The 52,933-nt window shown below is 48.5% G+C and carries 47 protein-coding genes and 2 pseudogenes (1 of these 49 cut by a window edge); 5 read left to right on the forward strand and 44 right to left on the reverse strand.

Annotation, left to right across the window (positions count from 1 at the left end):
* Positions 1-240, reverse strand: a pseudogene (locus tag DXB44_RS15025) (DUF6551 family protein); it reaches 495 nt to the left of the window's first position.
* 974 nt (positions 241-1,214) lie between these two features.
* A complete protein-coding gene (locus DXB44_RS14745) occupies positions 1,215-1,445 on the reverse strand; it encodes a LysR family transcriptional regulator (protein WP_243111000.1) in 231 nt (76 codons plus the stop codon).
* A 199-nt stretch (positions 1,446-1,644) separates the two neighbouring features.
* Here DXB44_RS14745 and DXB44_RS01570 point away from each other — a divergent pair, with 199 nt between their 5' ends.
* Positions 1,645-2,979, forward strand: coding sequence for a threonine/serine exporter family protein (locus tag DXB44_RS01570; protein WP_118657481.1), 1,335 nt, complete (start codon positions 1,645-1,647; stop codon positions 2,977-2,979).
* Between the two features lie 113 nt (positions 2,980-3,092).
* On the opposite strand, the gene DXB44_RS01575 is transcribed toward DXB44_RS01570, so the two are convergent.
* Positions 3,093-3,845, reverse strand: a complete 753-nt coding sequence (locus DXB44_RS01575; protein WP_005920139.1) for a DUF4866 domain-containing protein — start codon at positions 3,843-3,845, stop codon at positions 3,093-3,095.
* Positions 3,846-4,048: 203 nt separating this feature from the next.
* Here DXB44_RS01575 and DXB44_RS01580 point away from each other — a divergent pair, with 203 nt between their 5' ends.
* A complete protein-coding gene (locus tag DXB44_RS01580; RefSeq protein WP_118657482.1) occupies positions 4,049-5,272 on the forward strand; it encodes an argininosuccinate synthase in 1,224 nt (407 codons plus the stop codon).
* A 370-nt stretch (positions 5,273-5,642) separates the two neighbouring features.
* Here the strand turns inward: DXB44_RS01580 and DXB44_RS01585 are convergent, their stop codons facing one another.
* The 12 genes from DXB44_RS01585 to DXB44_RS01640 form a co-directional block, all read right to left on the reverse strand.
* Positions 5,643-6,869 (reverse strand): Fic family protein, encoded by a 1,227-nt coding sequence (locus tag DXB44_RS01585; protein ID WP_118657483.1) that lies wholly within the window; start codon positions 6,867-6,869, stop codon positions 5,643-5,645.
* A 138-nt stretch (positions 6,870-7,007) separates the two neighbouring features.
* A complete protein-coding gene (locus DXB44_RS01590) occupies positions 7,008-7,520 on the reverse strand; it encodes an NUDIX domain-containing protein (protein WP_118657484.1) in 513 nt (170 codons plus the stop codon).
* 2 nt (positions 7,521-7,522) lie between these two features.
* Positions 7,523-8,014: an HD domain-containing protein gene (locus tag DXB44_RS01595; protein WP_118657485.1), complete on the reverse strand. Its 492-nt coding sequence runs from the start codon at positions 8,012-8,014 to the stop codon at positions 7,523-7,525.
* A 58-nt stretch (positions 8,015-8,072) separates the two neighbouring features.
* Complete coding sequence (locus tag DXB44_RS01600) at positions 8,073-8,837, reverse strand: hypothetical protein (protein ID WP_118657486.1); 765 nt, start codon at positions 8,835-8,837, stop codon at positions 8,073-8,075.
* Positions 8,838-8,992: 155 nt separating this feature from the next.
* Positions 8,993-9,394, reverse strand: coding sequence for an adenine deaminase C-terminal domain-containing protein (locus tag DXB44_RS01605; protein WP_347561779.1), 402 nt, complete (start codon positions 9,392-9,394; stop codon positions 8,993-8,995).
* Between the two features lie 134 nt (positions 9,395-9,528).
* Complete coding sequence (locus tag DXB44_RS01610; RefSeq protein WP_118657487.1) at positions 9,529-10,563, reverse strand: alcohol dehydrogenase; 1,035 nt, start codon at positions 10,561-10,563, stop codon at positions 9,529-9,531.
* A 237-nt stretch (positions 10,564-10,800) separates the two neighbouring features.
* The gene (locus tag DXB44_RS01615) at positions 10,801-11,265 is read right to left on the reverse strand and encodes an Hsp20/alpha crystallin family protein (RefSeq protein ID WP_118657488.1); all 465 of its coding nucleotides are present in this window, start codon (positions 11,263-11,265) and stop codon (positions 10,801-10,803) included.
* A 237-nt stretch (positions 11,266-11,502) separates the two neighbouring features.
* The gene (locus DXB44_RS01620) at positions 11,503-12,498 is read right to left on the reverse strand and encodes a PLP-dependent cysteine synthase family protein (protein WP_118657489.1); all 996 of its coding nucleotides are present in this window, start codon (positions 12,496-12,498) and stop codon (positions 11,503-11,505) included.
* 24 nt (positions 12,499-12,522) lie between these two features.
* The gene (locus DXB44_RS01625) at positions 12,523-13,032 is read right to left on the reverse strand and encodes a hypothetical protein (RefSeq protein WP_118657490.1); all 510 of its coding nucleotides are present in this window, start codon (positions 13,030-13,032) and stop codon (positions 12,523-12,525) included.
* 349 nt (positions 13,033-13,381) lie between these two features.
* A complete protein-coding gene (locus tag DXB44_RS01630; protein ID WP_097785016.1) occupies positions 13,382-14,206 on the reverse strand; it encodes a purine-nucleoside phosphorylase in 825 nt (274 codons plus the stop codon).
* Between the two features lie 165 nt (positions 14,207-14,371).
* Complete coding sequence (locus DXB44_RS14750; RefSeq protein ID WP_118657491.1) at positions 14,372-15,127, reverse strand: ADP-ribosylglycohydrolase family protein; 756 nt, start codon at positions 15,125-15,127, stop codon at positions 14,372-14,374.
* 124 nt (positions 15,128-15,251) lie between these two features.
* On the reverse strand, positions 15,252-15,545 hold the full coding sequence (locus DXB44_RS01640; RefSeq protein ID WP_118552620.1) for an XRE family transcriptional regulator: 294 nt from the start codon (positions 15,543-15,545) through the stop codon (positions 15,252-15,254).
* Between the two features lie 110 nt (positions 15,546-15,655).
* Here DXB44_RS01640 and DXB44_RS01645 point away from each other — a divergent pair, with 110 nt between their 5' ends.
* The 3 genes from DXB44_RS01645 to DXB44_RS01655 all read left to right on the forward strand — a co-directional run bounded on the left by DXB44_RS01645 (position 15,656) and on the right by DXB44_RS01655 (position 17,966).
* Positions 15,656-16,849 (forward strand): AIPR family protein, encoded by a 1,194-nt coding sequence (locus DXB44_RS01645; RefSeq protein WP_118657492.1) that lies wholly within the window; start codon positions 15,656-15,658, stop codon positions 16,847-16,849.
* Positions 16,850-17,109: 260 nt separating this feature from the next.
* Positions 17,110-17,232 carry a hypothetical protein gene (locus DXB44_RS14975; RefSeq protein WP_279220758.1) on the forward strand — a complete coding sequence of 41 codons (123 nt, stop codon included), beginning with the start codon at positions 17,110-17,112 and terminating at the stop codon, positions 17,230-17,232.
* Positions 17,233-17,639: 407 nt separating this feature from the next.
* Positions 17,640-17,966, forward strand: a complete 327-nt coding sequence (locus DXB44_RS01655; protein ID WP_243111001.1) for an alpha/beta hydrolase — start codon at positions 17,640-17,642, stop codon at positions 17,964-17,966.
* 79 nt (positions 17,967-18,045) lie between these two features.
* Here DXB44_RS01655 and DXB44_RS01660 read toward each other — a convergent pair whose 3' ends face one another.
* The 29 genes and pseudogenes from DXB44_RS01660 to DXB44_RS01805 all read right to left on the reverse strand — a co-directional run bounded on the left by DXB44_RS01660 (position 18,046) and on the right by DXB44_RS01805 (position 52,607).
* Positions 18,046-18,498 carry an aminoacyl-tRNA hydrolase gene (locus tag DXB44_RS01660; protein ID WP_118657494.1) on the reverse strand — a complete coding sequence of 151 codons (453 nt, stop codon included), beginning with the start codon at positions 18,496-18,498 and terminating at the stop codon, positions 18,046-18,048.
* Between the two features lie 12 nt (positions 18,499-18,510).
* Positions 18,511-19,098, reverse strand: coding sequence for a pentapeptide repeat-containing protein (locus DXB44_RS01665; protein WP_118657495.1), 588 nt, complete (start codon positions 19,096-19,098; stop codon positions 18,511-18,513).
* Positions 19,099-19,185: 87 nt separating this feature from the next.
* Positions 19,186-19,962 carry an HAD family hydrolase gene (locus DXB44_RS01670; protein WP_118657496.1) on the reverse strand — a complete coding sequence of 259 codons (777 nt, stop codon included), beginning with the start codon at positions 19,960-19,962 and terminating at the stop codon, positions 19,186-19,188.
* A complete protein-coding gene (locus DXB44_RS01675; RefSeq protein WP_118657497.1) occupies positions 19,947-20,408 on the reverse strand; it encodes a DUF523 domain-containing protein in 462 nt (153 codons plus the stop codon). The genes DXB44_RS01670 and DXB44_RS01675 overlap by 16 nt, the downstream gene beginning before the upstream one ends.
* 85 nt (positions 20,409-20,493) lie before the next feature.
* A complete protein-coding gene (locus tag DXB44_RS01680) occupies positions 20,494-20,793 on the reverse strand; it encodes a helix-turn-helix transcriptional regulator (protein WP_118657498.1) in 300 nt (99 codons plus the stop codon).
* A gap of 265 nt (positions 20,794-21,058) precedes the next feature.
* Positions 21,059-21,352 carry a helix-turn-helix transcriptional regulator gene (locus DXB44_RS01685; RefSeq protein ID WP_055185762.1) on the reverse strand — a complete coding sequence of 98 codons (294 nt, stop codon included), beginning with the start codon at positions 21,350-21,352 and terminating at the stop codon, positions 21,059-21,061.
* Between the two features lie 532 nt (positions 21,353-21,884).
* On the reverse strand, positions 21,885-22,262 hold the full coding sequence (locus DXB44_RS01690; RefSeq protein WP_118657499.1) for a desulfoferrodoxin family protein: 378 nt from the start codon (positions 22,260-22,262) through the stop codon (positions 21,885-21,887).
* A 110-nt stretch (positions 22,263-22,372) separates the two neighbouring features.
* Positions 22,373-23,038: a DNA/RNA nuclease SfsA gene (sfsA, locus tag DXB44_RS01695; protein WP_118657500.1), complete on the reverse strand. Its 666-nt coding sequence runs from the start codon at positions 23,036-23,038 to the stop codon at positions 22,373-22,375.
* A gap of 14 nt (positions 23,039-23,052) precedes the next feature.
* A complete protein-coding gene (locus tag DXB44_RS01700) occupies positions 23,053-24,135 on the reverse strand; it encodes a hypothetical protein (protein WP_118657501.1) in 1,083 nt (360 codons plus the stop codon).
* Between the two features lie 18 nt (positions 24,136-24,153).
* Positions 24,154-24,672 carry an O-acetyl-ADP-ribose deacetylase gene (locus DXB44_RS01705; RefSeq protein ID WP_118657502.1) on the reverse strand — a complete coding sequence of 173 codons (519 nt, stop codon included), beginning with the start codon at positions 24,670-24,672 and terminating at the stop codon, positions 24,154-24,156.
* 10 nt (positions 24,673-24,682) lie between these two features.
* Positions 24,683-25,210: an isochorismatase family protein gene (locus DXB44_RS01710; protein ID WP_118657503.1), complete on the reverse strand. Its 528-nt coding sequence runs from the start codon at positions 25,208-25,210 to the stop codon at positions 24,683-24,685.
* A gap of 236 nt (positions 25,211-25,446) precedes the next feature.
* Positions 25,447-26,085 carry a DUF6198 family protein gene (locus DXB44_RS01715; protein ID WP_118657504.1) on the reverse strand — a complete coding sequence of 213 codons (639 nt, stop codon included), beginning with the start codon at positions 26,083-26,085 and terminating at the stop codon, positions 25,447-25,449.
* Between the two features lie 101 nt (positions 26,086-26,186).
* On the reverse strand, positions 26,187-26,843 hold the full coding sequence (locus DXB44_RS14595) for a DEAD/DEAH box helicase family protein (RefSeq protein WP_199680545.1): 657 nt from the start codon (positions 26,841-26,843) through the stop codon (positions 26,187-26,189).
* A gap of 213 nt (positions 26,844-27,056) precedes the next feature.
* Positions 27,057-28,004, reverse strand: a complete 948-nt coding sequence (locus DXB44_RS01725) for a DUF4868 domain-containing protein (RefSeq protein ID WP_118657505.1) — start codon at positions 28,002-28,004, stop codon at positions 27,057-27,059.
* On the reverse strand, positions 28,001-28,600 hold the full coding sequence (locus DXB44_RS01730) for a hypothetical protein (protein ID WP_118657506.1): 600 nt from the start codon (positions 28,598-28,600) through the stop codon (positions 28,001-28,003). The genes DXB44_RS01725 and DXB44_RS01730 overlap by 4 nt, the downstream gene beginning before the upstream one ends.
* A gap of 19 nt (positions 28,601-28,619) precedes the next feature.
* Positions 28,620-29,276: a phospholipase D-like domain-containing protein gene (locus tag DXB44_RS14705; RefSeq protein WP_207665885.1), complete on the reverse strand. Its 657-nt coding sequence runs from the start codon at positions 29,274-29,276 to the stop codon at positions 28,620-28,622.
* On the reverse strand, positions 29,258-31,003 hold the full coding sequence (gene drmB / locus DXB44_RS01740) for a DrmB family protein (RefSeq protein WP_118657508.1): 1,746 nt from the start codon (positions 31,001-31,003) through the stop codon (positions 29,258-29,260). The genes DXB44_RS14705 and drmB overlap by 19 nt, the downstream gene beginning before the upstream one ends.
* Positions 31,004-31,009: 6 nt before the next feature.
* On the reverse strand, positions 31,010-34,348 hold the full coding sequence (gene drmA, locus DXB44_RS01745) for a DISARM system helicase DrmA (protein WP_118657509.1): 3,339 nt from the start codon (positions 34,346-34,348) through the stop codon (positions 31,010-31,012).
* Between the two features lie 13 nt (positions 34,349-34,361).
* Positions 34,362-36,980 (reverse strand): DISARM system SNF2-like helicase DrmD, encoded by a 2,619-nt coding sequence (gene drmD, locus DXB44_RS01750; RefSeq protein WP_118657510.1) that lies wholly within the window; start codon positions 36,978-36,980, stop codon positions 34,362-34,364.
* Positions 36,958-38,259, reverse strand: coding sequence for a DNA cytosine methyltransferase (locus DXB44_RS01755; protein ID WP_118657511.1), 1,302 nt, complete (start codon positions 38,257-38,259; stop codon positions 36,958-36,960). Before DXB44_RS01755 ends, drmD begins: the two co-directional genes overlap by 23 nt.
* 26 nt (positions 38,260-38,285) lie before the next feature.
* Positions 38,286-41,156: a DEAD/DEAH box helicase family protein gene (locus DXB44_RS01760; protein ID WP_118657512.1), complete on the reverse strand. Its 2,871-nt coding sequence runs from the start codon at positions 41,154-41,156 to the stop codon at positions 38,286-38,288.
* 2 nt (positions 41,157-41,158) lie between these two features.
* A complete protein-coding gene (locus DXB44_RS01765) occupies positions 41,159-43,261 on the reverse strand; it encodes a DNA methyltransferase (protein WP_118657513.1) in 2,103 nt (700 codons plus the stop codon).
* Between the two features lie 16 nt (positions 43,262-43,277).
* Positions 43,278-43,472, reverse strand: coding sequence for a helix-turn-helix domain-containing protein (locus tag DXB44_RS01770; RefSeq protein WP_118657514.1), 195 nt, complete (start codon positions 43,470-43,472; stop codon positions 43,278-43,280).
* A 340-nt stretch (positions 43,473-43,812) separates the two neighbouring features.
* On the reverse strand, positions 43,813-44,148 hold the full coding sequence (locus tag DXB44_RS01775; RefSeq protein ID WP_097778303.1) for a helix-turn-helix transcriptional regulator: 336 nt from the start codon (positions 44,146-44,148) through the stop codon (positions 43,813-43,815).
* 485 nt (positions 44,149-44,633) lie between these two features.
* A complete protein-coding gene (locus DXB44_RS01785; RefSeq protein WP_118657515.1) occupies positions 44,634-46,016 on the reverse strand; it encodes a relaxase/mobilization nuclease domain-containing protein in 1,383 nt (460 codons plus the stop codon).
* Between the two features lie 51 nt (positions 46,017-46,067).
* A complete protein-coding gene (locus DXB44_RS01790; RefSeq protein WP_118657516.1) occupies positions 46,068-46,331 on the reverse strand; it encodes a hypothetical protein in 264 nt (87 codons plus the stop codon).
* An 11-nt stretch (positions 46,332-46,342) separates the two neighbouring features.
* Positions 46,343-46,618, reverse strand: a complete 276-nt coding sequence (locus tag DXB44_RS01795; RefSeq protein ID WP_118657532.1) for a hypothetical protein — start codon at positions 46,616-46,618, stop codon at positions 46,343-46,345.
* Between the two features lie 101 nt (positions 46,619-46,719).
* A complete protein-coding gene (gene mobC / locus DXB44_RS01800) occupies positions 46,720-47,052 on the reverse strand; it encodes a plasmid mobilization relaxosome protein MobC (protein ID WP_118657517.1) in 333 nt (110 codons plus the stop codon).
* Positions 47,049-52,607 (reverse strand): annotated as a pseudogene (locus tag DXB44_RS01805) (DEAD/DEAH box helicase family protein). Before DXB44_RS01805 ends, mobC begins: the two are co-directional and overlap by 4 nt.
* Positions 52,608-52,933 lie beyond the last annotated feature (326 nt).

A 52,933-nucleotide genomic window follows, 5' to 3' on the forward strand; every position in this document is an offset into this window, starting at 1 on the left:
TTCGTCTTCTTTGGTAAGGCCGTAGAAGACTTTGCAGCGGATGGGCAATTCCATACCGCCGTTGCAGGTTCGACGTGCTTCTACCGTGTTCTGCCCATCCAGAATGTAGCCATTCCATGTGATGATGGGATTCAGAAGACGACCCTCTGCAATGATGTTCTGCTCAAGCTGCTGTTCTTCCTCAAACTGCAGCGGCGGAATTTTGCTTTGGAACTCCGGGTCAATTTTAAGCTGGCTCAGTTTCACGTCGGTTCTCCTTTCCGGTCATTTTCGATTTACGGACAATGGGCTGAACGTAGTAGTCAAACCCATATCGTGTCTGGCAATACGTGCAGACATCCTTGACGAGCTGCCTGGGGTCGGCTCTGCGGAGATGGACGCCCTTTGCGTCCAAAAATGCCCCTCGGCAGACGGCGCACAAAGTTGTCAGGGTGGATTCATCCACCTTTTTTGTGGTTTTGCGGTTCATGTGCGTACTCCTTTTCGCTGATATATAAAAAAGCCGTCCGTGGTTCCCCTCGAACGGCGTTTGGAAAAGGTTTTGTATGGTTTCTCTTAATTTGCCCCCGGCACCCCTGAGAAAGGGAAACATTCAGGCGTTGGATTTGCACCACTCCATTGGCCTCTCGGCCACCCCGTCTTCTTTATGACCGGGCCGCGAATTACGGAAGTATCATTATCTGGAAGTACCTAAAGCTGCATATTCAATTTTCAAGGTCCGCCCGGCTGCGGCTCCCGCTCCCTTTCGGAGCTGGGCCGCTGCCGTGACAATAGTGTATCGTACTTTCAAGCAAAAGTTTATGGACTCGTAGTCCAAGTCACCCACCCTCTTAGTCCATATATTGTATACAACAGTCCCAAAAAGCAAAAAAATCCCGCCTGAAAAGCAAAACCTTCGCTTTGCCCTCAGACGGGATGTCTTTCTATGCGACTTCTATAAATTCAAAAAACCATTGTCCAGCAGCTGCTCTCCGAAGTTATGAACCTCCACTTCCATGCCTGGGATAACATTTTTAGTACAATAAAAAAACAAAAAGTCCCGCCTGAAAGTAAAGCTTTCACTTTCAAGCGGGATGTCTTTCAATATGACTGCTATGATAGCATGAATCCTGTGCTCTTACCAGAAAAACAAGGAACCACCATCTTGCTCCAACTGCACGTCTCCATTCAGCAAAGCGGAGAGCTGCTTTTATACCGTTATCCGCTATTTGCTCTTATTTTATCTGCGGTGCATCCTTTTGCTGCCGGGTGGATCTCAGATATTCCAGCAGCGTCCGGCTCACCACAGAGCTTGCCGTCTTGGAAAGCGCCAGCCCCACTTCCTGTTCCAGCTCCCGGATAGCATTGGTCAGGCTGGGCTGAGAAATATAGAACTGCTGCACTGCATGGCTGATGGTGCCGGTGCCGGCAACAGCCGTGACATAGCGGAGTTGTTGAAGGGTCACGGCAGTTTCCTTTCGGCGCGTTTTTTCTATCCTACCGCAGAGCCGCCAAAAACGCAACGTATTTTCTTCTTTGAAATACCAAACGAATATTGCTGGCATATCCAAGATACGTTTTACCCGCCCTGCAATTTCCCTTATAATAGCACCGCAGTCTTGAAACAGCTGCAACATTCCCATATCACAAAGGAGGCTTTCCGGTATGGGACAACGGCAAAGTGAGATCATCAAAAATCACATGGAAGTCTACTGGCACGACTATGCGTCGGCCAGCAAGGGCGTCCCCATTACCGAGGCGGGGCTTGTGGAAAAAGCCTCCGTCATTGGACGCACCGGGCTGATGCTGCTGGAATGCGGCACCGGCGCATGGCGTGTCCGAAGTTCCATGAACACCCTTTCGCGGGAGCTGGGAGTCACAACAACAGCGGACATCGGCCTGTTGTCCATTGAGTTCACCTGCTTTGACGGTGACCAGTGTTATACCCAGTCACTCTGTCTGACAAATACGGGCGTGAATACCTCCCGCCTGAACCGACTGGAGCATTTCGTCAACGACTTCGACCGGGAAGGAAAATTTATGACCGGCGAAGAACTGCACAGCCACCTCGATGAGATCGAGCGCATCCACGGCTTGTATTCGCCCATCGCACTGGGCTTTGCAGCTGCACTGGCCTGCGGCTGCTTCACCTTTCTGCTTGGCGGCGGCATTGTGGAAATGCTGTGTGCCTTCTGCGGTGCAGGCATCGGCAACTTTGTACGGTGCAAGCTGACAAAGCACCATTTCACCCTGTTTCTGGGCATTACGGCGTCGGTCTGTTCAGCAAGCCTCGTGTATGCCATCCTGCTGAAGCTGGCAGAGGTGCTGTTTGCCGTATCGGCGCAGCACGAGGCGGGGTATATCTGCTCCATGCTCTTCATCATTCCGGGCTTTCCGTTCATTACCAGCGGCATCGACCTTGCCAAGCTGGATATGCGCTCCGGGCTGGAACGTCTGGCCTACGCCATCCTCATCATTCTGGTGGCAACCATGACGGCTTGGATCATGGCACTGCTGCTGCATTTGCAGCCGGTGCAGTTCCCTGCCCTGAGCCTGACACTCCCGGAAGAGATCGTGTTCCGGCTGCTGGCAAGTTTTGGCGGTGTGTTCGGCTTTTCGCTCATGTTCAACAGTCCCCGGAACCTGGCAGTCTGCGCCGCCCTTATCGGTGCGGTAACGAACACGTTCCGGCTGGAGCTGGTGAGCCTTGCGGGCTTTCCGCCCGCTGTTGCAGCGTTTCTGGGCGCACTGCTGTCCGGACTGCTGGCCTCCTTCCTGAAGAGCGCCGCCGGTTATCCCCGCATCTCCGTCACCGTGCCGTCCATCGTTATCATGGTACCGGGACTGTATTTCTACCGTGCCATCTATAATCTGGGCATCCTGTCTCTGATGGACTCCGCCACATGGTTTGCAGATGCCATTCTCATCATCGTAGCACTGCCGTTAGGGCTGATCTTCGCCCGTATTGTCACTGACAAGACTTTCCGTTATTGCACCTGATGTGCAGCATTTCCATTCTCCCATATAAGGCAAAACGCAGCGAATCTTTTAACGGTTCGCTGCGTTTTGTTTTGCTGTGATGCACTTATAAAGGGAGTTCGTTTACAGGGCGTTTACTCGCCGTAAACGATCTTGGTAGCAGTTTCCACATGGCGTTCCAGCCGGTCGGCAAAGTGTTCCAGCGGCAGAAAAACGCCAAGTTCATCGTAGCGGGTTCCACCGTCCTTGAGCGTATCCTGTCCATAGTAGACCACGGAGCGGGGCAGTGCGTGCTGCAGCTTCATCTGGATATCCCAGACGGTGGAGTAGGCCTCCGCTTCCGTTACCTTCTGCTTCACGGTGTCCGGCAGTTCGTAGATCAGCAGCAGCCCCAAATGCTGGTTGTAGTGGTACTCCACCACATCCATCGATCCTTCGTCGTAGCCGTGATACTTGCAGTAGCCGCTGGCAAGGTACATTTTTACCTTTTCCTGCTTCTGGAACACCCGGATGAACCGGTCGTATACTTTGCTGCTCACGGCAAATTTGTTGTTCGGCAAAAGAACGCCGGCATCATCCGTCAGGATCACCGGGTTCGGCTGACCATCGGCGTTGAATTTGAACGGGATCAGGGCAGCGTTCCGTAGCAGGTCAAACATACTGTGCTGGCAGATCGCCATCAGAAAGGCAGACAGATCCTTGTTCTCGTAGGCATTGAACAGCGCAGCGGCAAACTGCTGTGCACTCACGGTCGGCGCATCCAGTACGTCTGCCATGTCCAGCGAGTCGTTGAAGGTATCCATCAGGCGTCGGCAGGCTTCTGGATTTTTCAGGATCTCCCCGAACAGTGCCTCTGCCTTTTCTTCTCTTGAAAATATCGTTGCCATCAAAAAGACCCTCTTTCTGTTTATTTCCAACTACTATTATAGATTCATAATGCCCCGCTGTGAAATACTGCTTTCATATTGCTGCTATATGCAGAACACTTTTTACACATTTTCCAAGTGCCCGTATAATGGACACTGCAATCATGAAATTGCACGAGGGAAATCGAAAAGTATATAAGTTGGTTTGAACGGAGGCAGTTCCTATGTCTGAGGTCAAAAAGGTCGTGCTGGCATATTCCGGTGGTCTAGACACATCGATTATCATTCCGTGGCTGAAAGAGCACTATAACAACTGTGAAGTCATTGCCGTGTGCGGCAATGTGGGGCAGAAGGGTGAGCTGGAAGGCTTGGAAGAGCGCGCCAAGGCAAGCGGCGCATCCAAGCTGTACATCGAAGACCTGACCGACGAATTTGTAGAGGATTACGTCATTCCCACCATGCAGGCCGGGGCAGATTACGAGGGTTATCTGCTGGGCACCAGCTTTGCCCGCCCCATTTTGGCAAAACGCGTGGTGGAGATTGCCCGCGCCGAGGGTGCGGATGCGGTCTGCCACGGCAGCACCGGCAAAGGCAACGATCAGGTGCGCTTTGAGCTGGCCATCATGCACTTTGCACCCGACCTGAAGATCATCACCCCGTGGCGCGAGTGGGACATCCAGAGCCGCGATGAGGAGATCGACTACGCCGAGTCCCACCACATCCCGCTGAAGATCAGCCGGGAGACCAACTACTCTAAGGACAAGAACCTGTGGCATCTGAGCCACGAGGGTCTTGATCTGGAAGACCCAGGCAACGAGCCGCAGTACGACAAACCCGGCTTCCTTGAGCTGGGTGTCAGTCCCAAGACCGCACCGGACAAGTCCGAGTTTGTGGAGCTGGAATTTGAAAAGGGCGCTCCTGTGGCTCTGAACGGCGAGAAGCTGAAGCCCGCTGCCATCATCGCAAAGCTGAATGAGATCGGCGGCCGCAACGGCATCGGCCTGTACGATGTAGTGGAGAACCGTCTTGTGGGCATGAAGAGCCGCGGCGTCTATGAGACCCCCGGCGGCACCATCCTGTACAAAGCCCATGAAGTGCTGGAAACTCTGACGCTGGACAAGCTCACCGCCCACAAGAAGCGTGAGCTGGCCATCACCTTTGGCGAACTGGTGTATGATGGCCAGTGGTTCAGCCCGCTGCGCAAAGCTCTGAGTGCCTTTGTCACCTCCACACAGGAGCATGTCACCGGCAAGGTGCGTCTGGAACTGTACAAGGGCAACCTCATCAATGCAGGGGTCTGGTCGCCGTACTCTCTGTATCGTGAGGACATCGCCACCTTTGCCGCAGGCGGCGACTACAAGCAGAGCGATGCCACCGGTTTCATCAGCATCTATGGTCTGCCCACCAAGGTGCAGGCCATCGTAAACAGCGAAAAAGAAGGGGAATGAAGTAGTTTATAGCAGTTCCTTTTTGAGAATCTGCCTGACATGGAGATCCTGACCCACCCGGAGCGTCTCGACCAGATGCTGCCTTGGGGAAAGATCATTCAGGAAAACTTTGCATGACAAAATGAGGCACCCGATTCTGAGTCGGATGCCTCTTATCTTTCTGTGAACACACTTTCACTGGGCGGTCACTTTCTTGTATGGTGGCCATGAACTCTGCACGATGTCAAGTCCTAGACAACTTTTTTCACATATAAATTTGAAAAAGCTCAAAAAACAAGCCCTACAAGGTTTTCGGTCGGTCTTGTGGTCCAATTTGAGCCTTGTAGGACTTTTTCTCTATTTTACTTCTAATACTTCATCGGATAGCGAATTATCTCAACAAATCGGATAAGCTGCATTTTGCTCTTAATGGCCGACCGTCAGAAGTCCCACCGACATGATAGAACACCCTGTTTCCTGCTTTTCTTGCAGTAAGCAGCCCCATCTCATGGAATTTCATCACAAACGTCCGAATGGTTGCATACGCAGCGTTTCGGAAATCCTTTTCCAGCTGCTTTGTGGTAAACTCCTCTGCACCATAAGCAGACAGAACATACTCCCAGAGCAGCCGTTCTTTTTCTGTGATTTTTCCTTCCGCAAGAGCAGTTTGATATACCTCAAGATCAGTTTTCGGCGGGACTGCATCCACCTGCAGGCGGTTATAGACCTCATTGCTGAAGTAGAACAGAAAGGGAGTCACATCCGTATAGCCGGAAATCAGAGCATTTCTCTCCACGCGTTCGTAGGCTTTGTAATATGCGTCCTTGTTTTCAGCGATGTATCGGGAAAACGGCGTGAATAGTGCCGCAGGATAGCCCTGCTGAACAAGATACCAGAGGTGGAATAGCCGTGCAGTGCGTCCATTCCCGTCAAAATAGGGGTGGTAGTACGCAAAGGCAAAGTGCAGAATGGCAGCCTTATGCAGCTCATTGATGCCGTCATTGGCATTCGCAAAATCGACAAGACATTTCATGGCACCGGGAAGCCGCTCTGCCGGAAGTCCCGGTCTGGGTTCTTCACCGCCCACAATAAAAACCTCGCCATGCCGATAAAAGTGATTTGGCAGTAACCGATCTTCATCCGGGAGATAATCCCCTGTGCTGATCTGATATAGGTAATGCAGATTCTCCTCGGTGATCCTATTCTGACGATTCGCGATAAACTCCAGTCCGCGCTTCATACCATAGATGCGGGCTTCTTGTTCATCACGAGGGGCATAACCATCGAGGATATAACGGATACTGCTGCGGGTCGAGCGGATACTTTCAATTTGAAAAGTAGCATAAATTTCCTCGGTCATCGCCGACAAACCGAAGTTTTGTCCACTGACAGGGACAGAGAGCAACTGCTTCATACCATTTGTTGAAATTTGCGCGAGGTTCGGCAGGTAAAACAGCTTATTTCCAGAAAAATCAGTCAACGGCAGAGGCTGCGCAAAGTTTTGCTGCAGCAATTCGGCAAATTCTTTGACGCTGACAGTCGAGTACTTGTATTCCATCCGATTGAGTTCAAACAAATGCTTATCTGAAAGCATTTTGGCAAACTGTGCCCCATCCATTCTGTCCACCTCGCAGTTGATACTTATTGATACTATATAGTATCAATATACCGATTCTTTATAAAAAAGTCAACCGAAACAGACCGAACCAACTTTTTTCCATACTCTCCGTCAAAATTCCCGCGGCACAGCCACGAATCACATCTCCATCGGCTTATTCCCCACTTCGTCCAGATACGCATTCAAAAATTCCGCTGCAAGGCTGTTGGGACGGATGTTTTCTCTGGCTTCCTGTGGGGTGAACCACTTGCAGCGGTCCACTTCGTGGTTGATATGCAGCGCCTTTGCGGTTCTGACGAAAGCCGTAAAGTTGCACATCAGCGTGTTAGACGGCTCAAAAAACTTGGTACGGTTGAACCGGAGGTGCTCTACTTCCAACCCGGTTTCTTCCCGGACTTCCCGCACCACGGCGTGTTCTTCTGCCTCACCGCGGTTCACATATCCAGCCACCAGAATATAAGAGGGCTTGCCGTACTGCTGGATGAGCAGAATTTTTCCGGTTTCCTCATCCACAACAACCATGCTGACTGCCACATTGTACATCGGGAACCGATATTGCTGGCATTTCGGGCAATAAGGCACAATGCCCTCTTCTTCCAGTTCTTTTTCGATCAATTCCGTACCGCATTCAAAGCAATGCTTCTGAATCATTTTTACACTCCAAACACTGTTTTCGTCAGCCGGATACCTGCTGCCGTCTTCATCGTATGTTCCATAAAGGTTCGGATTGCCTGCTGGTCGTACCCACTTTCGGACGCATTGACGATATAATCTGCCTCAATCAGAATCTGATAGTCAATGCCGTCGATCTGCGCCGGACTATGGTGGTGCCCTACCAGATAGGCCACCCGGTCGATCTGTTCTGCTGTCATGCCGGTATCCGCCAAGAACTCCCGCACCAGCGGGGCACCCTCCTGCTCCTGATATTTACCATTGGTGTTGCCGTACTTTTTGCGGCAGAGCGGGCAGGCGATATCGTGGGTGATGGCCGCCACCTCCAGAATAAACTGCGTGTCTGCGTCCAGCCCCTCCAGCTCACCAATGGTTTTGGCATAGGTCCACACGCAGCTCAGGTGCGTGATGTCATGGATATTCCCTTTGGAAAAGGCGATCATCTTTTCCGTGATCTGTGCAATGGTCATCATTTGCTTTCACTCCCGTTTTTAATACTTAAATGTTCACCTTGATAAACGCGAAGTTGTACTATTGCAGCCCCATAATAAAGAGTACCAATGCCATGATCGTCAGAACAGTCCAGCCGATATATCTTCCTGCAACTTCCCAATCAGACGGCTCTGCATGGTCGACATTGCGGATCCGAAATGCCAAACTCCAACGGAACAGCTCATCTGCAAACAAAATAGAAATTGTATTGAGAACGCAGATAAACACAGCCCCAAACCATGCAAACCATTCGCCCTTATGTGTCAGCTCGGGAGCGTTCATCAGTTCCAGTATAGTAGCTGCAGATGGCTCCACGGAATCAATTACGTCCCCGTTTTCATCCCTCTCGATCCCATCACTGGTTACATAAGAAAAATCAAAGTTATCTAAGGTTCCGTCCTCATTGTATAGCCAATATGAATCCCCTGTCTCCCAAACACCCCCACGAAACAAAATATCTTCTCCTTGACGAAGCTCCATACCGGTCATATATTCTGCCATTTCTTCGTTCCTCGGAATAGCTGTAGGATCTTCTTTTGCTGTATAAGGGCCATAGGTTTTATCGCCATACTGAAATACAACGGTCTTATCCTTCGACACCGTAAAATGTGCCTGTTTTCCTTGGATTTTACCGGAATACACCGTACTGCCATCTTCTTGACTTGGGACAAGAATTGTGTTCTTATATTCAAATCCAACTTGTGAGATTGTCATGGGATAAATCACCGCAAATACCAGTGCCATAGCAATCATAAATATTAGGACACCCTTTTGATAGCGATTCAAACTTTTGATTTTTTCCATAGTCTCATCTCCCATTCAAATTCCGATTTATCAAGTAAGAATTTCCGTCAACTTTTCTCTTGATGCGGCTCGCTTCTAAGAGTAGGAACGAACTGTTCTGTTGCCGGAGACGGACCATTCAGGTCGATCTCCGGCAGTATTTTTGTTATCGCCTATTAAAAAACAGCCGGAACGACTTTCTGCTGCGCTACATCGATGATGCCGTATGTATTCAGTCTGAGTTTGGGAATGACCGGAAGGCTGACGAAGGCGAGGGTCATAAAGATGCCGATATCTTCCGCTACACCATGTGCCTTGAGGGCATCGTTCAGCGCCTGCATTTTCGCCGCAACGCTCTCTGCGCTTTCGGTGCTCATCAATCCGGCCACCGGAAGCGCAAGTTCTGCCACGACCTGTCCATCTGCCACAAACGCAAGTCCGCCTTTGTTTTTCCGCACAGTGTTGCCAGCCAGCATCATATCGGCATCGTTGTCCCCTGCCACAATCAGGTTATGGGAATCATGTGCGATGCTCGATGCAATGGCTCCGCATTTCAGGCTGAAGTTCGATTTTCTCACCTGTGGATTGGTTCTGCCCTTATTCTACCACGCCTTGCCGCTGCGGAAAAGATGCCAGGAACAAAAATGGCCCCGGAGGGCTTGTTACAGCTCTCCGGGGCCACCTTATGTGCGTTGTGCCTTGGCGCAGACCGTCAGCACTCCACTGCCACCTTGATCACGCCGTCCCGTTTCTTTTCAAACAGCTCGTAGCCCTCTGCGATCCGGCGCAAGGGGTAGGTGTGGGTGATGAGCGGTTCGGTATCGATCTTGCCTTCTGCGATGAGACGCAGCGTTTCTTCACAATCGCAGCCGTCCACGCCGCCGGTCTTGAAGGTGAGGTTTTTGCCGTACATTTCCGGCAGCGGCAGGGTCTGTGCCTTATCGTACAGCGCCACCACCGTCACAACGGCGTTGGGCCGTGCACACTCCCATGCCAGCCGGAAGGTGGAGCCTGCCCCTGCCACCTCCAGCACCACATCGGCCCCGTCGTGGTCGCTGTGGGCACGCACAAAGGCGGCGCAGTCCTCCGGCTGCACGGTGAGCACCTGCGGGTAGTGCCGACGGATGAACTGCAGGCGGCTTGCGTCCTTTTCACAGACGATGATGCGCTTGGGGCTGTGCAGCATGACGCACAGCAGCGTGCAGATGCCGGTCGGCCCTGCACCGAGGATCAGCACGGTATCCTCGGGTGTGATTTCCGAGATGCGTGCCGCCCAAAAGCCGGTGGCCAGCACATCGCCCACCAGCAGCGCCTGCCGATCGGTAACGCCGTCCGGGATCTTGTTCAGTCCCTGATCCGCAAAGGGCACCCGGACATACTCGGCCTGCCCGCCGTCGATGCGGCAGCCCAGCGCCCAGCCGCCGTTTTGATCGGTGCAGTTGTTCACAAAGCCTTTTTTGCAGAAAAAGCACTCTCCGCAGAAGGTCTCCACGTTCACCGTCACCCGGTCGCCGGGTTTCACATTGGTCACCGCACTGCCCACTTCTTCTACGATGCCCACCATCTCGTGCCCTACCGTGATGCCGGGCACCGCCCGGGGCACGCTGCCGTGTTTGATGTGCAGATCGCTGGAGCAGATACTGGCAAGGGTCACCTTTACAATGGCGTCCCGCTCGTGCTGCAGCACCGGCTTTGGTTTTTCCATCAGGGCAAACGTCCCCTTTGAAACATAGGTATAGGTCAGCATGCTTTTTACCTCCATGCGCTTTGATCTTTCCGAACGGAGTATACCGCAAAAGTCAGCCGCTCACCCGGCTCACAGGATATAGTGAGGTACCTCCATAAATTCTGAGTTGCTGTTCTCAGTATACCATGGTTTTCCCTTGCGGAAAAGATAGCGAAACAAAAATGCCCCCGGAGGGCTTGTTGCGGCTCTCCGGGGGCATCTTATGTGCGTTGTGCTTTGGCGCACACGACCGGCGTTTTACTCGATCTCGATCAGGTTCGGGTTCTCAGGCAAAGCCTTCGTCTGCTGAGGAGCAGGCAGCTCGACGTGCAGGACGCCATCCTCGAACTTTGCGTGGATGTCTTCCTTCTTCACATCGCCCACGTAGAAACTGCGCGCGCAGGTGCCGGAGAAGGATTCGCGCCGCAGATAGCGGCCCTTCTTATCCTTTTCATCGTTGCTGTGGCTGCGCACTGCCTGAATGGTCAGGTAGCCGTCGTTCAGATCCATCTGAACGTCTTCCTTCTTGCAGCCCGGCAGGTCAACAGCTTCTTCGTAGCCGTTGTCCGTCTGTTTGACATCGGTCTTCATCATGTTTGCACCGCGCTTACCAAAGGTATCACGAGCCTCACGGTTCATCATACGTTCCAGTGCAGCGTCATTCCAGAACGGATCGAAGAAATCATCGAACAGGTTTTCATGGAAAACAGTCGGCATAAGCATAAATCATTCCTCCAATCCCGGCGTTCGGGTCGGGGCAAAAAATCTGAAGCGTCCACTCGGAAAGGCTTTCTGGGGAGCCTTGCGGCTCTCCTTTTGCCCTTCCTCCTGAGCACGCCACTGTTATAGCACCGTTTATTAGCAGTGTCAATATAAGAGTGCTAAAATTCACGAAAGAATAATACTTTTATAAAATCCTATGCAATCTTTTCAAAATTCAGTCGCATCATCGTGTTTTTATCATTTCTGCCGGTACATCGGCGTAGACAGATATTTCATGCCGTTGTCCGGGACGATGACCACGATGTTCTTTCCCTGATTCTCCGGTCTGCGGCCCACCTGCACCGCTGCGTGCAAAGCCGCTGCTGCCGATGTGCCCAGAAACAGTCCTTCCGCCCGCAGCACCTCATGGGCCGTTTCGTAGGCTTCCTCGGTGCGGACATTGATGCACGCATCGCTCCAGTCTGGCCGCAGATAGTCGGAAAGTGCGCTTTCCGGCACATCATACGCCGGCAAAACGCCATCTATGATCTGCGCATCCGGGTGCTCCGGGGTCAGGCGGGAGTCCGGATGGGGCTGCACCAGAACCACTTGCAGATTCGGGTTGCGGCTGCGCAGATAACTTGCTGTGCCAAAACCCGTGCCGCCGGTGCCCGCCATGCAGACCAGAATATCCACATGGCCTTCTGTATCCTGCCAGATCTCCGGCCCAGTGGTGCGGTAATGTGCCTCGGGGTTCGCCGGGTTTGCCGCCTGATTGTTAAAGTAAGCTCCGGTGCGACGGCAGTAGGCTGCGATCTCATCCAGCGTCGCCTCCCGCTCTGGCTCCTGCCAGGGGTGGGTGCGCTTCGTCTCCGGACGCTCCCCGGTGGCATCTTTGTAATCCAGAAGCCGTGCCCCGTAGGCCAGCAGCATCAGCCGCCGCTCCAGCGAGGCACCCCGCTCCAGAAAAATATCCAGTTTGTACCCACGCTCTGCTGCAAACGCGGCCAGACCGATGCCGGTGTTGCCGCTGGTCTGCTCCACGATGGTACCGCCGGGTTTCAGCAGTCCGGCTTCTTCCGCAGCATTGAGCATGGAAAGCGCAGCCCGGTCTTTCACACTGCCGGTTGGGTTGAAGAACTCCAGCTTTGCCAGCAGGTGCGCCCCGCACTGCTGCTGCCGCTCAAAGCGATCCAGCTCCATCAGCGGGGTGTGCCCCACCAGTTCCTCGATGGAATGCACCAGTCCTGCCATTGCTCTCCCCTCCCGATTTTCGGCTCAAACCAGCTTGTCCGGCGTCACATCCAGAATATCGTTAAAGTAGTTGTTGGCGATCATCATCACGCCCATCGCCGTGATGACCACGATCTCTTCCTCCGTAAAGTTTGCCTTCAGCTTTGCAAACAGCTCTTCCGGCACATGCTTGGGGTCCTCTGCAATGGCCTGACCGTATTCGATCAGGATCTCCTCTTTGGGAGTGAATGCAAAATTCTCAAAGTCGATGCCGTTTTTCTTGAGCAGATTCTGGAAGTAAATGCTGCACACAAGGCAGCCGTTTTTCTGGGAAATAGCATATTCGTAAAAATCGGTTGCACGCTTGCCGATGAGCCGCTGCAGTTCATCATCCAGCGCATAAGAACCGGCCTCCACAGCATTGAATGCCGCTGCATTGTGGAGCAATGTGCGCTTTTCTGCGGTCAGAGCGTGGCCGTCCGCCAGATGGTCTGCAATGATTTTCTGGATCGCTTCCGGTGCAGTTTCCGGATTGATTTCGCTGATTCTGGGCATAACAAAACCCTTTCTTTCACTTTTTTGTTCGACGAATTGCCTGTATCATATACCCATTTACATACCATGTCAATAGGTATATTACTTTTCGCAGCAATTTTTCAGCAAAAAGTGATCAGAAGGGTTGTTTTCTGCACGCCTGTTTCATATTTTCGACTGCTCATCCAGCACCCAAGGCCAGCACTGCATTGCGGACGCACTCCGGGCAGGGGCACAGCACCGTATCGGCCTTGATGCCCTTCAGGTCTTTGCAGATGGTCGCACCGCGTTTTTCCTTGACTGCCTGTACCAGCTACGGGGCGTTCCTCTGCCGTCCGTAGCGATGCCCGGAAATTTTGATCGATCTTTTTTACTCCATTCTCTGAATCACCGCACCCAGCCATCGGCACAGGGTATCGCCTGCCTGATTTGCGATCTCCAGCACGCGGGCGTGGCTATGCTTGACCGTCTGGATGCCGGTGGCCATGTTGGTGATGCAGCTGACGGCCAGTACCTTCATGCCCATGTAGTTGCAGACCATGGTTTCCGGCACGGTGCTCATGCCCACGGCATCGGCTCCCATCCCCGCAAAGGCGCGAATTTCAGCCGCCGTTTCATAGCAAGGGCCCATAAAGCCCATGTAAACGCCCTCCTTGTAGGCAATGCCCAGTTCATCGGCGGTCTGCTTGGCAAGGTTCCGCAGTTCCAGACTGTAAGGTTCGGTCATGTCCGGGAAGCGGGGGCCGAAGCGCTCATCGTTGGGGCCAATGAGGGGGTTCGTGCCCATCATGTTGATGAAGTCGGTAATGAGCATCAGGGTGCCCGGCGCAAACTCCCGGTTGATGCCGCCGCAGGCGTTGGTCAACACCACCTTTTCCACGCCCAACAGCTTGAACACATAGAACGGGTAGCAGACTTCCTTCATGGAGTAGCCCTCATAGAAGTGGAAGCGGCCTTCCATGGCGTAGACTTCCGTGTCCCCCAGCTTGCCAGCCAACAATGCGCCTTTGTGTCCTGCCACCGTGGATACCGGGAAGTTGGGGATATCCTTGTAGGACAGTTCTTCCGTGTCCGTAAAGTCCGCGGTCAGCTTGCCAAGGCCGGAGCCCAGCACCACCGCGATCTTCGGGCGCTTTTTCGTGTGCGTCTTGATATATTCCGCACTTTCCAGTGCCTTTTCATAAAGATGTTCCATACCGTTCTCTCCTTTTCCCAAAAAATTCGACATACTCTCTGGGTTCAGTATATCGGATTTTTCAGGCCGATGCAAGACGCCCTTCATCGAGTCTTATTAAAAACCAAGGAGCAGATACTTCACATCACGAGTGTGTTGTATCTGCTCCTTGGTTCTCCGAATGTCTTATCTCTGGCCGATGTTCCACCGAAACAGCTCATATCCTTCCCGGATATCCTCCGGCAGACGTTTCAAAGTCTCGTCCCGCAGTTCCTGCGGCATCCCGTAAAAAGCTTCGGCAATGCCGCCGGTGATGCAGGCAAGGGTGTCACTGTCGCCGCCCAGAGAAACTGCATTGCGAAGTGCATCCTCAAAACTGACGCTTTCCAGAAAAGCAATGATTGCTTCCGGCACAGTTTCCTGACAGGTCTCCACATGATGATAGGTCGGCCGAATTTCATCGCAGGTACGGTTCAGGTCATAACCGAAGGTCTGCTCCACATATTGTTTGATTTCCGGCTTGCTGTGGCCGGTGCGTGCCAGAAAAATGGCTGCCGCTGTGGCTTGTGTGCCCTTGATACCCTCCGGGTGGTTGTGGGTAGCCACAATTTTCTTTGTCTCAGGGTTAATAAGGTTTGCCATGAGCGAGCCATCTTTTTTCGTCATTAACTTAAGGGCTCCTTTTGTAATCTGCTGCTTCTGCTCATCCGTCAGCATCGCCTGCAATGTCACATCCGGCACTGCCGCTTTAACGGCGTTAATAAAGGCCGGTGCAGTATATAATGACTTCTCTATTTGGGAAAAAACTGTCTTTGCTCCTTTGAGCAGAGGTTTCGCCACCTCTGGAACTCGCCCAAAATGTTCCGATAGTTCTTCTTTATATTCAGATGCATCAATTATTTCCACATCTTCAGATGCAATGATGATCGTTTCTTTGTCCATATCAAATAATCCTTTCGTGATATTTCTATAATAAAGTTTGTATTTTTGGCGAACCGGCCTATTTCTGTATGTAGGCAAGCTCAATATCATATCCAAGTTGCGCCAGTATCTGCACAAAAGTCAGTCAATTTTTAGAACTTCGATATATTTTAACTATTTCAGCAAACAAATCGACAGGATTTTCTTCCAAAGCATCGGCAAGCATAATTAGTTTTTCTATACTAATCCAATTCTTTCCGTGTTCTATATTGCAAAGGTGTCGAAGCGAAATCCAATCTTCTGAGCCGAACAATTCGTCACTTCTATTATAGATAAATTGTTCACGGCTTTTGTACTGTTTTCCTAATGACTTTCGTTTCTGCTCAAACATTTTTCCTATTTTTGTTAGAGCTTCACTCTGTCTTGCTTTTTCAGCCATATATCTCTCCATTATGCACCATGGTGCATTGTTTATTTTTGAGTATATGATATACTAAAATTGTTCTCAGGGCAACAGCCCTCGAGAAGAAAATATAAGGAGGCCATAAAATGGCAAATTTAAAGTTTAAAGTTGAGGCTCTTCGTACCCTCGCATCCCCTTATCGTAAGGGAGACAAAGATGAAAGCACCTTCGAAACCATTTATTATCTGCTGGTGGATATGAAGGAGCTTCCCTCTAATATTCCTCTCGATGTCAATCCGCGTGAACCAAAGATGACAACCAATGTGGCTCGTAGCTTGCTCACTGCTGTAGTGGAGCCGGAAACTGATTTCTATATCAACAACCGCGGTATCGTCATCGCCGCCAAAACGCTAACCTTTAATAGCACTGATTCGGAAGTAACCATTGGCATTGGTGATCAGAATGACGAAAACGACAAGTCTCTTTACGGCATTCTTGACGGCGGTCACACCTATACCGCCATCATGCGTAAGCGCGACGAAATTCCTGAAGACATTCGCAAATTTGTTCGTGTTGAAGTCATCACCAATGTGCAGAATATCACGCGCCTCTCCGATGCTCGCAACACGTCGGTTCAGGTTTCTGATATGGCACTATTCAATCTCGACGACAAGTTCGACGATATTAAAGCCTCCATTGCAGGTCAGGCATATGCAGATCTGATTGCTTACAAAGATAATGAGGATAAACCTATTCACGTTTCGGAACTGCTCCGCTTGCTCTACGCCTTTGATATCGACAAATATCCTGATGACAATGCGGCCCCGGTACAGAGCTATTCCGGTAAAGCACAGGTATTTAAGCGCTATAAGCAGGCATTTGAATCTCCTTTTTATAAGTCTTTGACCGGGCAAATTCCTCTGCTGGTAGAGCTTTATGATGTTATCGAACGCGAACTTCCTGAAAAGTATAGGGATTATAAGAAGGCTCAGGGCGTTGCAAATCCGCGTTTTGGAAGCGTGAGAGGCATCGAATCTCTTGACACTCCGACAAAAACAGAGTTTCTCGCCACTCCCACAAAGTATTCTGTTTCCAGTGGCTATATCTACCCCATTTTTGGTGCTTTCCGTAGTCTGCTGAAATTTGATGAGGCAACGGGAGTTGTTTCCTGGCTGTTCAATCCCATTGACATCTGGAACGAAGTCGGCACATCCATTGTTCAGAACACCTTTGAGACCTATACTAACCCTCAGCTGGCCGGTAAGGATAAGCAGCTTTGGCTTTCCAACTACAGAATTGTAGAAACCCAGAGTCTCCGCAAACTTCTCGGACGCAGATAAATAGAATAGTATTGAGCAAGAGGCATCGGATCGCATCCGATGCCTCTTTTTGTTGGTCTAAAACGACTCTTTTAATACATTTAATCAACTATACTGCAAGCCTAACTCTCCAGAAATATTGGTAAATCATTGGTAAAACGTACCCGCCTAATGAAACCATGTCTTCACCTGCTCTCTCCAAAGTGCGAAAATAGTACCATGGAAAAAATGTATTTTTGAGAGCAGTCTAAAAAATACAGAGACGCAGCAAGGAGGACTCCATGGAGAAGCAAGCATTGGCAGTACGGGAACAGCAATGGTATCAGACGATCACTACAGCGAAACAAAGTGGGCAGAGAATGGCGTACCGCTTTCCAGCTTCTACAGCTGGCAGCGAAAAATGAGAAGTGCATTGTTGCAGCAGGAATCCGTCCAGTTCGAGGAACTTTCGCCCAGCTCGCCGAAAACAGCGGCGGTTCCTCCCACCCAGATCACACTGCATATTCGGGATGTTACAGTTGAACTGCCAGCAGATCTACCCTCCGACCAGATCAGTGAGATCATCCGGGGAATCCGCAATGCTGGGTGACATCCGGAAGGTGGAGCACATCTACATCGCCTGCGGATATACAGACCTGCGGCGAGGGATAGACGGTCTGGTACAGATCGTACAGAATCAGTTTTCGCTGGATCCCTGTTCCAACAGCCTGTTTCTATTTTGCGGCAGAAGGCGGGATCGGATCAAAGCCCTGCTTTGGGAGGGCGACGGATTTATCCTGTTATACAAGCGTGTAGAGACAGGCTGCTTTCAGTGGCCACGGACAAAAGCGGAGATGCGGAGCCTGAACTGGACGGTCTGGTGCTGCTGGCGGCCTACTCTACCGCCGACCTGACCGACAGCGGCCTGCGGGTCTATGCCGCCTACGGCAGCGAGGACGGCGTACTGAACCGCGAAAAGTACGAAGCCGACCGCACGAACCTCCCACAGGACACTACCGAAACGGTCATTGACGGCGGCTGTCATGCCGGATTTGGCAGCTACGGTGCCCAGAAGGGCGACGGCGCGCCTGTTATCTCCGCCGAAGAACAACAGCGGCAGACGGCGGACGCGCTGGCGGCATGGATGAATCTTCAATAGAAAGCAAAATATCCCGGCCATTTTCCTGCAGATCACAGGAGAATGGCCGGGACTATTTTATTATTCCGCGAACCAGCACTCAATACAAATGGAACTTATGGCTGATCTGGTGTGCAATTTCGTCCGGCAGCGGGCGGAAGCCGATGCAGGTCAAAGTCATGCCCTCGCCGTTTTCATCAAATTCTTCCGGTTCCAGCTCGGTGTGGCAGGCATCCCGGATAAGGAAGAAGTCTTTGTTTTCCACAAGGCCCAATTCCTCGGCAATTGTCTTTGCTTTCAGCAGTTGATTGCGGTTCTTTGCCCCGCAGATAGTTTTGGTAAAAGAGCCATCGAACCATTCTTCATAGGTTGCTTTCTCCAACATGATTTCTGCCCGATAGCCGGTAATTTCTCCGTTTTTCTCGATGGGTTCCACGCCCTGTCCCATGCCGATGGGGTCGGTGAGGAATGCCAGCGAAGCGTGGCAGCACTGCGCCGCCAGCTTACCGGGAGACATCTGCAGATCTTTTCGTGCAATGATGAGTTGACGCATTTTTTCTCCTTCTTACGACAGCTTGATCTTCAAATCTGCCAGCAGATTCACCGCTTCCGGCAGGGAAAACTTTGCATCCTTCAGGCGGCTGCCCAGAATGTCCACCTTATAGCCTGTAGCATCCCGGAAATCCGCCTTGCGCAGATCACACTGGTAGAACTCCGTTTCGTGAAGTTCTACACCCTTGAAATTCGCCAGCTGCATCTCGCATTTGGCAAACATGGAGCCGACAATTTCGTTGCCGTCCGAAAAGTCGAAGCGGTTAAAGTTCATTTCGGTGAAGGTGTTATATTTCAGACTGCACTCTTTCAGCGTGTGAATGGGGTCTGGGAAGGCACCATTGGACATCAGCGGTGCCCACTCGATTTCATTCAGGCGGCAGTCCTCAAAATCCAGCGATTGCACCGAGGAATGGGTGCTGCGCAGACCTGTGATCTCACACCGCACGAATTTGCACTCGTTCAGCGTGGTATGATCCAGCCCGCATTTTGTAAAGGAGCAGTCCACAAATACGCAGTCCGCAAAATCGCAGCTTTCAAAGACTTCCCCGGCAAACGACAGGCCAGTAAATCGTTCGCCCTCACAATAACGCTCCGTCATAAAATTCTCCTGTCAGCGCAGTTCTTCCGGCAATGCCGTGCAGCTTGTATCGTATCATTTCAAATTTGGAACGTGCGCGTTCCAAATTTACGCTTGCTTCAAGAACTCCCGCAGCACATCCTCTGGGCGGGGTGTATGGTTCGGGTACTTTTCCCGCAGCGGTGCGGCGGCACCATCCATAATGTAGGGCACACCCACAATGTCCAGCATGGAAACATCGTTGTAGTTGTCGCCAAAGGCCATGACATCCGCAGGGTCAATGCCCAGTGTCCTGCAGATGCTGCTCACACCGATGCCCTTGTTGGCAAAGGTGGTGTCGATCCAGTACGGCCCTGCCACAGCGCAGTTCGCCTCTTTCCATCGTGGGACAAACCGTTCCGTGTAAGATTCTACGCCTTCGTACAGATACACCGATACTTTTGTGATCTCCTCCGGCACCTCGGAAGGGTCATGGATGATTTGATAATTGTTTCCGATGAACTGAATACGCTTGAGCATTCCCAGACCCCGCTCCATCAGGTATGCAGTATTCTGGCCGGAAAGCATCACTTCGCCCTGCCCGTCGCTGCGGGTCCACAGGTCGTTGGCGATTTCTTCGGCCAGCACGCGCGGCATCGGATTCTTGGCAATGCACTGCTCGTCCTTATAGATCACGCCGCCGTTCTCACAAAGAAACACACAGCAGTCTGCCACCGGTGCAAAGAGCTTGCGCAGGCTGGTATACTGCCGACCGGATGCCGGGCAAAACAGAATGCCGCGCCGATGCAGCTCCCGTATCTGCTCAAAGATCTCGTCTTCCAGTTTCTTTTTGCCGTATTGCAGCAGCGTACCGTCAATGTCGCTGCAAATCAGTCTGATTGACATTTTCCGTCCTCATTTTTCAAGATAATTTTAGGCAATTCCCCGGCATCCAGAACACGGACGCCTTCGTCCATCAGCATCTTGGAAAAAACGCTCTGTCCGGGAATCTTTGTCCCGGAAAACGTTCCGTCGTAGATTTCCTTCACGCCGCAGCTGGGACTGCGGGATTGCAGGATGGCAAGCTCCACCCCATTTTCTTTTGCAATGGCAAGGGCTTTCGTTGCACCTGCCCGGAACTCCCGGTCCACATTGATGCCCTCTTTGTTCGTGACAACGCCCTGCACGATTTCCGCCGGGCACCGCGGTGTGGGCAGGCCGCCCAGCACCTCCGGGCAGACCGGAACCACCTGATGCCCCCGCGCAAAATCACAGACCGCCTGATTGTAATTGTTTCCGCCGCTGTATTTGCAGTTTTCGCCCAGCAGGCAGGCGCTGACCAGAATCTTCATTGTTGCGCGCTCCGTTTTTCAGATACTGAATCTTTTACCTATTCTACCACGCTTTTGGGCATTGAAAAAGAGGATTTTGCTTTTCCTATCCCCATACCGGGAGGTCCACCGTAATCTTTTCTAATTCCTGTGCAAGAAACGTCAGTCTTTCCCTCAGATGGTTGTTATGCGGTGCATCTCCGTTCAGCAGATAGTCCGTTCTGACATTCAGGCAGGACGAAAGATCCTGCAGCAACTCAATCGAGCAGCAGCGGCTTCCCGTTTTAACTTTTGCAAGATGGTTCGCACTAACGTTCAGCATTATACTCAACTGTTCCTGTGTAATCCCCTTCTTTTTCCGCAAATCGCGGATACATCCGCCGAATTCTTTTGCATCAAATCGCATTGTTCAATCCTTTCCTTTGCGCCGAAAACACAAACAGGCCGAGACTCCTTTTCCGAGTCCCGGCCTGTTTTCAGCTTGAAAATGCACAATGACCGCGACTCGATGGAGCTGCTCTTGTGAGCAGCTCATGGAGTATTATCAGCCTTTAATGCATTTCAGGCAATTTTCCCTCTTGCGCAACTGAAACCTGCGCCATGGCGATATTATAGCAAGTACTTTCATTGCTGTAAAGCGCTAAAATATACTGTTTTTGCGGCAAAACCGCTCATTTTTCTGCGATTTGCTCCGGTGGCTGCAATTTTTTCTTGAGGTCATCCAGCATCTTGCAAACCAATGTACTGTTTTCAGAACAACCTTTCAGCAGGAAATCACTGCTGACCCCCATTGCGTCCGACAGGCGTCCCAAGTGATCTACTCCCAGATTGCGCTGTCCTTTTTCCAATGCGCGAAGCTGCTGCACTGAAATTTCAGCTTCTGCTGCAAGCCGTTCCTGCGTCCAGCCTTTTTCGAGGCGGCTTCCACGGATTCTGTTGCCGACTTGCACTTTGTCATAACTCATATTCGGTCGTCCTTTCTGCTGCTACGCAGCGGTTTGGGCGGAGGAACTGGGTTTTGTTTGCAATCCTCCCTGCGATAAAGATGCTTTCTCCTTTTCCGCATACCAGGATAATGCATGCGGATTCAAATTCGACTTTATTTCACAAAAGCGAATTTGCTCATAAATTACCACAGAGTATTTTTTCCGTCAAGTCCTTTTTTGCGGCGGAACGTGACAAATTCACACAACAAACTCACAAGAATGAATATCTGCACTCGAATTACACATATTTCACTATAAACTCGTTTCAAAAACATCAATATGTCTTAGTTTGCAGCGCAAATACATCAAATTTTCTACGTTTTTCACAGGTCTTATTTTCACGATTCCACGCAAAAAATCAAACGCCAATGGTATTTAACAAACACATATAGTGTGTCTGCTCATTTTATCCATCCCATTTATACACAGTTCCGAACCAAAAGAACCGCATAAAGTTCTCATCAAAAAACAGGGAGTGACATCAAATCACTCCCCGTTTGCATTGATTGTATCAGAGTTTCGTCATCCAGAGCCCATGCAGATTGCAGTATGCGTAAACGGCCACCGGCTTTTCACTTCCCAGTTCAAACACCGCGTTGGGAGCCTGCCCCGGATTCAGATAGCGGATCTGCCCGCCGTTCTCAGTCTCCACAAAAATCCACTGAATATGGTGAACATCCGCCATGGGGTGCTCCACCGCGCCCACTGTGACCGTGAGACGACTGCCGGAAAGCTCTGCCACCGGCAGATGCTTCTCGCCACTGGCTTCTACCGTATTGGGGACCAGCTCTTTCATCTTCTCCCCGCAGCAGACCAGCGGAACGCCTGCGTTATGGATGGTAGTGACGAGGTTGCCACAGTGATTGCAAATGTAAAACTTTGCCTTCATATCGAAATCCTCCATTGGAATGTTATCAGTGTGTTTCTTGTATCTATATGATAACATTTCCTATTTATGATTTCTGTAACTGAATCACGCAAAGCGTTTTTCTGCCGTCTTCACCCTTCCCTCTGCTCCACGATTTCCAGACTATCCCGCCCTACATGGCAGAGCAAAAACAGCACCTGCACACCAGCGGCTTTGGCTTCGGCCAGTGCCGTACCAAACTCCGGCTGTGTGCTGACATTCGGCCGCACCTCGGTGATGCCTTCCATCTGAATCACAAAGGCCACAGCGCACTGATATCCTGTCCGCTGTGCCTGCGCCAGTTCGTGCAGGTGCTTCACGCCGCGCTCGGTAGGTGCATCCGGGAAGTAGCCGATACCGTCCACTTCCAGTGTGCAGCCCTTGACTTCCATCAGATACTTTTGCTCGCCCTTTTCCATGTAAAAGTCGATGCGGGACTTGCCATAGGTGAATTCCGGCTTGATATAGTCGTAACCCTGTTTTGCAAGCCACTCCCCTACCACCTTATTGGGTGCCTGACTGTCCATATTGACCCAGCCGAGGCCCTGCTTGTGTACCGCCACAAGGTCGTATTTTGTTTTGCGTTTCGGGTTATCCGACACTTCCAGCCGAACCGCCGTGCCGGGCAGCAATAGTTCTTTGCACCGCCCGGTGTTCTTGACATGGACGGTTTCCACTGCTCCATTCACTTCCACATGGGCAATAAAGCGGTTGGGACGGTCAACAAAAATGCCGTCTGCGATTTCTCTGTATTTCAATCTTTACTCCATTTTCAGTACAGGATTCGGGAGCCATGCCCATCCTGTTTACCAAGATACAGTTCCACGACCATCCTGCCGCTTTCACTGTTGCAGAGTTCTTCCTTGCAGTAGCCGCAGAGTTTTCCTTCCGCTTCCGATACGTAGCGGTGCAGCGATTCCTGCAGGCCTTTCGGGATGCTGCTCCATGGAATGACATAGCTCATGCCCGTATCCCCCACATCCACGATGCAGGCCCGTTCACTGTCCTCATCGGACAAAATCAGGTTCACCAGAAACACATCCGCAAACGGTGCCCCCTGATACTCTGCCTTTTGCCGTCTGCGCTCCGTCCGAAGCTCGTCCAGTGCCCGATTCAGGACGTTCTCCGGCAATGCCGCCTTGTAGAGCAGAAGGTGCAATTTCTGCTCCACTGCCTCGCTGTCATTCTGACCGTTGGCCGGAAGTTCCACATCTGCATGAATCGTGCAAATCTGTTTTTGCATTGCAGCACGCAGGTTTTCCAGTTTCTGCTGCCGCTCCGCTTCCAATTGCTGTGCAGACTTTTGATGCACTTCTTTGGCTTCTGACTGTTGCGCAGTATGCTCCTGCTTGGGCTCTGGCTTAGGCTTTGACCGTTCGCCGTGCTTTTTTGCGTCAGCCCCCGAAACGTTTTGCCCTAGTACAGTCGGCACCGACACATTTTGGACGCTGCTTTGTGCTGCCGATGCTTTCTGTGCCGCAGAAGGACGCTCCGTTCTCTTTGGTTTTACCGACCGCGTTGCACCTGTGCTCGTGCTTTTTGTCTCCGGCCTTGGTGTTTTCACCGCAGGAACAGCATTTTTAACACTTTTCGGTCGAACCCGTGTCTGCGTCTGCCAGAAATCGCTGCCTGTGCGCTGATAATAGGACTTTTCCGCTCGTTTCCGGCTGCTGCGCACACCATCACAGATCCACGAAAAAATCAGGTAGCGCTCCAGTGTGTTCCAAAAGCTGCTGCGCCGATGGCAGGGTTTATGCCGTCCACGGGACGCATACACAATCACTGACAAGCATCCGAAGAACAGAAAACCTGCCGCAAACCCGATCCCTGTAAACAGTTTTTTGAAAAAGCCCATCTCTCACACCTCTTCCGGTTACAGCCTTGCCTGATACACCCGCTCCGTCCGGGCATCGAAGCAGCAGAAAATCACCTGCATAGCGTAATCCGCGTGATCTTCCAGCCACTGTGCCACTGTTTTGACTGCAATCTCCGTGGCATCTTCCAGCGGGTATCCATACACGCCGGTCGAAATTGCCGGGAACGCAATGCTATGGGCATCATGCTCTTTGGCAAGGTTCAGCGAATTGCGGTAGCAGTCCGCCAGCTGCGCGGCATCCTCTGCTGTGCCGGAATAAATCGGGCCTACCGTATGAATGATATACTTTGCTCTCAACCGGTAGCCCTTGGTGATTTTTGCTTCGCCGGTGCGGCAGCCGTGCAGCGTGCGGCACTCCGCCAACAGTTCCGGCCCTGCTGCCCGGTGGATGGCACCATCCACACCGCCGCCACCCAGCAGACTGCGATTGGCCGCATTCACGATGCCGTCACAGTCCAGTTTAGTAATATCACCCTGCACCACTTGAATCTGATTTTTTACTTTTTCAGAAATCATTGTAAACACCTCACTTTTTGAGCAGCTCCAGCGCCTTGTCCATGGGCACACAGTCGGCATAGCGGTCCGGCCAGAGGAATTCATTGTAATAGTGGTAGCTCTGCTCCCCTGTCATGTACTCGTTGTCCTGCGTGGAATTTGCATAGGCAGGAACGATCATGTGCAGGCCATGCTCAAAGCCCGCCTCCACCGTTGCATTGATGCAAAAGACCGTCATGATGCCGCAGACCATCACATCTTTTTCGCCCTTTTCCGTCAGATATTCCAGCAGACCACTTTCTTTTTTGAACGCACTGCATACGGTTTTGACGAACCGTTTTTCAGTCAGCAGTGGCGCAAACCCGGAATAGACCTCAAATTCATCGTCTCCGATGGAAAAGCCTGTACCGGGCCCATCGTCATGCTGGACATAGACGACCTCGATTCCCTGTTCGCGGGCAGTCCGGATCAGTTTCCTGATGTTGCTGACAAACTTTTCAAACGCATACAGGCGTTCATCCACGATACCTTTCTGTGTATCCACAACCAGTAAAACCATGTGTAAGCCCTCCTGTTTTTCTTTGGTTTCATGCTATCATAGACCGCCGTTTTCTACAAGCAGATTCGAAAAATTTACTTCTTCCAAAGCCTGTCTGATGGGTTTGTTATGGCTCCCCATCGCCGCAGCAGTCCACAGGCGGTTTTGAAAGATAAATCTCCTTCATTTTCATTTTCTGCTTAACGGCAGCAATAAAAAAGACCCCCGCAGCGTATGATTTGACGCCGCGGGGTTTCTCAATTGTTCGGTTTGTATTGCAGCACCTTCTGGGAGAACGTCCGATCGAAGAACTGGATGAAGGGCCCAAGGCAGAACGCACAGATCAAGGTGCCAAGGCCCACAAGGCCACCCAGCAGCCAGCACAGCAGGGCGCTGAGCGCATCGGTGAAGATGCGGCACCCGAAGTACGGGCAGGGTGTGTAGTCCCGCAGACCGAGGGAAAGGTAATCGTAGGGCGCGATGCCGAGGTCGGCGGTCTGGTAGAGCGAAGCGCCCAGCGCCGTGACCAGCACCGCCGCGATGACCCACGCCAACTGCACCGCCAGCGACGGCGCGTCGCCGAAGTGGGCGTGAATGGGGTCATAGAACGCCGTGACGATGTACCCGATGCAGATGCCGTTGACGAAGGTGCCAAGGCCGATGTACTTGCGCCCGAACCAGAATTCCAGCAGGAAAAACAGGATGTTCGTGCACAGGTTCTGGGTGCCCAGCGAGATGCCGAGCAGCTCCGCCAGCCGCATGTTCAGGGCGCTGATGGAGTCGTTGCCGAGGTGGGACTGCTTGAAAAGCGCAATGCCAAGGGCGATGATGACGATGCCCGCCACCATGCCCACCACCCGCCGGGTAGTCGGTTTGCGCAATGCGGTGCCGTTCATAGGGATTCTCCTTTAGCGTTTCTTTTCCCCTATTATACGCCTACTTTGGGCGGGAGACAAACTATTTATGGAAAGATACAACGATATACGGGGGATCCGCCTTACCCCTTTAATCTCACCTCAATCCGTTCTTTCTCCAGCCCCTCCCCGATCACGCTGAGCACTTCCTGCCCCTTGGGGATAGCGTTTGCCGTCAGGCCGTCGGCGGTGGCGTCCGTTGCAGCCGTGATAGTTTTGCCCACGCCGGTTGCATGGTACAGCAGCGCAATGGTCTTGCCGTCCTCTCGCATCTTCTGCAGGTTCTCGGTGGCTTCCTGCTGGTAATCCCGAAGTTCGATGGTCTGTCCCATCTGCACCGGCAGGTCTGCTTCAAATGCCTTGAACATGGGGCTGGTGCCCAGAAACGTAATCAGCTCATCCTTGACCTTTTCCGGTTGCTTTTCCAGCTGGCTGTAGATCCAGCGGTAGACTTTCCAGTTGTCATAGATCAGGCTGTTCTGCTTCAGGAGGTCATCGGCATACTTGTTCTCAGACACCTTGCTTGGGTTATGGTAGGTTTCGCCGTCAATCTCGATTGCAATTTTGGATTCAGTGGATTCCAGAGCAAAATCAATATAACGATGCCGACCATAAATATCCACACAAGGGTATTGAACCTGCAGATTTTCCGTCTTTTCCGGGCCAAACGCCTCACAGAACAACTGAACAAACAGTTCTTCCGCACGGCTGTTAACACTGGTTGCTTTGGATGGTTCCATGAGGGCCCTCCTTTTTACATTTTAAGCTTAATCATACCTAAATCAATAAACGGCCATCCAATTTTTCTGTCCTTTTTTGAGAACATTCTCTACAAATCGCTTCGTCATCATCGCGATCATGTTGATAATATAGGGCTTTATATCTGCCATTACCTGTAACATAGAAACCTTCTTTCTTATATCGCTCATCTATATTTTCCTGTCATTGGTCAGTCATTGACTTGCTCCCACTGGACCCAAAAGCATTTTGCTGGAACTGTCATATTCTTTTCCTGTAAGTTCAGACCGAACAATATCATCGTTCAACATTTTAATAAATGCCGCTGCTTCTTTTTGTGAAGAAATCACAATATGATCTTCTTCAAACTTGAACATAGTTTTGTAGCGAGAATGCTTTTTCAGATTCTCTAACAAATCGTTCTTTTTCATCTGCAAAACAGGCGAATTCTTTGCCTTTAATAACTTCTTTGCATTTGTCAACTTACTTTTATTTTCAAACGCAACAAACTTTTCAAGGCTATCTACAATATCCAGATTGCGAATAATCTCAATCGTCTTCTGTGCCCCCGCTCGAATGTATTGCTCAAATCCAAAGAATCTCTGCATAAGATCCATTTTCGCCGTAACAGCACTTGAAGAAAAGATTATTATATCTGCTCGTGAATCTATCTGCACAATATCGCTATCGACTTCATCGTATGTATCTCCAATAAATAGGGCTATCACATTTTTACTTCGATCAATTCTTGATACAGAGTATATATGTTGATAAACCCAAAAGTACTGGTCATTCAAATTGATTTTAAAAAGAAATCCAGACAGTTTATTTCTATCACTTTCCGAGTAGTACTCTGTACGCTTTTCAGCATCATCAAGGAAAGCAAAGGGGCTATAACTCTCTGTCAGACTAATCTCATAAAATTCTTTCTTATTGTCTGCAATATTTTCTGATGTGTCAAATTCTGCATCATCTGCAAGATAGGTACAATTGATAAAGCCCGCCACCTTATCTTTCGTACTAGAAAGCAACTTATCTGTTGCCCTGATTTTTTTAGTTTGATATCCACTTTCATCGCGCAGGCAGGCATATATTTCAATCCCGCAGACTAAACCAGAAAACATTATCGACTTAATCGATGCCTGAATTTCTTCCTTGGTCATTTGTTCATCTCCTTCATGTAGAGGACTGTATCATTAATCACTTTATATTCTACTGTGCTCGGATTTTTTAGAAATCCACCTTTTACTACAGCCAAGCAAACTTCATTATTAAAGTCAGGGTTACTTTTAAAGGTAACCTCATAGACTCGGTATCCTAAAATTGCCAACACAGGATTCGCATAGTACAAATGTGTTTTGCTTAGCAGCGCACACATCATAACCACAATAATAAGGAATGTTACCGCTCCCTGAATCGTTCCTACATCATCAATCAAAAGTGGGATAATCATTGTCATAAAGAAATTCAAACTTGCGTCCTCTTTTTCTACGAAGGAAGAAAGTTGATACCCTTGTTTCTTATCAGTCCATCTAAATGCCGTAAAAGAAATAAAAGATATGACTGCTGCTAAAATCCATGTAGCACATAACAAAAACACAACAATCAGCACATTGTTAAGGCAGACAAATTCTCCCCAATATGACTGATTTTCAGCAAGTTCACTGACGGGGGTGAATTTGAAATTGCGTACAATAGTCAAAAAAGCCAATGGACTCAATGATTGCAGCATTAGCTTATGTTTCAAGCTTAAATTCATTGGCACACCTCCATAAAACTTACAGTTCAACAAATATCCTTTTGAATACCAGTGAAGTAAATATATCCTCTACTTGTTTAGCCAATTCTTTCGAATGAATTCTTGCCCCCAGCTCGATATTTCCTTCCTGTCCATGATATGAAAGATTTGCAGATGTAATTAGCGTGTCCGTTTGGTCAACAGAAATCGCCTTTGCATGAAGAGCAGACATTTTGTCTTCCTGTTTTGGATAGTTATAAATTCGCAGGAATTTTCCCTTATAGCAGCATAAACGGTCAAAGGTCTTCTGACTCTCAATGTCATTCACAAAAAAATTCACTAGAACACCTTCTTGACTCTTTTGAATCACACAATCGACTAACTCGGCGAAATAATCCGAGAGGGAGTACCCGGTAATTAGAATGCTCTTCCTAGCCCCCATAAGCATTTCTCTTACAGTAATTTTTGTCGGTTTTGTCTTCAACGCAAAAGAGGGTGGAGCTGTAACAACTAACTCAGCACTATCATTACTACCTTGAGCAGTCGCTGAAACCATGGCCAGAATCTCATAAGCTTCCTTTTCAGAAAGAGACGGATATCTCTTCCGGATGGCTCTGATAGACTCATTTCCACCAGATATAGCATCTATTAGAATTTTGTTTAACAAAATATCTAAGCTTATACTTCCAGTTGACATAGTTCTTCCACCAAAGTTTTAAAGTAAGACTGATTTTCTCTTCCGTCAATAGGCACAATTAGTCCGCGATCCAACATGCGATTTCCATTCTCGCAAGCTGTTTCTGAGATCATACAGCAGGAATGGCACGCTGCGCCATTTGAATTATTACCAGCCGGCACATTGTTAAGGCATTCCGGATCATTTGTGCAAACCAATGCTTCCTGGAAAGCGTCTTTCATCAAAACTATAAGCTGATCAATATTTCCTAATTCTACAAGTCCGCCAAGTGAGCCTTCTTTATCGGCACTTCCGGTATAGAGCAACACACCGGACATATCATCTCCAAAATAAATACGCTCACGAATAGCGGATGAAGAGTACCCTGAGGACATTGACATCTGCTTAATCAACAAATGCGCGAATGTATGCATCAGGACATACCTTGCATCTCGTAATGTGGTAACAGTCCATTCTTTGGATTTACAGAATTCCTTATAACACTGCGCATATTTCTGAGAAAGTGCTCCCAGTTCTGGATCTTTCAACCACGCATCAATGGTATCCCTATTAAACTCAATAAAGACACCTTCACCGTGCACTTCTGCAGCAGGAAGCCATTTTTCAGTCTTACCCTTATTTAGATAAACGATATTTGTCTGCTCGTCGGCATCTGGATCTGGAGCATCTACACGGGTGAAGCCAAGCAACACTCGTACTTCTCTTAATCGTGTAATGCGAATGACTCTCTTAAAATACGGGAGCAGATAATTCGGAAGCGGATCCTCCTCAGCCTTAAAATGCTTTTTGTTGGTGGCGTACACAGGATCCGCGTGATGCGTAATGGCGTTGTATTCCATCTGCTTAATCTCTGTGAACTCTTTGATGTTCTGTCTTCTGCGCAATAAAGCTGCATCAAATTCTTCTCTTGTAAATGCAGAGAAATATTTTTGATACACTTTGTCTAATCCCATCTCCCCAAAATCTTCTTCATAGCTGTCAATTAAGCGCAAATGTTCATCAATCAAGTTATAAAGCGGATTGATCCAAGGTGGAATGGATATGGCACTTCTCATTACTGGAAAATATACATTCGACGCGCCACGCTGAGAAGGAATCATTTCCTTATCGCATTTTTCATTTTTATGATTTGGCCGGAACGGATGATGTCCGGAACATTTCATACCTTCAAAATTCTCATGCTGCGTTGCGCCGCTCATACTCCGTCGTGCCCCACAGGAACATTCAACCCACATATCTGCAAGCGTTGATGTATTGCCAGTTGAATACATCCTCATCGTACCTTTGCAGGTTGTATTGCCACCGTGAACCCACCAGCTCCAAGGGAAATCATCCATATGGCCGTTCTCACAAATAGTAATAAAACGAGAAGGATAAGCCTGTCTATGACATTCCGGACAAGTTACACCAAACTTCAGATATCGATCTAGGTCAAAATTCTCTCTTAAATCAAATATTCTCCCACATTTCACATTGGAGCAAACATGCATATAAGGGAATGAGACCACCGGAATATCTCCGCTATAAGAAGTCCGTGGCATATAAAAGCAGTCAACGCCCAGATATGAGGCCAATCTGCCATCTATAATTTTCTTTCCCTTTTCCTTCCAATAGTTCAAGTCCAGAACCGTGACAGAATCTTTCACGGCATCCACAATAGAACCTGGACCAAATGTAGTTATCAACTGATTAGGACGAATCTCACCTAATTTATTATTGTCAAACATAGGCTTTTAGTCCTCCGTGTAATAGAACATATTTGCTGCATTCTCAACATCACGCATAGAACGAAGAGTCGGCTTTTCAAGATCAGTACAAACTTCGCCATAAGTGTTCATTAGACGATTATACGTTTTAGTTGTATAGACATAGTATCTAAGTTCTTTAGATTGAGTTGCCAACAATTTCCAATTGCTTATAAAATCATCAATCTCATGTTCGGCATCGGCCTTAGCAGAAGGCTTGATGATGTTCAATCGATTCATGATAAGAGCCTTCACTTCATTAAGCTGCTCATCGGTTAGTTTATCAATAGCTGCTGCTCCATCATTGCTTGCAAATTCCGGATAATGCAAACGAATTGCAGAAATAACCAGCGCATGCAGCACGCGATCTCTTGCACGCGCAGAAAACGGTGTCGCTGTTGTGCCTTCAACAAAGCGATACAGCTGTGCATGATAACCAGTAAAATTCTCATAATGAGACAAGTCACGAGGTCGATAAGGGTTATATAAAGTAACTACTAAGCCTGGATAAGAACGTCCAATACGGCTAGTTGCCTGAATGTATTCGGAGTTCTGCTTCGGTTGACCGGTTACCACCATGAGACCAAGCCGATCCACATCCATACCAACAGCAATCATATTAGTTGCAATTGCCGTATCTAAGCAATTTTTATCTGTATATGGAGTTTCCAACTGACTTAGTTTCTTCGGAATGTCATAAGAAGACATGCGGGAAGTAATTTCAACCTTATGATTAAGGAAACGCTGCCTACTCATCCCATATTTCTTCTTAATACGCTGAATTCTGTCAGGAATATCATCCTGTAGCAATCGAACGGCACCGCCGAGCTCTCGAATACTGTTATAATATCCAACAAGGGTATAGTAAGGGTCAATAACATCCTTGTACTCATCATCCAGCGAAAGATTATAAGCACTTTGAAGGATAATCGAATATACACGCAGCAAAGCTGTCTTTACAGACTGTCCAGGTGCGCAGACACCAACGTATCTTCTAAACGGATCTTGTTCGACCGGTACCTCACGAATATAGAAACTGTCACCGATTTCAAACCCATTTGGTGGAAATTGCGCAGTTACTTTTCTGCCATATAGGCATTTTGTCTGCTCAGCAGCATTTTTGATAGTTGCCGTAGAAACAACATACTTTGGCTTTATTTTCTTTTCTCCTATCGTATAGGAACACAGATCTTCAATAACTGTTTCATATGCACCGTATACGGTTCCCAGAGGTCCTGTGATAAGATGCAGCTCATCTTGGATAATCAGCTCCGGCGGAAGGAATGGTTTAATCGATCTAAGTGTAGATGTGGGTAACTCTTCTGTACGGTTATGCCGAGCATGGTCTGCTCCAATAGCAACATAGCCATCGCGACTGCAAATTCTATCAACGCGACCAAACAGAGCATTTGTATTCACATCCCACGGAAGGCGGGCAAATTTATCAACTGTTGACAGAATAATGGTCGGGCATTTAGCGTAAATTTCTTCATCTACCAGATAAACCGGGATTTTCATCTTATTGCTGGGCTTGTACCTATAGAACATGCATTTATCATCCGAACAATAGATGCTAACCGATTTTGTAGGAATATCTATATAGAAATTTTCCTCTGTAAGCGGCTTCCCACAGAATGGACATGTAAGCAGCTGTTTGTAGATAGTGTTTTTCTTGCTTCTTGCTGTTCTTGTTTTAGCTGGATCCTCCGGATCTTCTTCCAATTCTTTAAAGGTGTTCGGAGTCACAGTACCGCCAACCCAGAAACCAATACTGATAGGTTCTTTTCCGTATTTCGGATATTCTTTTTGTCGGATGAGTTCCGCAGCTAGAATCATCTTGGTGATACGATCTCTCTGTTGCGTAGTAAGTAGGCGCAAAGTATAACGCAAGATTGCAGTTACACCGCCGTCACGATTGTATTCATCGTTCTCGTCAGCACGCAGCCTTCTATTCGCAATAACAAATGCCATAAGACCCAGATATGCCTCGGTTTTACCTCCACCAGTCGGAAAGTAGAGAAGATCCACAACTTCACGGTTATCATGTTCCGGATCTACAATACCTTTCAGGTTCATGAGAATAAAAGCAATCTGGAAAGGTCTCCATCCAAAATTATTGGAAGGATTACGAGGATCCACAAAATCCCTAAAGGCACATTCGATACCGGCTCCATGCTTCTTAGAGAAATTCATAATATTTCTCTGAAGAATCATAGAACGATTCATAAAGCAAAAGGCATCAAACGAAATATCATCCTCTACAAGTAGCTGAATGCCAGCGCGGATTCTTCCAAGAGCTTCTATACATTTATTTATTACTGTGTCGCCAATTTCTTTCTTGAACTTAGCATCATCCATTTTTGAATCATGAACCAATTTTTTCTGAATCCAATTCTCATAGGAGTCCGCCAAGACATTCAGCCTGTTAATGATGTCATCTTTTTTCTTTGCAACAGAAAGAGTTCTCATAGAGAAGAAGAACGGGTCAAATCCTTCCAAAGCAGCACTAACACCTGGAAATTCGTACTCTGGAATAAATGTCGATACAATTTCAGAAGCACGCCCATTTTTATTGGCTTTCCAAGTTGCTGCGCAACCACGTCCCCTTCCTAAAATAGGTCGCTGGGCAAAGTAAAATTCATCGACGGCAAGGATTTTTCTGCATATGTGTTCTGCCACGAAGATATCCATTTTGTCCTGGGAATAGGCACGCAAGTTGACTTGGAACATCATTCCAGCAATATCACTCTCAGGATTTTTGCGCTTGTTGATAACATATGCTGTTACCAAGGTATACCCCTGCTTGAGGCCGATTTTAGAAATATATAAAATAGCATTTGAATCACAAACCAAAGGGTATTCTTTGTTCTTACTAAACTCTTGCAGATCAATAACAACTGTCTCTTTCTGCGGATGCCGTGTATACGTGCTTACATCAACTTTTTTTCCCTCTTTGTTAGTGGTTTTATCAGAAGCTTTGGTGTAATCGCCCCAAGTCACATCCACATTGAAAGATTTTGTACTACTTTCTAGATAAAAGCTGATGCCAATGGAAGACGGTGTTTTAAATCGATTTGTAAAGACCGGCTCATTATCATCGTCTTCGCCCGCAGTATAATCTGCATCCCCTTCGAAAGAAGCATCTCCATCAACTTCCTGCTCATTCGAATCATTTTCACTGGTTTGTGGCGCAAGCATACCCACGATATATTCAAAGCGCGGGTTTTGATTCAGTATTTCATTTTCACTACTCGGTCCCAACAAATCTTTCTTTAACATTTCTATGACTTCTTGTCGAACCTCAGCAAACTTAAATCTATCTGCCATGTGGTGCCTCCTGTTAAAATTTTAGGACAATGTTAATCAGAAGCAATGGATTGATTTCCTGAGACTGATTAAATCGATCAATTTCAGCCTGCGCCTCGTCTTGAATCTCTTTTCTGCGCTTAGGCAGGTCGTGTTGCAGCTTATCCATTTTTTTCTTCGCTTCAGCTGCTTTTTTTCGGATATCCTTTTTTTCCAGCGTGTCAGTAGCTTTCATTTCAGCAAGTATGTATTCCTCAACTTCTTTTTGAGCATCAGTAAGCTGAACATGAAGCTGTTCTTGTTGGACATTGACCCAATTTTCAATCTTCTTCTTGTTATATGCGATAGTAGGAGCTACAGTTTTATCATGCTGATCCTGAACCTCTGAAATTAAGCGGGCATAAATCCGGTGAAAATAAGATTGTTCTTCATCTGTCGGTTTAAAATAGCGAACATCCGAATCATTAGCCTCCTCCAATGCGGAGACAATCTCATCTTCAGTAAAATTGATATACTCACCATTTTCATCACAAAGTAGTAAAACTGGGAAGAGGAGTTTTGTATTGTCCATGAATGCTCCAAGAAACAAAACGCCATGTGAACCAAATATCTTTTCACCCCAGTTATCGATTTTCCAGTAATGTAGCTTGTGATCCACTTCTGGTTCTTCAAACTGGTTCCAATATTCAACATCACGTAGATATTTATCGATATCAGCCTTGGTCTTTTCTAACGCTTGCCCCTTCGCCTCTCTACTTTCTGTAAGCAGAATTGAGCGAAGTTCTGCTGCATGAGCATTCTTCCTTGCATCTAGCTGCCTGTTCAAAGCTGCAAATGCTTTCCTTACCGCAGTGATATTCTTACAATTCTGGTAAATATCCAGAATACGCTTTTCAAAACTTACGCCCGATTCAAGTGCGCCTAGCGCAACATCCGATGCACCAAACACGCCCTCAAACAGTTCAAATTTCTTAGAAAGTATATCATATACTCTGCGATCTGCTTCATTATCCGTATTCAACAGATTGATTGCTACGACATCGTGAGTTTGTCCATAGCGATGACAACGGCCAATTCTCTGCTCAATTTTCTGCGGATTCCAAGGCAGGTCATAGTTGATGATTGTGTTACAAAACTGTAGATTTAGACCTTCTGAACCAGCATCTGTAACAATCAAAATCTTGGCATGACTCTTGAAATAATCGACAATCGCGTGCTTATATTCCACACTTCTGCCATAGTTTGTTTTACCAAAATTCTTGACCTGCCATGTTCGAAAGATTTCCTTCGTCATGGCATCATCAAAGTCACCATTAAAGAGAAGGATATCTTCCTCGCTATAGCCAGATCTTCTTAGTTCTGCGGCTATATATTTCTGTGTTCGCTTAGACTCTGTAAAAACAACAGCCTTCTGATTCAATCCCTCGGAAATCTGGTGGTCAAATGCAGATTTCAGTGCTTCCCTCAACGCGGCGATCTTTGCATTCGTCTTTATAGCCCTTGCCATTTCAAGAATATGTCTTACAATCTTGAGCTCAACCTGAATAGCCTGTTTCTTCTCTGCTGTTTCTTCATCATCGTATTCGTTGAACCCTTCCTCGTCGATTTCATCTTCTACAAACCCCCAGAATAAATCGAAACCTTCTTGAGCATACGCAGATTTTGTGCCTTCATAGAGTTTTTCAAGACGTTTTTCTAATACTTCAAAGGTCTCTATCAAAGCAAAGCTAGAAGATGCAAGCAACTTTCGAATAACAAGAATAATCAGCCCACGATTCGCATTCGGAATAGAATACAGCGGATCACGACGCAGAAAATCATTGGTCACATCATAGAGTTCTTTTTCTTCTGCGCTCAAATGGAAATCGACCGTAATACAGGTTCTCTTGCTGAAGGCCATGTATTTTCCGACATCGCGTCGAAGGGTGCGATATAACACCGGAAGAAGTTCCTGTTTCAATTCCTCATAATCACAGCCATCCACAAATCGACGGTTGAAAACCTTTTCTGATCCGAAAATACGAGGATCGATAAAAGAAACCAGTCCATGAAGATCAGTAAGGGAATTCTGTAGCGGCGTAGCAGTTAAAAGAATTTTAGGAATTCCGTGTGTCAAATCATAAAGATTTTTTGCCCGCTTTGTGCCATGAAAAACATTCCGCAGATTATGAGCCTCATCAATAATCAAGAAGTCCCATTTGACATGGGGAAAACGCTTAATTAGTTTCGATGAATAATCATAAGAAGCAATGACAATACTAACCTCATCTGCGTTTCCAAGGTGAGTTTGCACATTGGCAAGATCATGCTCAACCGTGTACCGATCCAGAATGACAGCTTGACGTCCAAACTTTTCTAAAAGTTCTACTTCCCATTGCTTTCTCAAAGTAGCTGGAAGAGATATCAGTACCTTTTTTGCTCCGTTATCCAGAACATAGTTAAGCACTAATCCAGCTTCGATTGTTTTGCCCAGACCAACCTCATCTGCCAGAATGATGCCACCTGTCTTTAATGCTTGAATGGCCGCACAAAAGGCATTGACCTGATGGGGATTTGGCTCAATATCTGCATTCAGCAGGCATTCAAATGGAGCCTTGGCCAATTGTTGCTTCTTATACCAGCTATATTGTTCAAGTAGGAGATTGCTTTTCATCGATACCCTCCTTACTTAATTCATTGGCGATTCCTTCTGCGATGCCTTTAGCCATTAACGTAGGAACGGCATTGCCTATCTGTACAAATTGAGCCGTTCTCGGGCCTTCGAAGAAATAATCATCCGGAAACGATTGGATGCGAGCAGCCTCCCGGACAGTAATGGAACGGTGTTGCTCAATATCCGGATGAATAAAGTAATGTCCATCTTTTGAGATATGAGCCAACATGGTGTGGCAGTACGCCTCGTCGCCCTCTACAACTTTAAATCGATCCAGAAACGATTTTCGGTTTTTGTGTGTCTTCAGTTCATCTGGCAAATCATTATAGTTCAGACGTTTGTGCCCATCATTCCAGAGTTCAATTGTACGCCGATAAATCTCAATATCCCTGTCTTTATTGGGTCTTGCGCAATGATGCGTCAGAATGTCAGAATCCTTGCGGATTCCAGTGCTTCTTAAATAATCGCTGAAATTATCTGATCTGTATTCACCCGATTTTCCTCCTGGCTGCAACGCTGGCAGATCACTGAGAATATCATTAACCGTGGCATTCGTAATTGTCTGCTCAAACTGCGGATAAGAAAGCCCGCTATTCTTCAGCCACCCGACAATGATCATTCTTCTTCGGTTTTGCAGCACACCAAAATTCTTTGAATTTTGCTCATGGCATTCAATCTCATAGCCAACGGAACGCAGCGCTTCCTGGACTTTCAGCCAGGTTGCACCACCGTTTGCTGATTTGATTCCCATAACATTCTCAAAAACGAACATCTTTGGCTGATATTTCTGAAGGAATCTCGCATACAGCTTATAGAGATCATTTCTAGGATCCGCTGACATCGGCGTTTCCATATGCTTGCTTTGCGCCCTTCCCACCAAAGAATATGCCTGGCAAGGCGGTCCACCAATAATGACATCTACTTGTTTGATGCCTCTTTGCGTAAGGATCCTATCTATATTTTCAAATAACCTTGGAAGAGTTTCATTTGACATCGTTTCGCAAAATACGGATTGTAGCTGCTCCTCAGGAATATGTTGCAGAAATTCGTCGCGGGTGATTTTTCCGCTAATATAATCCTTGTAGATATCAAGCTTCCCTTGTGCTTTGAGATAATAGTATCCCGTTCGTGTTTCTAATGTTTGAGCAGCATATGGGTTCATCTCCACATGCGCTACAGGTGAAAAGCCCGCTTGGATGAAGCCTTCGGACAATCCACCAGCTCCTGCAAATAAATCTATAAAATTGTAAGAGCCTGTTGTGGCGTTGATACGTTCCATGATGAACCCCTATCTGTATAATAAATTTAGTCTTCAAACACACCGTCTGTGTCAAAAATATGGTCTAACTCATCCGTATTGATTGCGGCAAGCACCTTATTGCGGATACTGCCTTTTGCAAGATCCAGCCGCTTAAAGCGATTTTCTCCTGCTGCGTCTTTTCCAATACGTATCAGCTGCACTCGGCCAATTCTCGGTTCATTTGCAGCATAGTTTGCAAGTCCCTTAGCTTTGCCCAAGTTATCCTTGAAATCCGGATTGTGCGGCTCCAAAATATCAACGATATACTTGAGAATTGGGTCTCGGCGAATAATGATGAAATCCGGATAAAGCTCCCTGCATTTCCCGTCCATTTCATAAGGCATCCGCAGTGACCAAGACTGTCGAGACGGATTCCGCAGCCAGCAAACATAATCCTCTCGTTTTTGCTCTTCTGCCAAAACAGCCTGTTCCCAGCCATTCAACTTAATTTTTGCTATTCCATCTGCATTGGCAAAAAGATGATCCGTGTACTTTATTCCATCTGCTTCGACCTTGGCACTGATTGTCTCCGGAAGAGTAAAGTTGTGCTTACTGATTTCGTCGCCGTTAGCAACAATATCGCTATACTGCTTTTGACACTTCTCCGGTTTGGCCACAATATATTTACGATACTGGTCGTTCAATTCATGGAACTTCTTCTCAGCGTATTTGTTTAATTCCGCAATACACTCGCTGTCGAATGCGAACAGAATACAATCCACCTTAAAGGCGTTCGGATTGTCGAAGTCGATATATTTACGCCCATATGCCAAGTGGAAACCGCATCCACCCATTTTTGCGTCTGCTACTCTCAGCTGACGATCAATGTCAGACTCGGATGCAGTAAACATATCTATCCGGTTATCGCTTTGTATTTTCTCACCGAAAACATCGAATATCTGAACAGACAGTTTCATCTCCATGACTTGCTTTGTAAGCTCGTCATATTTTCCAGCATCATGCAGACCGTTCACATAGTTGTGGATAAGTTCAGCAACATCGTTTTTTACATCCTCAGCTGCCGTAATACAGATATTGAACTGCGATAACAGCCCTGCCAAGCTCATCAAAGACTTCAAATAGCTGTTGATTTTTACCGCACGGACGATATAAGTCAGATATCCCTGTTCATTGATGAACTTTGTGATTCCTTCACGATCTATTGTTGGAAGCATCGACATCTGCGATACAGCCGGTGTCAGCACTGGCTGCTCTTTATTCACAGATTGATTGCCCCCACCAGTTCTCTCAGTTTCTTGACCTGCATGTACATCGTTTCCAGACACTGTTTCCAGCGGAATCGTCTGGTGTTGTCCTTCTGCGGAAATTTCTGAATCTGCTCCACCTTGATTCGCTGCCACAGCTCCAGAATTTGACATATCTCCAACTGCTGTGGAAGGTGCCGCAGCAGGCTCTTCTTGGAAGCCATTCGGGTAATCAAAGATACTCAGCTGACCAACCGTCTGTTTTTGCGTTTTCTTTCGCTGGGTGTGAACCGACCATGTATCATAGGTCTGATCTTCCAGAGATTCACCATCGACAACTGTCGGGATTTCTCCGCCTTCGGTTGCCTGCAATTCATCAATGACCTTTTGAACGGTATCCTGGTTGAAATACGGAAGGAACAGACGCACATCATTTAAGGAATCATCCACGAGAACATGACACTGAAGCGGTGTGCGAACCATACGTCCGAGCAGCTGCGCAATATAGGTTGCGTCTTCCGCACGCCGGAAGGACATCATAGTTTCTGCACGAGGGCAGTCCCAGCCAGTGGACAGATTTTCTTTGAAGAGAACCACACGAATCCGGCGATCTTCTGCAATTTCCGAAGGTTCAACATGCGGCACGGTCAATCCATGAATCGACAATGTGCCCGTAGAACCGAAAGTATGCACAACTTCATTTTCCTTGAAGCTATCGCCCATACGCTCTTCGATTTTCGCAATTACATCGTCCAGATCGGTGTCAGATACTTTCGCACCGGAACCAGCGCAAACTTGGATAACAAACACCGGATTTACATTGGTGTAGTGCTGCTCATAGGTATACTGATACCAGTGCTTGCACTTATCCTGCCATTCGTCTGTTGCCGCCTGGAGTACGGCCATGTCACCGTGTTTGATTGGATCTTCCGGATAAGTGATTACAATACGATCTTTGAGCAACCCAGATTGGCGAACCTGCGCCGGGGAAATAACCACCTTATGCAATGTAGAGTTTGTTGCCTGCCCGACAAGGGAATTAAAACGTTCGGCAGTTGCACTCATTCCGATAACGACCGGAATGGGCGACAGATTCTGCTCGCTGCTGCCCTTGATAAAACGCTGCATGATGGTGGTAGCCGTTCCCGCTTGGCGTCCTTGCATACCACGGTGTGCCTCGTCAATAATGAAATACAGACGGTCAGCTTTTTCTCTTGCCGTATTTTCAATGGTCTCCCAAATCGTATACTGCCGCGTATCCGAATGACGGCTCAGATTACCGGCCTTGCCAAGCTTCTGCGTATTCAGAAAATAGATATGACCGTCCTCCAGAATCTCTCGGTCGAAAGATTCATCTGAAATCACTACGCACTGATCTATACGGACCTTATCTGCTTTCAGCTCGATCTTCTGTTTGGACTGCTCATTCAGCTGCGGAGAATCCGAAAGCCATACAAAAATGGCCTCCGGCTGTTCAGTAAACTGCTCTGAACCGTAAAAGATATCTTCAATCAGGGCAGACATGATAATCGTTTTGCCAGAACCCGTTGGTGCCTGGAGCGAAACCACCTGAGGGATCTTCAGCATGCGATAGTTATTCAGCGCCATCGCCACGCGGAGGCGCATTTCATTGACCGCCTGTTTTTGAAATGGGAATAATTCACAAATCATTCTTAGTTTCTCCCTCTGTTCACACGGAAGTGATCCAAGTAATCCCGGTAAAGCTGATACGCATTTTCAACATTCAGATTTTTTACCATCGACTGATAATTCACTTCATAATCAGTTGCCAAGAATACGGTTTGGATTTCTGGATGCTCCGCAAGCTTTTCTGCGAAATCGGCAAATGTATTCTCGTTGATCAAGACTGCAAATTGATTCTCTGGTAAGATCAGCATGTCCGGGACTTGCTTCCCGGTCAATTCCGGGCATTTTCCTTTTGCACCAGTTTTCAACCACAACGTAGGCAGCATTTCCGAAAAGCGCATACCGAGAGAAACCGCCGTCGGATCTAGGAAGCCAAGTTTGAAGAATGCTGCATTTGCCTTGAAGCCGTCCGCCATGGGAATATCACTGCCAATATAGTTACCCTTGAGCGGATTGCCGTTTACGTCATGTCCCTCAATGGAGCAGACCGTGCGCGGCCAGGTAACATAGTGGGCAATGCCGAGCTTTTCCCATTCCGCATCGCCGGGCTGATAGCCTTTATCTTTCAGCATCTTTGCTTCATCTGCGGAAACCTCATTGTTGGTCACCATAATGCAACGCCTGTGCCCACCGTCCTCAGCATTGAGCAAATTCACTGCGTGCAGTGTCGTGCCTGAACCAGAAAAGAAGTCAACGATAATGGCATTGGGCTTGTTGGCAACAAAGAAGCGAATTACATCATGAACAGCGTAAAGAGATTTCGGATAATCGAATCTTTTCCCAATAATCGCATTCAAGATGTTGGTGCCATATGTCTCAGCATTGTGTGTTTTCATATTCCACACGCGTTTTGGAGGTGTAGTCCCTTCAGAATGATATTTTGCCTCTACCGATCCGTCTGTATTATATCCAACAATTGTTGCCTTGCCATTTTCTATATCTTTAATTGTCCCAGATGGCAAATAATATACCGTACCGCTTTTATTTGCAGAATTCCAATTATTAACTTTCAAATACCCTTTTTCAAAATTCAGTCTAGCTTGCTCCGGAACAAGGCTCCACAGCCTTTCGTCCCCATCTTTACTTAAAGGCCACAAAGCGGTGCATCCATCCGGTACAAAGATCGAATTTCTGTCAATGCCATGCTGTACAACATCTCCAATTGAAGCTATCTTTCCATCCACATTGTTGACATAAATGGGATAAAACTGGTTCGGTCTTGAATTTCTCTTTGCTTGAGGTGCCCTGCGCCTAAAACCCAACCATTCAATGGATCTATCAGACTCTTTTTTCACCTCATCATTAAGCATATTATATATACTTGAGCAAACGCAAGAACCACCCCATTCGAGAATAAAAATGTACTCTTCCACACGAGAAAGCTGACCAGTACGAACTACACCTTTAGCACTAATTACTGTTGTAATCATCTGCATCCTTGCCTCTGGAAACATTTCTTCCAACAGGCAACCCAGATGCAGGTATTCTTTTTCATCAATGGTCACGATCAACACGGAATCCGCTGGATTCAGCAACTTCTTTGCTAACTGCAAACGTCGTTGCATGAAGGAGAGCCACTTGCTGTGACGGTAAGCATCATTGCCGTCCACATAGTCGTTGTTATATTTCCAGTCCTTTGCGCCGGTATTGTAGGGCGGGTCGATATAGATGCAGTCCACCTTACCCGCATACAAATATTCCAGAAGTTGCAAAGCATGGTAGTTGTCCGCTTCAATCAGCGTGTGCCAAAGGTCGCTGTCTGGCGCGTTGCAAACTGAATCCAACGGCTTCAGATAGGGATAGATGGATTCTCCAAATTCCGCAACACGAACGATATCCTTCAGCTCAAAGGTGACCGCTTCATCTTTTTGTTCTGGTTTAACGCAAACAGCAGTATCGCCTTCAACCTTCAGCACAACATAGATGGATTTGTCATCCTTGCTGTCCCGGAGCATAACATTACAGCCTCTTTTGATAGGCATATCATAGAGAGGCGTGCTTTCCGGCATATGTTCTTCAAAGACCAAGCCGAATTTCTTCTGCTTGGCCATTTTACTCACTTCTTCCTGAATTCTATTTCGAAGAGTCTCATCTTGGATCTGGCTAATTAAATCATTGATTGCAGCCATTGGTACGACCCCTTCCTTAGTTTTCTTTTGTCTTCACGTAGCGACCACTCTTGATTCTTGCGTCAGCTGGCTTTTCCGCATCCTCTGGAATCGCCCAGTATGAACCGATTTTCGTTGCTCCTGGAATTCGTCCTTCTGAGCACAAGACATTAATTCTTCTTGTGGAAAGCCTCCATTTTTCAGCCACCTGACTGATTGATAAATATTCCATAAGTTATCTCTCCATCTATAAGTGAAAGCTAAACAATACTCTATTATAGTATAATCTCAACCTCGAACAAAATCAACCCGTCTATTTTCTCTCTCAGTAATCTTTAAATCCACTTTCTGCAAGCAGGGCGTCTGTCTATACAAACGCCATTTTGCTTCGCAAAATGCTTGTTGGGAATTCCCAAACCCTTTGTGATCTGCATCGTACCGCTGCAGGCTGCGCGTTCCTGCCGAACGCTTTTTTGATGGAGTTCATGATTCAGTGGTATATTCGCTGGGCACAGACCCACTTAAAAGAAAAAGTGCCGACAATGATTTTGTCAGCACCCACTGTAACCTATTTACTTCTCTTTGATGTACGGTATGTTATCGATATATGCGTTCAAAATATCGGTTGCGGCTTTCTTCTGCCCCGGTGTAAGACGGCTCAGCTTCCGGTTCAGCTCATCATCTGCCACATAAGATGCTGGGGCTGCGGAGTCCCGGATCAGCACATCTGCGGGAACATCCAATGCTTCAACGATCCGGATGAAAGTGTCCAGACTTGGCGTCTTCACCCCACGTTCCAAATCACCCACATAGTTTACAGACAGATCTGCTTTCTCGGCCAGTTTATCCATTGTCCAGCCTTTTTTCCTGCGTTGTTCTCTGATTCGTTGGCCTAAAAGTGTTTTCATAACATCCTCGCATTCTATTGGCGTTAGTTACACACCACTAGAATAAAGGCCGTGTATTTCTTTATACACAATCAGTTGGCGTTTGTTTAACTCTATTAGCGTTTGTTTCGGACAGAAAATTTTAGAGCATTTCTTTGTTCAAATCATCAATGGCCTTTTTGAACCGGGCATGCTACAATAGCAATGTTGTGCAATGCACATCAAACAAGAATAAAAGGAGCTGCCAAACGTGGATTCAATCTACCTGCTGCCCGGTGAAGAACGCTGTGTCAATTTCAGAGATTCCGATGGCATCCCAAAGGTACACTACACATATTGTTCTTTGCACGGCAGACTTTTCAACTGCACCTGCCGCTCAAAAGACGAAGCGCAGCGGTTATGTGAGGATTGGCTCGTCACGCAGGACCGCTGCTATATAAACTAAAAAAGCCACCGAGGATTCTTTCCCAAAACGGATTGGGATCGAATCCTCGGTGACTTTTGTTTTATCGGGTCTGCTGCTGTTCCTGTTCGCTCCTGTTGTCTGCAAAAAACATTTCTACGTTTTTCTGTGCCTTCATCAGTTCCTGCATCCTCTCTCGTGCTTTCCGATAGCTCGGATATTCTGCTTTTTTCTTTTTCAGAAGCTCAACATATTCGATGCTCAGTTCTTTTACCTTCGGAAGCTTTTTCAGCCCAGCCTCATCGAAAGCCGCTTTGGCCGCCTTGTGCAACGCAATGCTCTCCCGATTTGCTTCCAAGAATCGCTTGCTGTATCCTGCTTTCCGATAGGCCTCATAGATGGACCTTGTTTTGGCATAGTTGATAATGTGCGTTTTCATTACCGCAATTTCTGCCATCCGCGCTTCCGCAGCTTTGATGGAGTCGCCCAGTTCGTGATAGCGCATCGTTGCAGCACACACCTGTTCTTCCATTTCATCCATGCTCCCGATTTTGTTTTCCTGCAGAAAAATCAGCGTCTTGGACATCTCCTTCAGGTTGTACCGCTTCGCCCAACGCGCATAGCCGCCTCCCTTTCCTTCAGCCAATTTTGCCTGAATATCCACCAACATCTGAAATTTTTGTTCCTGCACCGGATGTTTTTTCCGCGGGCAATGCTCTGCTTCTCCGGTGAGGACCGCTTTCAATTCTTCCTCGCTGTATCCCGCCCCCAAAGTCCGAAACCGGATGAATCGTTTTTGCCGTGCACCTTTGACCGATGTGAATTTTCCGCGCTTGACCTCATATCCCTGCTGTTCCAGTTTTTTCAAAAATTCTTTGTAACTGCCCGGCTTGTCCGCAAGGATGCTGTCAATCACACCGCACAATTGATCGCGGTTGCTTTCTTTTGGCGGGTAAAGTACACGCTTCTGCCGCTCCCGGTAGGGCTTTATTTCAATCACAGACAGGCTGTGTTCTAGGCAAATCAGGTCACTCAGCCGCTGCACGGCCAACCCCGACAGCAAAAAGTCCCGGAATTTACGGCTGCAGTCCAGAGCCGTAGAGTTATAGATAATGTGATTGTGAATATGCTCCCGGTCGGTGTGCGTAGCAACCAGAAAAGCATACTTGCCTTTTGTAAAGCGCATCGCCAACTCATAACCTACTTTGTTGGCTTCTTCAGCGGTGATTTCTCCGGGTTTGAAGGACTGCCGAATCTGATATGCAATCACGTCATTTTTCTGTCTGCGCCCTGTAATAAGTTCGTACTGCCGCTTGGTGAGCATAAATTCTTCATCTACAGTCAAGGGGCTGCATTTATAACTGCTTACAAGCTGCCCCTGCTCCGTTTTATCCAGGTTTTGTGCATAGTCGGTGCGGCTTTTCAAGCAAGCCGCAACAGACTTTCCCTTGTTTTTATGCAGCGCAATCAGCTGTGTTGCTGCCACCTCAAACCACCCCCATAAAGAAAAAGCCGCCCGAAGGCGGCATATCATCCATCAGGATTGACGGAACAACTTTTCAAAATCAGCGGCACCGGCCAGATACATTGCCTGATATCGTACGCTTTCCAGCTCATTGCAGATCTCATCCAGCTGAAGATACTGCTTCCATGCTGCTTCGCCCACCATTTTCCGGTGTGCGTCTTCCGCTTCCAGTTTTTTCTGCAGGAGTTCGTGATACCGTGCATTGCTTCCCAATTCATCCCGAAAAAGCGTTGCCTCACGGTCATTGAAATAATCCAGCATTTTATCTTTATCCATCGTTTCCTCCATTACAGTTCCGTAAGCCATTCGCTGAATCGCTTGACGACTTCCACAATCGCCGTTCCTGCCACAATGAGCAAAAAGCACCCGAACTCTGCCACAAAAAGGATCAGGAACTGCGTCCATTCCCTACAATAAAGAGTATAAAGTCCGCAGCCAAAAATATACAGCATCGGCAGCGCAAGCACAAATGCCGACAGATTCAATGTCAATTTCAGCATCAGCGCAAGGAAAGCCGTAAGCAGCGAAAACGGAAGAATGACCATCTTAAAAATGAACCTCATATCGAGCACCTGCCTTTCGCCCTTATTATAAAGGTATCTCCGCATCCATTGCAAGGATGTCAATCGATATGTAATCCGCAGCTCCTCTCTGCGGAAAAAAGTTAAAGTTCAGACAGTTTGGAAAGAATCTGTTTTCCGATGCCAATCAGCTCGTCCAGCCGATGCCGCAAATCTTCAATGTCTGCAGCATAAAGCTGATTGCTTTCATTCACACGTTTTGCCACCTGATTCAGATTGTTGCTGCAATTCTGAAGCAGGTACGACATCCGGCGCAGCTGCGGCAGGTCAAGGTTCAGACAATAACCATCCAATGCCATTTTGCGGATATACGCACTCAGACTGCGGATGCCCATGCCATACATCTTTTCGTAAATCCGATTCTTTTCGGTTTTTGTGATGCGCAGGATCAAAATCTCGTCCCTCTTTTCTCTCATCGGGCATCACCATCCCGGTCCGAGTAGCTGCGGAACGGCTTGATCGGTTCCTCCTTATCCGACTTTTCGTTCAGGGCGGCCAGCACGGAAGGGCGCGCAGATTCCTCATCCGGCGTTTCTTCCATCTCCGGCTCGTGATGTTTTTCGTCCACATCCAGCTGTGCATTCAGTTCAGCCAGCCGTGCAGATTTTTGTGCCAGTTCTTCTTCCTGCGGAAAGGGCTTTTCCACTTCTGCCTGTGCCGCCGTCTGCTGCTGCAGCAGATTCTCCAGTCGGTTTTCTGCATTGGCAATGCGCTCATCAAAACCGGCCAGCAGGTTGTCCAGTCGGGTGATATTGCCGTGCGGGTCGGCACCAAGTGCCACCGGATAAATCGCCTTGCCTTTCAGCACCGCCTGCTGCTCGTTTCGGACCGGCTCATAGCGCACCGAAAGCTCAAAGCCGCGGTACTCGCCCAGCACAACAGGCTCTGTGTCGGGAAGTTCTTTTGCCGCCAGAATCAACCGTTCACCGGCAGTCTTTTTGTCATCGAACATCATGCCCTTGATGGTCATCCCGCAGAAGTTTTCCTTGTCCTGCGGATGGGCCGCAGCCGTTTCCGCATCGGTTTTCAGTGCGGAAATATGCGCTCTCTGCTGCTGAATATCAGCCGGGAACTTGGTCAACAGCTTGTCTTGCAGACGGAACTTCTGGCTCTGGTGGTCAGCTTTCAGAACTTTCAGCTTAGCCACCTGCACATCAAGGTCCATCTTTTCCTTAATCAGCGGATTTCCGGCACACAATGCCTTGATCTCCGCATAGGAAAGTGCCTGTTCGTCTACATCTTCGCAGGAGCGCACCGGGGATTTACTGGTCATAATCTGCGAGATAAATCGCTGTTTATTTTCCAAAGTTTGGAACAAATAACTATCAAATGTCCCTTCCGTGACGTAATTGAACACCTTGACTTCCTTATTCATATTGCCCTGACGGATGATTCGCCCGTTGCGCTGGGTCATGTCGCTGGGCTTCCAGCCAACATCCAGATGATGCACCGCCACAAGCCGGTCCTGCACATTGGTGCCTGCACCCATCTTTGCAGTGCTGTCCAGCAGAATCCGCATATCGCCGGAGCGCACTTTGGAGAACAGTGCCGTCTTTTTTGCTTCAGTGTCCGCCGAATGGATAAAGGCCACCTCACTTTCCGGCACGCCTGCGGCCAGCAGCTTTGTTTTGATGTCATCATAAACATTGAACTGCCCATCGTTTTTCGGTGTCGAGAGGTCGCAGAACAAAAGCTGGGTCAACTTCTGGTCTTTGCCATCTTCCCAGATTTGCAGCACATTCTGCACACAGGCGTTCAGTTTGCTGGCAGGGTCATCGGGCAGCATGGGGTTCATCAGGCGCACGTCCAAGCCGATTTTTCTGCCGTCGTTGGTGATGCAGAGCATATTGTCCTCGGAGGCATCCACCGTGCCGGAGTGGATTTCTGCCGCACGCTTGCTCAGTTCCTGCACCATTTCCTTCTGAATTTCCGAGGGCTTTGCCACCACGGTTTCAAACTTTGCGACCGGCACAGGCAGATGGAGCTGGTCGGATGTTTTAATGTCCGCAACCTCCTTGAACATGGACATCAGTTCCGGGAGGTTGAAGAACTTGGCAAACCGGGTGCGTGCACGGTAGCCCGTGCCCTCCGGGGCGAGCTCAATAGCCGTAGTGGTCTCACCAAAGGTGGATGCCCAGCAGTCGAAATGGGTGAGATTCTTTTTCTGCAGCGTGCCATACTGCAAATAGCGCATAACCGTGTACAGTTCCGTCATAGAGTTGCTCACCGGTGTACCCGTTGCAAAAATCACGCCACGGCCACCGGTAATTTCATCCAGATAGCGACACTTGCCGAACATATCGCTGGATTTTTGTGCCTCGCTCGTACTCAAACCTGCGACATTACGCATTTTCGTGTACAAGTAGAGGTTCTTAAACGCCTAACTTTCATCTACAAACAATCTGTCTACGCCCAATTGTTCAAACGTAACCACATCATCTTTACGGTCTGCGCCTTGCAGCTTTTCCAGTTTCTGTTTCAGAGACTTGCGCAACTTTTCCAGCTGCTTTACTGTGAAATGCTCACCAACCTGTGCTTTCGCTTCTTCGATGGCCTCCTCGATTTCATCCATCTGTTCCTGAATCAGACGCTCCTGTCGTTCTGCGGACAAGGGTATCTTTTCAAACTGGCTGTGTCCGATGATAACCGCATCATAGTCACCCGTAGCAATCCGGGCGCAGAACTTCTTGCGGTTGGCCGTTTCAAAGTCCTTGCGCCGTGCAACCAAAAGTTTTGCATTCGGATAGAGGTGCAGAAATTCTGCCGCCCACTGCTCCGTCAGGTGGTTGGGGACAACAAAAAGACTTTTCTGACACAAGCCCAGTCGTTTTGCCTCCATAGCGGAGGCTGCCATCTCGAAGGTCTTCCCTGCTCCCACTTCGTGGGCAAGCAGCGTATTGCCGCCATAGAGCACGTGTGCAATGGCATTGCGCTGATGTTCCCGTAGACTGATTTCCGGGTTCATTCCGACGAAATGAATGTGTTCGCCGTTGTATTCGCGGGGTCGGGTGCTGTTAAACAGCTCGTTATACTGCCGCACCAGCGAAATGCGACGCTGCGGGTCCTGCCAAATCCAGTTTGCAAAGGCATCCTTGATGGACTGCTGTTTCTGCTGCGCCAGCATCGTTTCCCGTTTGTTCAGGACACGCTTCGGCTTTCCGTCGTCATCCTCAATGGTGTCGTAGATACGCACATCCTTCAGATTGAGCGTTTCTTCCAGAATTTTATAGGCGTTTGCCCGGGATGTGCCGTAGGTTTCGCAGAACATGATGTCGCCCTTTCCCATTGCGGTTTTGCCCTCAATGCGCCATTCTGCAGTGCGCTGCGAGAACTTCACGTTGATGGAGTGCCGCATATAATACGGAATCTGGAATGTTTCCGCCATAAATTTCTGGATAATCTCCGGGGAAAGCCATGTGGCACCCAGACGCACATCAATTTCCGACGCTTCCAGATCTTTCGGCTGTGCTTTAAGAAGCGCCTCTGCATTGACAGCGAATTCCGGGTTCGTTTCAGCGGCAAGTTGAGCCGTACGCAGCTTTGTGCGCACATCGCCGGAAAGGTATTCATCCGCCATCTGCCATCCTGCTTCCGGGTCGGCAGGGTCAGCATTGGGATCTTTGAAAATCACGCCGGATAATTCGCCGGTAATCTGCGCATATTCGCCGGGTGTGCCAAGAAGCTCTGCCATATAGGGCAGGTCTACCTTACCATGTTCGCCAATCGACACGGCAAGCGCTTCACTGGGAGAATCCACACTGGTAACGACCCGCTCCGGCCGAATGGTGCGCTGAGTGAACATGTCTGCCTTTGATTTCAGCTGTCCCTGTTCATCCAGATTTTCCAGAGAGCAAAGCAGGTAGTAGGAGCTGTCATCTTCAAACAGCCTGCCGTTTTTCCGGTCATTCAGCAGGCCGTATTGCGCGGTAAAGGCATCGTAGGCAGCATTCAGTTGCTCCTGTGCTTCCTTGATATCTTCTTCCGGGTAGTCGTTCAGCTGCCGGTCAATCAACTCATTGACAATCTGCCTCAGTTCTACCATACCGACCACGCGGTCTTTGGCATTGCCGGACAGCTCCACCTGCATCATGATAGAGTTTTCGCGGTAATAAACATCTCCTTCCACCACGGTATAACTGAAGTTCTTCACATCGGGGTCTGCAGGCAGGGTCCTGCGCTCCGCTTCCGTCTCTGCAATGTCCGGCACCTCCGCAGCAGCTTCCAGATACTGCCCTTCCAACTGCTGCACAGCCTCACGGAGCTGGTCTGCCAGATTTGCACCTTCTATCGGGACGACCGTAGCTTCTTCTTTGCCATACTGTGTGCTTTCGGTGGTTAACTCTCCCAGAATCATCTCCGGGTGGTCCGCAAAGTAGCTGTTGATGGCGATGCCATCTGCCGTCTTTCCCAGCTGCACCCATGCGGGTTCATGGTCCATGGGCCGGTCGCGTTTCTGCAAAAAGATGATGTCACTGACAACATCGGTGCCCGCATTAGCGCGGAATGCGTTGTTTGGCAGTCGGATTGCTCCCAGCAAATCCGCACGCTCCGCAATATGCTTCCGGGCAGCAGAATCCTTACTGTCCAGCGTATAACGACTGGTGACAAATGCCACAATACCGCCGGGCCGCACCTAGTCGATGGCTTTCGCGAAGAAATAATTGTGGATGCTGAAGTTCAGCTTGTTATACGCTTTGTCGTTGACTTTGTAATTGCCAAACGGTACGTTGCCGACCGCTAAATCGTAGAAATCCCGCCTATCCGTGGTTTCAAATCCGGCCACTTTGATGTTGGCCTCCGGGTACAGCTTTTGGGCAATCCGGCCCGTGATACCGTCCAGTTCCACACCGTACAGGCGGCTGTCTGCCATGTTCTCGGGCAGCATCCCGAAGAAGTTGCCAACGCCCATAGACGGTTCCAGAATGTTTCCGGTGCGGAAACCCATGCGTTCTACCGCATCATAGATGGTCCAGATGACAGTGGGGCTGGTGTAGTGAGCGTTCAGAACAGAGCCACGGGCAGCTTTGTATTCCTCCTCGGAGAGCAGCCCTTTCAATTCGGCGTACTCCTTTGCCCAACTGCTCTTGTCCGGGTCAAAGGCATCCGCCAAACCTCCCCAGCCAACATACTGCGAAAGCACCTGCTGCTCTTCGGCAGTGGCACCGCGGTGTTCCTGTTCCAGAGTGAACAGCGTTTTGATGGCTTCAATATTACGGGCGAACTTCTGTTTGGGACCGCCTGCGCCGAGTTCCTCATCCGTAATACGGAAATTTCCGGCGGGCTCCGGAGCACCTTCTTCATTCAGACCTTCTTCTGCAGCGGCCGCCTCTGGGGTCGTCGACACCTCACTGACTTCTATCGAAACGGGCAGCTTATCCGAATCTTCACCGGGCAGCTCCAATCCATCCAAGACCAAAACCGGCGGTTCCGGTTCCTGCTCATACAGTTCCCGTACTACCGCCAGCGGTGCTTCCCGAAAAATCGGCATCCGCAGTTCTGCAAGTGCCATATCCTGCAGGGTAACACTGTCTTTGTCAAAATCAACCTTGTCTACCCGGAACTCCCGGCCTTCCATGTGGACAATGGAACCGACCGGCAGATACTCCTCTCTGCGCAGATATTTGGTCTGATGGTGCGTGCCATCTTCATTCAGGCCGGCAAGGTAGATATTTTCACCGCACTCCCACAGCTGCTTGGCACGATACACCCACTGCTCCCTGGGAAAACCGGTGACTGTCACAGTTCCCAGCGCCGTTTCTCTTTCCAGCAGCTTTCCGCCGGTCAGTTCACAGATTTTCCTGGCATCCTCGCCGTAGAACTCGAACTGTCCGTTTTGCTCAAAACCTACCAGTGCATCCGGGTACTGTACTTTCAGCGCATTATATTCGGCGGCACTGTCGGCATTTAGTCCAAAATACAGTTCAATCGCGCTTTTTTCTTTATCTGTCAGATAGCGGTCGGCCTGCATCATCAGATCAACATATTTTTCCACCTGATTCCAGCGAAGAAATATCTTCTGATGGTCCGGATAATGTTCAAATGTCAGTCCCTTGCTGTCGTGGTCAAGCCAACCACTGCTTCCGTCCAGATAGGTGTGCGAACATCCACCGGGACCTTGCGGTGCATATTCTTTGGCAAGCGCTTTTGCCCGGAGTTTTCGGTCAGGCTGTGTCTGATAAATTTCCCAAATCCGAAGCTTGCTGTTTTCAAAGTTAGAACCTCTCCGCAGTGCTTTTTCAATATCAGCTTGTGACAAAATCATAACCCCGCGTGAAAACGCGGGGTTTGCAGAACGGC

Source organism: Faecalibacterium sp. OM04-11BH, assembly GCF_003482185.1.
Lineage (GTDB): Bacteria > Bacillota > Clostridia > Oscillospirales > Ruminococcaceae > Faecalibacterium > Faecalibacterium tardum.

What these genes read in the sequence shown, in the direction of transcription:
- DXB44_RS01570 (WP_118657481.1), top strand. Translation starts at nt 1,645, where the DNA reads ATGGGACAACGGCAAAGTGAGATCATCAAAAATCACATGGAAGTCTAC.
- DXB44_RS01575 (WP_005920139.1), bottom strand. Translation starts at nt 3,845, where the DNA reads ATGGCAACGATATTTTCAAGAGAAGAAAAGGCAGAGGCACTGTTCGGG.
- DXB44_RS01580 (WP_118657482.1), top strand. Translation starts at nt 4,049, where the DNA reads ATGTCTGAGGTCAAAAAGGTCGTGCTGGCATATTCCGGTGGTCTAGAC.
- DXB44_RS01585 (WP_118657483.1), bottom strand. Translation starts at nt 6,869, where the DNA reads ATGGATGGGGCACAGTTTGCCAAAATGCTTTCAGATAAGCATTTGTTT.
- DXB44_RS01590 (WP_118657484.1), bottom strand. Translation starts at nt 7,520, where the DNA reads ATGATTCAGAAGCATTGCTTTGAATGCGGTACGGAATTGATCGAAAAA.
- DXB44_RS01595 (WP_118657485.1), bottom strand. Translation starts at nt 8,014, where the DNA reads ATGATGACCATTGCACAGATCACGGAAAAGATGATCGCCTTTTCCAAA.
- DXB44_RS01600 (WP_118657486.1), bottom strand. Translation starts at nt 8,837, where the DNA reads ATGGAAAAAATCAAAAGTTTGAATCGCTATCAAAAGGGTGTCCTAATA.
- DXB44_RS01610 (WP_118657487.1), bottom strand. Translation starts at nt 10,563, where the DNA reads ATGCTGACCTATACCTATGTTTCAAAGGGGACGTTTGCCCTGATGGAA.
- DXB44_RS01615 (WP_118657488.1), bottom strand. Translation starts at nt 11,265, where the DNA reads ATGCTTATGCCGACTGTTTTCCATGAAAACCTGTTCGATGATTTCTTC.
- DXB44_RS01620 (WP_118657489.1), bottom strand. Translation starts at nt 12,498, where the DNA reads ATGGCAGGACTGGTGCATTCCATCGAGGAACTGGTGGGGCACACCCCG.
- DXB44_RS01625 (WP_118657490.1), bottom strand. Translation starts at nt 13,032, where the DNA reads ATGCCCAGAATCAGCGAAATCAATCCGGAAACTGCACCGGAAGCGATC.
- DXB44_RS01630 (WP_097785016.1), bottom strand. Translation starts at nt 14,206, where the DNA reads ATGGAACATCTTTATGAAAAGGCACTGGAAAGTGCGGAATATATCAAG.
- DXB44_RS14750 (WP_118657491.1), bottom strand. Translation starts at nt 15,127, where the DNA reads ATGGACAAAGAAACGATCATCATTGCATCTGAAGATGTGGAAATAATT.
- DXB44_RS01640 (WP_118552620.1), bottom strand. Translation starts at nt 15,545, where the DNA reads ATGGCTGAAAAAGCAAGACAGAGTGAAGCTCTAACAAAAATAGGAAAA.
- DXB44_RS01645 (WP_118657492.1), top strand. Translation starts at nt 15,656, where the DNA reads ATGGCAAATTTAAAGTTTAAAGTTGAGGCTCTTCGTACCCTCGCATCC.
- DXB44_RS14975 (WP_279220758.1), top strand. Translation starts at nt 17,110, where the DNA reads ATGGAGAAGCAAGCATTGGCAGTACGGGAACAGCAATGGTATCAGACG.
- DXB44_RS01660 (WP_118657494.1), bottom strand. Translation starts at nt 18,498, where the DNA reads ATGCGTCAACTCATCATTGCACGAAAAGATCTGCAGATGTCTCCCGGT.
- DXB44_RS01665 (WP_118657495.1), bottom strand. Translation starts at nt 19,098, where the DNA reads ATGACGGAGCGTTATTGTGAGGGCGAACGATTTACTGGCCTGTCGTTT.
- DXB44_RS01670 (WP_118657496.1), bottom strand. Translation starts at nt 19,962, where the DNA reads ATGTCAATCAGACTGATTTGCAGCGACATTGACGGTACGCTGCTGCAA.
- DXB44_RS01675 (WP_118657497.1), bottom strand. Translation starts at nt 20,408, where the DNA reads ATGAAGATTCTGGTCAGCGCCTGCCTGCTGGGCGAAAACTGCAAATAC.
- DXB44_RS01680 (WP_118657498.1), bottom strand. Translation starts at nt 20,793, where the DNA reads ATGCGATTTGATGCAAAAGAATTCGGCGGATGTATCCGCGATTTGCGG.
- DXB44_RS01685 (WP_055185762.1), bottom strand. Translation starts at nt 21,352, where the DNA reads ATGAGTTATGACAAAGTGCAAGTCGGCAACAGAATCCGTGGAAGCCGC.
- DXB44_RS01690 (WP_118657499.1), bottom strand. Translation starts at nt 22,262, where the DNA reads ATGAAGGCAAAGTTTTACATTTGCAATCACTGTGGCAACCTCGTCACT.
- DXB44_RS01700 (WP_118657501.1), bottom strand. Translation starts at nt 24,135, where the DNA reads ATGGGCTTTTTCAAAAAACTGTTTACAGGGATCGGGTTTGCGGCAGGT.
- DXB44_RS01705 (WP_118657502.1), bottom strand. Translation starts at nt 24,672, where the DNA reads ATGATTTCTGAAAAAGTAAAAAATCAGATTCAAGTGGTGCAGGGTGAT.
- DXB44_RS01710 (WP_118657503.1), bottom strand. Translation starts at nt 25,210, where the DNA reads ATGGTTTTACTGGTTGTGGATACACAGAAAGGTATCGTGGATGAACGC.
- DXB44_RS01715 (WP_118657504.1), bottom strand. Translation starts at nt 26,085, where the DNA reads ATGAACGGCACCGCATTGCGCAAACCGACTACCCGGCGGGTGGTGGGC.
- DXB44_RS14595 (WP_199680545.1), bottom strand. Translation starts at nt 26,843, where the DNA reads ATGGAACCATCCAAAGCAACCAGTGTTAACAGCCGTGCGGAAGAACTG.
- DXB44_RS01725 (WP_118657505.1), bottom strand. Translation starts at nt 28,004, where the DNA reads ATGACCAAGGAAGAAATTCAGGCATCGATTAAGTCGATAATGTTTTCT.
- DXB44_RS01730 (WP_118657506.1), bottom strand. Translation starts at nt 28,600, where the DNA reads ATGAATTTAAGCTTGAAACATAAGCTAATGCTGCAATCATTGAGTCCA.
- DXB44_RS14705 (WP_207665885.1), bottom strand. Translation starts at nt 29,276, where the DNA reads ATGTCAACTGGAAGTATAAGCTTAGATATTTTGTTAAACAAAATTCTA.
- drmB (WP_118657508.1), bottom strand. Translation starts at nt 31,003, where the DNA reads ATGTTTGACAATAATAAATTAGGTGAGATTCGTCCTAATCAGTTGATA.
- drmA (WP_118657509.1), bottom strand. Translation starts at nt 34,348, where the DNA reads ATGGCAGATAGATTTAAGTTTGCTGAGGTTCGACAAGAAGTCATAGAA.
- drmD (WP_118657510.1), bottom strand. Translation starts at nt 36,980, where the DNA reads ATGAAAAGCAATCTCCTACTTGAACAATATAGCTGGTATAAGAAGCAA.
- DXB44_RS01755 (WP_118657511.1), bottom strand. Translation starts at nt 38,259, where the DNA reads ATGGAACGTATCAACGCCACAACAGGCTCTTACAATTTTATAGATTTA.
- DXB44_RS01760 (WP_118657512.1), bottom strand. Translation starts at nt 41,156, where the DNA reads ATGATTTGTGAATTATTCCCATTTCAAAAACAGGCGGTCAATGAAATG.
- DXB44_RS01765 (WP_118657513.1), bottom strand. Translation starts at nt 43,261, where the DNA reads ATGGCTGCAATCAATGATTTAATTAGCCAGATCCAAGATGAGACTCTT.
- DXB44_RS01770 (WP_118657514.1), bottom strand. Translation starts at nt 43,472, where the DNA reads ATGGAATATTTATCAATCAGTCAGGTGGCTGAAAAATGGAGGCTTTCC.
- DXB44_RS01775 (WP_097778303.1), bottom strand. Translation starts at nt 44,148, where the DNA reads ATGAAAACACTTTTAGGCCAACGAATCAGAGAACAACGCAGGAAAAAA.
- DXB44_RS01790 (WP_118657516.1), bottom strand. Translation starts at nt 46,331, where the DNA reads ATGGATAAAGATAAAATGCTGGATTATTTCAATGACCGTGAGGCAACG.
- DXB44_RS01795 (WP_118657532.1), bottom strand. Translation starts at nt 46,618, where the DNA reads ATGAGGTTCATTTTTAAGATGGTCATTCTTCCGTTTTCGCTGCTTACG.
- mobC (WP_118657517.1), bottom strand. Translation starts at nt 47,052, where the DNA reads ATGAGAGAAAAGAGGGACGAGATTTTGATCCTGCGCATCACAAAAACC.